Origin of the sequence: Streptomyces sp. H27-C3 (assembly GCF_030063415.1) — a bacterium.
Lineage (GTDB): Bacteria > Actinomycetota > Actinomycetes > Streptomycetales > Streptomycetaceae > Streptomyces.
In genome coordinates, this window is the sequence record NZ_JASITA010000046.1 from 1 (window position 1) to 52,403 (window position 52,403).

General features: G+C 71.3%; 72 protein-coding genes (1 of these 72 running past the window's edge). 20 read left to right on the forward strand and 52 right to left on the reverse strand.

Translation table 11 applies throughout. The features are described from left to right. Nucleotides 1–85: 85 nt before the first annotated feature. The 6 genes from QMK30_RS32320 to QMK30_RS32345 all read right to left on the reverse strand — a co-directional run bounded on the left by QMK30_RS32320 (nt 86) and on the right by QMK30_RS32345 (nt 7,847). Nucleotides 86–550, reverse strand: a complete 465-nt coding sequence (locus QMK30_RS32320) for a hypothetical protein (RefSeq protein ID WP_283521881.1) — start codon at nt 548–550, stop codon at nt 86–88. Nucleotides 551–637: 87 nt separating this feature from the next. Further along, nucleotides 638–2,134 carry a competence protein CoiA family protein gene (locus QMK30_RS32325; RefSeq protein WP_283521882.1) on the reverse strand — a complete coding sequence of 499 codons (1,497 nt, stop codon included), beginning with the start codon at nt 2,132–2,134 and terminating at the stop codon, nt 638–640. Between the two features lie 34 nt (nt 2,135–2,168). Next, nucleotides 2,169–5,210 (reverse strand): Tn3 family transposase, encoded by a 3,042-nt coding sequence (locus QMK30_RS32330; protein ID WP_283521883.1) that lies wholly within the window; start codon nt 5,208–5,210, stop codon nt 2,169–2,171. Nucleotides 5,211–5,400: 190 nt separating this feature from the next. Continuing rightward, nucleotides 5,401–6,600: an ATP-grasp peptide maturase system methyltransferase gene (gene tgmC / locus QMK30_RS32335; protein ID WP_283521884.1), complete on the reverse strand. Its 1,200-nt coding sequence runs from the start codon at nt 6,598–6,600 to the stop codon at nt 5,401–5,403. Next, nucleotides 6,597–7,577 (reverse strand): ATP-grasp ribosomal peptide maturase, encoded by a 981-nt coding sequence (gene tgmB / locus QMK30_RS32340; RefSeq protein WP_283521885.1) that lies wholly within the window; start codon nt 7,575–7,577, stop codon nt 6,597–6,599. The genes tgmC and tgmB overlap by 4 nt, the downstream gene beginning before the upstream one ends. Nucleotides 7,578–7,580: 3 nt before the next feature. Further along, the gene (locus tag QMK30_RS32345; protein WP_283521886.1) at nt 7,581–7,847 is read right to left on the reverse strand and encodes a putative ATP-grasp-modified RiPP; all 267 of its coding nucleotides are present in this window, start codon (nt 7,845–7,847) and stop codon (nt 7,581–7,583) included. A gap of 154 nt (nt 7,848–8,001) precedes the next feature. On the opposite strand from QMK30_RS32345, the gene QMK30_RS32350 reads away from it, so the two are divergent. Next, a complete protein-coding gene (locus tag QMK30_RS32350) occupies nt 8,002–9,372 on the forward strand; it encodes an NsdA family TPR-like regulatory protein (protein ID WP_283521887.1) in 1,371 nt (456 codons plus the stop codon). A gap of 12 nt (nt 9,373–9,384) precedes the next feature. Further along, a complete protein-coding gene (locus QMK30_RS32355) occupies nt 9,385–9,675 on the forward strand; it encodes a DUF6087 family protein (protein WP_283521888.1) in 291 nt (96 codons plus the stop codon). Between the two features lie 99 nt (nt 9,676–9,774). Here QMK30_RS32355 and QMK30_RS32360 read toward each other — a convergent pair whose 3' ends face one another. Beyond that, nucleotides 9,775–10,197: a hypothetical protein gene (locus QMK30_RS32360; RefSeq protein ID WP_283521889.1), complete on the reverse strand. Its 423-nt coding sequence runs from the start codon at nt 10,195–10,197 to the stop codon at nt 9,775–9,777. Between the two features lie 232 nt (nt 10,198–10,429). Between QMK30_RS32360 and QMK30_RS32365 the strand changes: the two genes are divergently transcribed. Further along, nucleotides 10,430–11,437: a recombinase family protein gene (locus tag QMK30_RS32365; protein ID WP_283521890.1), complete on the forward strand. Its 1,008-nt coding sequence runs from the start codon at nt 10,430–10,432 to the stop codon at nt 11,435–11,437. Between the two features lie 14 nt (nt 11,438–11,451). Here the strand turns inward: QMK30_RS32365 and QMK30_RS32370 are convergent, their stop codons facing one another. The 36 genes from QMK30_RS32370 to QMK30_RS32545 form a co-directional block, all read right to left on the reverse strand. Beyond that, nucleotides 11,452–11,742, reverse strand: a complete 291-nt coding sequence (locus QMK30_RS32370; protein ID WP_283521891.1) for a DUF6225 family protein — start codon at nt 11,740–11,742, stop codon at nt 11,452–11,454. Nucleotides 11,743–11,985: 243 nt separating this feature from the next. Next, nucleotides 11,986–12,453 (reverse strand): hypothetical protein, encoded by a 468-nt coding sequence (locus QMK30_RS32375; protein ID WP_283521892.1) that lies wholly within the window; start codon nt 12,451–12,453, stop codon nt 11,986–11,988. A 1-nt stretch (nt 12,454) separates the two neighbouring features. Next, the gene (locus QMK30_RS32380; protein WP_283521893.1) at nt 12,455–13,111 is read right to left on the reverse strand and encodes a hypothetical protein; all 657 of its coding nucleotides are present in this window, start codon (nt 13,109–13,111) and stop codon (nt 12,455–12,457) included. Between the two features lie 67 nt (nt 13,112–13,178). After that, a complete protein-coding gene (locus QMK30_RS32385; protein WP_283521894.1) occupies nt 13,179–13,643 on the reverse strand; it encodes a hypothetical protein in 465 nt (154 codons plus the stop codon). Between the two features lie 66 nt (nt 13,644–13,709). Further along, nucleotides 13,710–14,129 carry a hypothetical protein gene (locus QMK30_RS32390; protein WP_283521895.1) on the reverse strand — a complete coding sequence of 140 codons (420 nt, stop codon included), beginning with the start codon at nt 14,127–14,129 and terminating at the stop codon, nt 13,710–13,712. A gap of 103 nt (nt 14,130–14,232) precedes the next feature. Then, nucleotides 14,233–14,529 (reverse strand): hypothetical protein, encoded by a 297-nt coding sequence (locus QMK30_RS32395; RefSeq protein ID WP_283521896.1) that lies wholly within the window; start codon nt 14,527–14,529, stop codon nt 14,233–14,235. Between the two features lie 80 nt (nt 14,530–14,609). Then, entirely contained in the window at nt 14,610–15,566 is a 957-nt protein-coding gene (locus QMK30_RS32400) for a hypothetical protein (RefSeq protein WP_283521897.1), read from the reverse strand. Continuing rightward, nucleotides 15,563–15,895, reverse strand: coding sequence for a hypothetical protein (locus QMK30_RS32405; protein ID WP_283521898.1), 333 nt, complete (start codon nt 15,893–15,895; stop codon nt 15,563–15,565). Before QMK30_RS32405 ends, QMK30_RS32400 begins: the two co-directional genes overlap by 4 nt. A gap of 156 nt (nt 15,896–16,051) precedes the next feature. Continuing rightward, nucleotides 16,052–16,975, reverse strand: a complete 924-nt coding sequence (locus QMK30_RS32410) for a hypothetical protein (protein ID WP_283521899.1) — start codon at nt 16,973–16,975, stop codon at nt 16,052–16,054. Beyond that, on the reverse strand, nt 16,972–17,517 hold the full coding sequence (locus tag QMK30_RS32415; RefSeq protein WP_283521900.1) for a RusA family crossover junction endodeoxyribonuclease: 546 nt from the start codon (nt 17,515–17,517) through the stop codon (nt 16,972–16,974). Before QMK30_RS32415 ends, QMK30_RS32410 begins: the two co-directional genes overlap by 4 nt. Then, a complete protein-coding gene (locus tag QMK30_RS32420; protein ID WP_283521901.1) occupies nt 17,514–17,651 on the reverse strand; it encodes a hypothetical protein in 138 nt (45 codons plus the stop codon). Before QMK30_RS32420 ends, QMK30_RS32415 begins: the two co-directional genes overlap by 4 nt. After that, a complete protein-coding gene (locus QMK30_RS32425; protein WP_283521902.1) occupies nt 17,651–18,754 on the reverse strand; it encodes a DUF5131 family protein in 1,104 nt (367 codons plus the stop codon). The genes QMK30_RS32420 and QMK30_RS32425 overlap by 1 nt, the downstream gene beginning before the upstream one ends. Nucleotides 18,755–18,870: 116 nt before the next feature. Beyond that, nucleotides 18,871–19,623, reverse strand: a complete 753-nt coding sequence (locus tag QMK30_RS32430) for a hypothetical protein (RefSeq protein ID WP_283521903.1) — start codon at nt 19,621–19,623, stop codon at nt 18,871–18,873. Continuing rightward, entirely contained in the window at nt 19,620–20,042 is a 423-nt protein-coding gene (locus QMK30_RS32435) for an ASCH domain-containing protein (RefSeq protein ID WP_283521904.1), read from the reverse strand. Before QMK30_RS32435 ends, QMK30_RS32430 begins: the two co-directional genes overlap by 4 nt. Next, complete coding sequence (locus tag QMK30_RS32440; RefSeq protein ID WP_283521905.1) at nt 20,035–20,559, reverse strand: hypothetical protein; 525 nt, start codon at nt 20,557–20,559, stop codon at nt 20,035–20,037. The genes QMK30_RS32435 and QMK30_RS32440 overlap by 8 nt, the downstream gene beginning before the upstream one ends. Next, complete coding sequence (locus QMK30_RS32445) at nt 20,559–21,161, reverse strand: hypothetical protein (protein WP_283521906.1); 603 nt, start codon at nt 21,159–21,161, stop codon at nt 20,559–20,561. The genes QMK30_RS32440 and QMK30_RS32445 overlap by 1 nt, the downstream gene beginning before the upstream one ends. Next, nucleotides 21,158–21,775 (reverse strand): hypothetical protein, encoded by a 618-nt coding sequence (locus QMK30_RS32450; RefSeq protein ID WP_283521907.1) that lies wholly within the window; start codon nt 21,773–21,775, stop codon nt 21,158–21,160. Before QMK30_RS32450 ends, QMK30_RS32445 begins: the two co-directional genes overlap by 4 nt. Continuing rightward, entirely contained in the window at nt 21,768–22,352 is a 585-nt protein-coding gene (locus QMK30_RS32455) for a hypothetical protein (RefSeq protein WP_283521908.1), read from the reverse strand. The genes QMK30_RS32450 and QMK30_RS32455 overlap by 8 nt, the downstream gene beginning before the upstream one ends. Then, nucleotides 22,349–22,654: a hypothetical protein gene (locus QMK30_RS32460; protein WP_283521909.1), complete on the reverse strand. Its 306-nt coding sequence runs from the start codon at nt 22,652–22,654 to the stop codon at nt 22,349–22,351. Before QMK30_RS32460 ends, QMK30_RS32455 begins: the two co-directional genes overlap by 4 nt. Nucleotides 22,655–22,674: 20 nt before the next feature. Beyond that, entirely contained in the window at nt 22,675–22,905 is a 231-nt protein-coding gene (locus QMK30_RS32465; protein ID WP_283521910.1) for a hypothetical protein, read from the reverse strand. Between the two features lie 82 nt (nt 22,906–22,987). Beyond that, the gene (locus tag QMK30_RS32470; RefSeq protein WP_283521911.1) at nt 22,988–23,473 is read right to left on the reverse strand and encodes a hypothetical protein; all 486 of its coding nucleotides are present in this window, start codon (nt 23,471–23,473) and stop codon (nt 22,988–22,990) included. A gap of 159 nt (nt 23,474–23,632) precedes the next feature. Next, complete coding sequence (locus QMK30_RS32475; protein WP_283521912.1) at nt 23,633–24,019, reverse strand: hypothetical protein; 387 nt, start codon at nt 24,017–24,019, stop codon at nt 23,633–23,635. Nucleotides 24,020–24,170: 151 nt separating this feature from the next. Next, entirely contained in the window at nt 24,171–24,398 is a 228-nt protein-coding gene (locus QMK30_RS32480; protein WP_283521913.1) for a hypothetical protein, read from the reverse strand. Between the two features lie 62 nt (nt 24,399–24,460). After that, the gene (locus QMK30_RS32485; protein WP_283521914.1) at nt 24,461–25,036 is read right to left on the reverse strand and encodes a hypothetical protein; all 576 of its coding nucleotides are present in this window, start codon (nt 25,034–25,036) and stop codon (nt 24,461–24,463) included. Nucleotides 25,037–25,224: 188 nt separating this feature from the next. Continuing rightward, nucleotides 25,225–25,533, reverse strand: coding sequence for a hypothetical protein (locus QMK30_RS32490; protein WP_283521915.1), 309 nt, complete (start codon nt 25,531–25,533; stop codon nt 25,225–25,227). 624 nt (nt 25,534–26,157) lie between these two features. After that, nucleotides 26,158–27,336, reverse strand: coding sequence for a helix-turn-helix domain-containing protein (locus tag QMK30_RS32495; RefSeq protein ID WP_283521916.1), 1,179 nt, complete (start codon nt 27,334–27,336; stop codon nt 26,158–26,160). 185 nt (nt 27,337–27,521) lie between these two features. Then, complete coding sequence (locus tag QMK30_RS32500) at nt 27,522–28,403, reverse strand: ParA family protein (protein WP_283521917.1); 882 nt, start codon at nt 28,401–28,403, stop codon at nt 27,522–27,524. Between the two features lie 353 nt (nt 28,404–28,756). After that, nucleotides 28,757–29,977, reverse strand: a complete 1,221-nt coding sequence (locus tag QMK30_RS32505; protein WP_283521918.1) for a ParB/RepB/Spo0J family partition protein — start codon at nt 29,975–29,977, stop codon at nt 28,757–28,759. 291 nt (nt 29,978–30,268) lie between these two features. Beyond that, the gene (locus QMK30_RS32510; protein WP_283521919.1) at nt 30,269–31,222 is read right to left on the reverse strand and encodes a DciA family protein; all 954 of its coding nucleotides are present in this window, start codon (nt 31,220–31,222) and stop codon (nt 30,269–30,271) included. Next, the gene (locus QMK30_RS32515; RefSeq protein WP_283521920.1) at nt 31,209–31,505 is read right to left on the reverse strand and encodes a hypothetical protein; all 297 of its coding nucleotides are present in this window, start codon (nt 31,503–31,505) and stop codon (nt 31,209–31,211) included. Before QMK30_RS32515 ends, QMK30_RS32510 begins: the two co-directional genes overlap by 14 nt. A 105-nt stretch (nt 31,506–31,610) precedes the next feature. Beyond that, nucleotides 31,611–32,954: a hypothetical protein gene (locus QMK30_RS32520; RefSeq protein ID WP_283521921.1), complete on the reverse strand. Its 1,344-nt coding sequence runs from the start codon at nt 32,952–32,954 to the stop codon at nt 31,611–31,613. A 752-nt stretch (nt 32,955–33,706) separates the two neighbouring features. Beyond that, nucleotides 33,707–34,171, reverse strand: coding sequence for a hypothetical protein (locus tag QMK30_RS32525; protein WP_283521922.1), 465 nt, complete (start codon nt 34,169–34,171; stop codon nt 33,707–33,709). Beyond that, the gene (locus tag QMK30_RS32530) at nt 34,168–34,761 is read right to left on the reverse strand and encodes a WhiB family transcriptional regulator (RefSeq protein WP_283521923.1); all 594 of its coding nucleotides are present in this window, start codon (nt 34,759–34,761) and stop codon (nt 34,168–34,170) included. The genes QMK30_RS32525 and QMK30_RS32530 overlap by 4 nt, the downstream gene beginning before the upstream one ends. Then, complete coding sequence (locus QMK30_RS32535) at nt 34,761–35,015, reverse strand: hypothetical protein (protein WP_283521924.1); 255 nt, start codon at nt 35,013–35,015, stop codon at nt 34,761–34,763. Before QMK30_RS32535 ends, QMK30_RS32530 begins: the two co-directional genes overlap by 1 nt. A 105-nt stretch (nt 35,016–35,120) precedes the next feature. Next, the gene (locus QMK30_RS32540; protein ID WP_283521925.1) at nt 35,121–36,080 is read right to left on the reverse strand and encodes an AAA family ATPase; all 960 of its coding nucleotides are present in this window, start codon (nt 36,078–36,080) and stop codon (nt 35,121–35,123) included. Nucleotides 36,081–36,167: 87 nt separating this feature from the next. Continuing rightward, entirely contained in the window at nt 36,168–36,938 is a 771-nt protein-coding gene (locus tag QMK30_RS32545) for a hypothetical protein (RefSeq protein ID WP_283521926.1), read from the reverse strand. Between the two features lie 212 nt (nt 36,939–37,150). On the opposite strand from QMK30_RS32545, the gene QMK30_RS32550 reads away from it, so the two are divergent. From QMK30_RS32550 to QMK30_RS32595, 10 genes are all read left to right on the forward strand, one after another. Then, the gene (locus QMK30_RS32550) at nt 37,151–37,699 is read left to right on the forward strand and encodes a hypothetical protein (RefSeq protein WP_283521927.1); all 549 of its coding nucleotides are present in this window, start codon (nt 37,151–37,153) and stop codon (nt 37,697–37,699) included. A gap of 128 nt (nt 37,700–37,827) precedes the next feature. Then, entirely contained in the window at nt 37,828–38,724 is an 897-nt protein-coding gene (locus QMK30_RS32555) for a hypothetical protein (RefSeq protein WP_283521928.1), read from the forward strand. Nucleotides 38,725–38,816: 92 nt separating this feature from the next. Continuing rightward, a complete protein-coding gene (locus QMK30_RS32560) occupies nt 38,817–39,068 on the forward strand; it encodes a hypothetical protein (protein WP_283521929.1) in 252 nt (83 codons plus the stop codon). After that, nucleotides 39,065–39,493: a hypothetical protein gene (locus QMK30_RS32565; protein ID WP_283521930.1), complete on the forward strand. Its 429-nt coding sequence runs from the start codon at nt 39,065–39,067 to the stop codon at nt 39,491–39,493. The genes QMK30_RS32560 and QMK30_RS32565 overlap by 4 nt, the downstream gene beginning before the upstream one ends. A gap of 168 nt (nt 39,494–39,661) precedes the next feature. Next, the gene (locus QMK30_RS32570; protein ID WP_283521931.1) at nt 39,662–40,108 is read left to right on the forward strand and encodes a hypothetical protein; all 447 of its coding nucleotides are present in this window, start codon (nt 39,662–39,664) and stop codon (nt 40,106–40,108) included. Then, entirely contained in the window at nt 40,105–40,662 is a 558-nt protein-coding gene (locus tag QMK30_RS32575) for a phiSA1p31-related protein (RefSeq protein ID WP_283521932.1), read from the forward strand. The genes QMK30_RS32570 and QMK30_RS32575 overlap by 4 nt, the downstream gene beginning before the upstream one ends. Continuing rightward, complete coding sequence (locus QMK30_RS32580; protein WP_283521933.1) at nt 40,650–40,988, forward strand: hypothetical protein; 339 nt, start codon at nt 40,650–40,652, stop codon at nt 40,986–40,988. Before QMK30_RS32575 ends, QMK30_RS32580 begins: the two co-directional genes overlap by 13 nt. 31 nt (nt 40,989–41,019) lie before the next feature. After that, complete coding sequence (locus tag QMK30_RS32585) at nt 41,020–41,799, forward strand: hypothetical protein (protein WP_283521934.1); 780 nt, start codon at nt 41,020–41,022, stop codon at nt 41,797–41,799. Then, nucleotides 41,796–42,194 carry a hypothetical protein gene (locus tag QMK30_RS32590; protein WP_283521935.1) on the forward strand — a complete coding sequence of 133 codons (399 nt, stop codon included), beginning with the start codon at nt 41,796–41,798 and terminating at the stop codon, nt 42,192–42,194. The genes QMK30_RS32585 and QMK30_RS32590 overlap by 4 nt, the downstream gene beginning before the upstream one ends. A gap of 9 nt (nt 42,195–42,203) precedes the next feature. After that, nucleotides 42,204–42,638, forward strand: coding sequence for a DUF4326 domain-containing protein (locus QMK30_RS32595; RefSeq protein ID WP_283521936.1), 435 nt, complete (start codon nt 42,204–42,206; stop codon nt 42,636–42,638). On the opposite strand, the gene QMK30_RS38960 is transcribed toward QMK30_RS32595, so the two are convergent. After that, nucleotides 42,590–42,838 (reverse strand): endonuclease domain-containing protein, encoded by a 249-nt coding sequence (locus QMK30_RS38960; RefSeq protein ID WP_502963268.1) that lies wholly within the window; start codon nt 42,836–42,838, stop codon nt 42,590–42,592. The two genes, QMK30_RS32595 and QMK30_RS38960, sit on opposite strands and share 49 nt — an antisense overlap. A 72-nt stretch (nt 42,839–42,910) precedes the next feature. Between QMK30_RS38960 and QMK30_RS32600 the strand changes: the two genes are divergently transcribed. The 4 genes from QMK30_RS32600 (at nt 42,911) to QMK30_RS32615 (ending at nt 46,010) form a co-directional block, all read left to right on the forward strand. Beyond that, nucleotides 42,911–43,414, forward strand: coding sequence for a DUF6409 family protein (locus tag QMK30_RS32600; RefSeq protein WP_283521937.1), 504 nt, complete (start codon nt 42,911–42,913; stop codon nt 43,412–43,414). A 73-nt stretch (nt 43,415–43,487) separates the two neighbouring features. After that, nucleotides 43,488–43,703, forward strand: a complete 216-nt coding sequence (locus QMK30_RS32605) for a DUF6011 domain-containing protein (protein ID WP_283521938.1) — start codon at nt 43,488–43,490, stop codon at nt 43,701–43,703. A 207-nt stretch (nt 43,704–43,910) separates the two neighbouring features. Continuing rightward, nucleotides 43,911–45,197 (forward strand): hypothetical protein, encoded by a 1,287-nt coding sequence (locus QMK30_RS32610; RefSeq protein WP_283521939.1) that lies wholly within the window; start codon nt 43,911–43,913, stop codon nt 45,195–45,197. A gap of 60 nt (nt 45,198–45,257) precedes the next feature. Further along, nucleotides 45,258–46,010, forward strand: a complete 753-nt coding sequence (locus QMK30_RS32615; protein ID WP_283521940.1) for a hypothetical protein — start codon at nt 45,258–45,260, stop codon at nt 46,008–46,010. Nucleotides 46,011–46,226: 216 nt separating this feature from the next. Here the strand turns inward: QMK30_RS32615 and QMK30_RS32620 are convergent, their stop codons facing one another. From QMK30_RS32620 to QMK30_RS32635, 4 genes are all read right to left on the reverse strand, one after another. Further along, entirely contained in the window at nt 46,227–46,787 is a 561-nt protein-coding gene (locus tag QMK30_RS32620; RefSeq protein WP_283521941.1) for a hypothetical protein, read from the reverse strand. Between the two features lie 2 nt (nt 46,788–46,789). Next, nucleotides 46,790–47,035 (reverse strand): single-stranded DNA-binding protein, encoded by a 246-nt coding sequence (locus QMK30_RS38965; RefSeq protein WP_502963269.1) that lies wholly within the window; start codon nt 47,033–47,035, stop codon nt 46,790–46,792. Beyond that, complete coding sequence (locus QMK30_RS32630) at nt 47,032–47,385, reverse strand: DUF4158 domain-containing protein (RefSeq protein ID WP_283521942.1); 354 nt, start codon at nt 47,383–47,385, stop codon at nt 47,032–47,034. The genes QMK30_RS38965 and QMK30_RS32630 overlap by 4 nt, the downstream gene beginning before the upstream one ends. A 91-nt stretch (nt 47,386–47,476) precedes the next feature. Next, on the reverse strand, nt 47,477–47,680 hold the full coding sequence (locus QMK30_RS32635; RefSeq protein ID WP_283521943.1) for a hypothetical protein: 204 nt from the start codon (nt 47,678–47,680) through the stop codon (nt 47,477–47,479). 333 nt (nt 47,681–48,013) lie between these two features. Between QMK30_RS32635 and QMK30_RS32640 the strand changes: the two genes are divergently transcribed. The 3 genes from QMK30_RS32640 to QMK30_RS32650 all read left to right on the forward strand — a co-directional run bounded on the left by QMK30_RS32640 (nt 48,014) and on the right by QMK30_RS32650 (nt 50,462). Continuing rightward, nucleotides 48,014–48,553, forward strand: a complete 540-nt coding sequence (locus tag QMK30_RS32640; protein WP_283521944.1) for a hypothetical protein — start codon at nt 48,014–48,016, stop codon at nt 48,551–48,553. Continuing rightward, on the forward strand, nt 48,550–49,092 hold the full coding sequence (locus tag QMK30_RS32645) for a hypothetical protein (RefSeq protein WP_283521945.1): 543 nt from the start codon (nt 48,550–48,552) through the stop codon (nt 49,090–49,092). Before QMK30_RS32640 ends, QMK30_RS32645 begins: the two co-directional genes overlap by 4 nt. Before the next feature lie 86 nt (nt 49,093–49,178). Next, complete coding sequence (locus QMK30_RS32650; protein ID WP_283521946.1) at nt 49,179–50,462, forward strand: hypothetical protein; 1,284 nt, start codon at nt 49,179–49,181, stop codon at nt 50,460–50,462. 15 nt (nt 50,463–50,477) lie between these two features. Here QMK30_RS32650 and QMK30_RS32655 read toward each other — a convergent pair whose 3' ends face one another. The 4 genes from QMK30_RS32655 to QMK30_RS32670 all read right to left on the reverse strand — a co-directional run. Then, nucleotides 50,478–50,681 (reverse strand): hypothetical protein, encoded by a 204-nt coding sequence (locus QMK30_RS32655; protein WP_283521947.1) that lies wholly within the window; start codon nt 50,679–50,681, stop codon nt 50,478–50,480. An 8-nt stretch (nt 50,682–50,689) separates the two neighbouring features. Beyond that, on the reverse strand, nt 50,690–50,989 hold the full coding sequence (locus QMK30_RS32660; RefSeq protein WP_283521948.1) for a hypothetical protein: 300 nt from the start codon (nt 50,987–50,989) through the stop codon (nt 50,690–50,692). Nucleotides 50,990–51,084: 95 nt separating this feature from the next. Further along, complete coding sequence (locus QMK30_RS32665; protein ID WP_283521949.1) at nt 51,085–51,546, reverse strand: hypothetical protein; 462 nt, start codon at nt 51,544–51,546, stop codon at nt 51,085–51,087. A 188-nt stretch (nt 51,547–51,734) separates the two neighbouring features. Further along, nucleotides 51,735–52,403 carry the 3' portion of a tyrosine-type recombinase/integrase gene (locus tag QMK30_RS32670; protein WP_283521951.1) on the reverse strand. Its footprint extends 480 nt past the window's final position, so only the last 669 of its 1,149 coding nucleotides appear in the window; its start codon lies off the right edge, out of view; its stop codon occupies nt 51,735–51,737.

Consider the following 52,403-nt stretch of genomic DNA (forward strand, 5'->3'; position numbering starts at 1 on the left):
ACATGGTCCGCGAGATTGTGACCGACGGCGAGCACCGCCCACACAGCTCCGAACGTCGCGAGAGTTGCGACCTGCTCAATGCTCGTCATCGGGCACCGCCAGCAGCAGCGTTAGTGCAGAGAAGGTCATATCGGTAGCCGGCCTGCGGGTCCCGGAGCATCCAGTTGCCCTTGCCCAGCTGGTGAGCGAGCCGCACCATCCCGGTGGTCTCCTGGGTCTCGGGGTTCTCGCCCCACCGTCCACCGGACCGGTCGGCGAGGTAATGGGTGCCTGCCGACAGCGCCAGGCCGGCGGCCGCGTACCGCCAGTTCAGGCGCAGCCCCAGGCCGCGGTCGGCGAACAGGAGTGCGGCCGCCTGGACGGCCGTGTACTCGGCGACATGTCGAGCACAGGCACGACGGCCCTCCGAGCCGGGCAGGCCCTTGGTCACCGCGTGCGAATCGCGCTGCACGAGGTGGTCGGCTCCCTCGTGGGCCGCGGTCAGCGCGGCGTAGCAGGAGGGGAAACGCAGGGCTGCGGTCGTGACGGACGTGCGGCGGGCGGTGTTCATGGCGTTGTTCTCCCTGGGGGTTGGGGTGCCGTTAACGAACGGCGAACCAGGTGACAAGTAACCCGCCGGTAGCTTCCTGGGTGGTTCTCACTGCTCTGGGCGCATTGTCTGGTTGAGGGGTGTGCTGCCGGTACGGCGCCATGGTTTCTCGTACTTGCCGCCGCACGCCCGGCACACAGCTCGGAAGAGTGCGGCGGCGGGGCCCATCTGGTCGCTCGGTTCGGCGGGGTACTCGGCGTTCTGGATTCGCGCGACGAGCTGCGGGGTGGTGCAGGTGCACGCGCGGGGACTGGACGCGCGCGTGCGAGAGCTGGCGGGGCCGGAAGGCGGGCTGTCGACGAAGTCGGTCCGGTAGCCGTCGATCGGCTTGTACTTGGTCCGCTTCGTGGCCTTCTCGAACCGCCGCTTGCTGGTCTGGCTGGGGAAGATCAGGAGGAGCCCGGCCAGGAGCCGAAAGGCGCCTCCTCGGACCCGTCCCGGGTCCGGGTCGAAGACGGCGGCCGTGACACCGGCCTCGTCGACGAGGGGTACGCCGCCGGCGTACCGGGGATCACCGGTGCTCCAGCCCACCGTCGCGGTGACGTCGTGCTCATCGGCGAGCTTCGCGAGGGCTTGGCCTATGCCGGGACGGAAGCGGGTCGCGACCTCCCGCAGCCGCCCGGTCTGGGCGGCGCGGGCTGCTTGCTCGGCCTCAGTCGCTGCGTCCAGGGCCTTCGCGCGGGAGATGGCGTTCTTGGCGCGGATCTCGTCCCGCTTCTTCTCCTGGGCCGCCCGTAGCGTGGCCAGATGGGCTTCGCGGATGCGCGTTCGGCGTTCATCCTCAACGAGGTAGGCGTCCTCGGCCTTGATGTACTGCGGGGCCGTGAAGACCTGCGGGAGCTGGCGGAGCGGGTACGCCAGGCGGGCGCGTGGGGTGTGCGGGATGACCTTGCCGGTGAACACCCAGTGCAGGAAGTCGGCGACGGCCACCTGCGGGGCCGGTTTCCACAGCGAGCCGGAGAACTTCACCAGACCCTCGGCGACAGCCGGCCCCTGGTCGGCGTTCTCGGTGGTGAGCCGTACGGAGGGGACGGTGCCGAGCCACGGTGGGCGGGGCCGGTCGCTGAACCAGATCGAGGTGACGCCGTCGGCCCGCATCCGATCGGTGCGGGCGGTGATGTCGGCGCCGGTGATCGGGGCGAGCTGTGCTTCGAGGGCAGTCTTCCAGGCCCCGGCGGGGTCGGTGGCCAGGACGTCGGCCCGCCAGGTGCCGCCGGGGCCGGGGACTTCGAGTTCGGCATGGGCGCCGGCGTCGCGGGCGGCTCCGGCGAGTTCGAGCTTGAGGAGGTGGTGGGCGACAGATTCCAGGCCGAGCGCGCAGGTGGGGGCGCCGGGGGCGTGGGCGAAGAACCGTAAGCCAGTGCGGGAGGTCTTCGCGTGCATCGGGTGGCGGCACTCGTCGCAGGTGATCGGCGCGGGTGGCCGGGCCTTCCACACCGTTTCCCAGCTCTGCCCGCATCCGAGGTCGGGCAGGTGCGCGAAGACGGTTCCCCACTGCTGGTGTACGGCCCTGAACGCCACGCTGGCCCCCCTGCTGGTCGGCAAGGAGGTCAGTGTGGCGTGGGGCACTGACAGTGCATCAGGCTGCGGCCGTCTCCGGCTCGGGTGCGGGGTCCTGGGGCAGGGGGTGGGCGAGCTGGAGGCGGCTGCCCATGTTCAGCCGCACCTCGCCGTAGGGCTGGATATGCATCCAGAACAGCGGGGTCAGGGCGCGTTTGTCCTCCTCGGTCAGGAGGTTCGCCCACTCAGGGTCGGCGAGCATGTCCTGGATCATCAGGGTGTTGACGAAGACGAGCGCGGTCTGGAGCAGATGGAGAGCCAGTACTGAGAGTTCTTGCTGGTCACGGCGGTTGGAGGAGAGTTCGCCGCTCTTGCCGAAGAAGATGATGTCGTTGGCTCCGTTCCAGCCCTCGACGACGTTGAGGCCCTCCTGGATCTCGCGCTGGAGGTCACGGTCGCGCAGGTAGCGGGCGACGAAGATGGTCTTCTGCGCCCGCCCGACTTCGAGCATGGCCTGGTAGACGGGGTGGGAGGCGGTGCGGGTGAAGCGCCGCAGGATGGCCTCGGTGGAGGCGGTGCCGACCCGGATCGCGGTGGCGTACTTGATGAGCTGGTCGTAGTTGTTCTCGATGACGTCCCAGCGGATCGGGCGGGTCATCGCGTCGGCGAGGTTGTCGTAGGTGTCCTCGTCCTCGCGGCCGGGCCGGTAGAGCTTGACCTTGTTGATCTGCTTGATGCGCGGCAGCAGGTCGTAGCCCAGGAGCCTGGTCAGCCCGAAGCCGATTTCCGACTGGCCGTGCGAGTCGACGTAGTTGCCCTCGGCCTGCATGGTGGTGGCGTGCCGCATCATGCCCTCGATGGCGGCGGCGACCTCGGAGGCGGTGCAGTTCAGAAGCTGGCTGTGAATGGCCATCGAGCCTTTCTCGATGTGCCAGTACACGAGCACGCCGCGGCCCCCGTAGCGGGAGTGCCATTCGGTGAAGATGTTGCGGTCCCAGGCTTTGAAGTGCGTGGAGTCGGAGGCGACGGTGGTGGTGCCCTGGCCCCACACGGTCTCGGAGCGGGCCGCGAAGGTGGCATTGGCGATCTCGACGCCGGCGGCCTTGAGGCCGACGGCGGTCAGGTAGCGGCGGGCGGTGTAGCGCAGGTCTTCCTCGCTGTGCCCGTGGGGGCCGGCGGCGACCGAGCTGATCCCGGAGTTCGTGCCGTACGCGTACGCGATCAAAAGCAGGCGTTCCAGCAGCTTCGCCTCGTCGATCGACTCCCTCGTGCCGACCGGGGCGAGGGCCTTGAGCATCCCGGTGCGCAGGGCGGCCTCTTTGAGGATGTCGATCAGGGCGACGGTGCCCCATTTCTTGCGGATCGCTTTCTTGAGCTTGCGCAGGTTGACGGGTTCTTTCTGTGGCTCGGGGTCGGTGAACTTGATCGCCCCGTTGCGGTTCTTGCCGCTGATCGTCACCCACGGCAGTTTCGGGAGTTTGGTGTCCAGGGCGCCGAGCTCGGCGCGCATCTCGCTCTGGAGCTGGGCGGTGAAGACCTTCCCGTCGCGCGGCTTGTTCAGCTTCTCGTAGTACTCCGCGCGCCTCATCTCGAAGTCGTCGGGCAGGTCGTCGTCGGGGTTGCGCCACTTGTCGGCGCCGGTCACCCAGATCTCCTTGCAGCGCAGCCTCTCGCGCAGGGCCTGGAAGACGCACGCCTCGTAGACCGTGCGCATGACGCGCTTGGGCCCCTTGTCGGGGGTGAAGATCGCGAACTCCATCCAGTCCTTGCGCACCACGCCGTCCAGCGGGATGGTCTCGCCGAGCGGCAGGTAGGTGGTGGAGGAGTCCTTGTGCCGCTCGATCAGCTTCAGGGCGTCGATGACGGGCTTGTGCCGGTGATTGGAGGAGTGGAACTCCAGCACGCCGAGGAGCTTCATCAGCCCGCTGCGGTAGTGGTTGCTGTAGGAGGACTTGAACACCTCCCGCTTGTTGCGGGCGAACTCCGCGTTGGTGGCCTTCAGCTCGGCGACCAGGTCTTTCAGGGTCTTCTCCCCGCCGGCGGCCGGGTAGATGACCTCCTTGACCGAGCCGTCGGGGGCGCCGAGGGACGCGGCGGCGATCTTCCCGAGCAGCCCGGCCTTGCCGCGGACCTTGGTGAACTCCGCGACGAACGCCTCGGTCACCTTCTTCTCCGCCCGCGCGTTGATCCGGTGCACGGTGGAGTTCAGCAGCTCCACCAGCGTGTCGGTGATCTCCCGCTGCCGCTGGAACAGCAGCGCCGCGAGCAGGACGTGGCGAACGGGGGCGTCGAAGCGGCGCAGATGGCTCGGGGAGGACGCCGAGGCCCGCGCCCGCCAGGCGTTGACGACCCGCACGCCGATCCCGGTGAAGGCGTCGGCCGGGACGTCGACGGCACCGACCTGCTTGAGTTTGGTGATCTCCTCCAGCAGCGAGTTGAGGCTGACATTGCCGGGATGGGCCTTGATCTGCGAGAGGACCGCCTCACCGTCGGCCTCCTCGCCGTCCGCGGTGTCGCCGGCGTCCTCGCCCTCGGCCTCGGTTGTGGTGTCGCCGGGCAGGTCGGTAAAGACCAGCGCGTCGAGCCGCTGCGGACACCCCTCGACCCGTGCCAGGCGGTGGGCGACCTCTGCGACGGCCCGCTCGTCGGCCTGGTGCAGCGCGGACTTGAGGATCGCCGTGATCTGATCCGCGGTCGGAGGCTCGATCAGTTCGGCCCGCATGAACCGGTACAGCTCGATGCGGACCTGTTCATCGCGCCGCTCGTCGTGCCAGATCGCATCCACCAGGTGCGAGACGGTCTTGGTGGTGTCGGTCTGGCTGCATTCGTGCCAGCCGGTCGCATCCCGGATCTCACTGCGGTGCCGCTTCGCGGCCCGGGAGGTGAAGTCGTAGAACGCCAGCTCCGAGGCCGGCACCCCGGTCTGCTTCGCGAGGTGCTCGACCGCGTCGGCGGGGAGTTCATGCCGTGCCCGGGGAAACCGCCCGCGCCAGGTCAGGAACTTGAGCTGAACGCTGAAGCCCAGCCTCGTGGCCCCCGCCTTGTTCCGTAACCAGCCCGCCTCGTCGCTGCCCAGGGTGAAGTGGTCCACCACCCCGTCCAGACCCAGATCCCGCCCCACCGCATGGCCCCTTTCGCCCGCCCCCACGTGATCAGCCCTCGGGGCTGGACGGTAGAGCCGCCGACGCAGGGCGGCCGCGGATATCGGTGAAGCAGCCCGGCCGGGCGGGCGGACCTGGTAGAGACACCGCCGAACTGCCAGCGCCCCCGGCGGGGCCGTCACTCTCCCCGCGGGGGGCGTACGGGCCTCGTCAGGGCCGGGGCAGCGGCAGGCCGGGCAGCTGCGGGTGGCGTAGGTGCTGGCCACCGTCGTAGACGTGCAGGGTGAAGGTCTCCGGGCCCGGGGCGCCGGCCGCGTCGTAGGCGTCCAGGACGCGCTCGATGCGTCCCCACAGTTTCACCGGGCCGCCCTCGCGTACCTGCCAACCGCCGTCCGTGGGGGTGAGGGTGGCGGCGGAGCCGGTGACGACGTCGACCAGGTGCACGGTCTCGCCGACGGTCACCATCTGTGCGTCGGGCACCGCGCTCTGGGCCAGGAAGCGCAGGTGGAACGCTTCGTCGGTCGCGGCGGTGATCCGCTCCGGGTTCTGCCGGGAGGCTCGCGGTTTGTCCGGGAGGCCCGCGGCCCAGTGGGCGGGATTCCCGAACACCGGCGCCGCGTGGGTGCGGGCCGACATGAAGGAGACCGTGCCGCCCAGCAGCCGGCCCTCGGCGGTGCCGTTGGCGTCGACGGTGAGCAGGACGCGGGCGTAGCCGTAGAGCCAGCCCGACAGGGTGAGCAGGATCTTCCCGCCCGGCCGGGCCTGCGCGAGCAGCGCGGGCGGCACGGCGCGGAAGGAGCAGGCGGCCACGATCCGGTCGAAGTGGGCCTCGGGCCAGTACCCGTACAGGCCGTCCGCCACCGCCAGGGTCGGCGTGTACCCGCAACCGTGGAGCGCGCTCGCGGCCTGCTCCAGCCGGCGGCCGTCGACCTCGATGGAGGTGATGTCGGCGGAGCCGAGCCGTTCACAGGCCAGCGCGGTCGAGTAGCCGGTCCCGGTGCCGATCTCCAGCACCGTGTGCCCTTCGTGGAGGTCGGCATCAGCCCACATCCGCAGCACGAGCGAGGGCAGTGTGGAGGAGGAAGTCGGGGCCCCGCCGTGCCGCACGACCGGGTTCTTCCAGTCGATCTCGTCGCCGTCGAACTGCGTGATCAGGGTGGTGTCGGAGTATGCCGCGGCCAGCCACCGGCCGTAGTCGAGCTCGGCGGTGACCGGCTCCCACACCGTCAGCCCCATCTCGTCGCGCTCCTCGGCGGGGAGGTAGAAGCCGGGCACGAACCGGTGCCGGGGCACCGCCTCGATGGCCGCCCGCCAGGCCGGATCGCCAAGGACGGCGTCCTTGGCGAGGGTCTTCGCCATCGTTGCGCGCAGCGCTGCGGCGTCGGTCTCACAGTCGGCGGGCATGGTCATGGCCTGCCGCCTCCATTTCTGCTCAAGATGTCGGCGAACGCCTCGGTGATCTGCTCGGCGTCCGGGAGCCAGCCCCACTGTCCGTTCGGGTTGCACTCGATCGCGGTCCAGTGCCCGGGATCGTCGCCGTCGCCGGTCAGGGCGAAGTCGAAGCAGCCGAAGACCAGGCTGAACGAGGCCAGGTAGCTGTGCAGTGCGGCCTCGACGGGGGCCGGGACGGTGATGGGGGCGTGGATCAGCTCGTCCCAGTCCCCGCGGCGCCAGTCCAGCGCACCGTCCGGGGCGGCGATCTGCTGGGCGAACACCTTCTGCCCGACCACGGTGACCCGTACGTCGCCGGTCTTGGGGATCTCGGCCTGGAAGAGGTGCGCGGTCACCGCGAGGGAGTCGTCGAAGCTGTCGGGGTTCACACGCTGGGCCCAGATCGCCCCCGCGTGCCCGTCCTCGCCCGCCGGCAGGCCGCGGAAGGGCTTGTAGATGATGTGCCCGTGCTCGGCGGCGAACTTGTGCACGGCCTCAATGTCGTTGGTGACCAGGGTCGGCGGGATCGTCAGGCCGAGCTCGGCGAAGCGCTGGAGCTCGGCGGGCTTGAAGTCCGCGGCGGTCACGGCGGCGGGATGGTTCACGTACGCCGCGCCGTGCAGGTGGTTCAGGACACCGCCGAGCCCGTGCCGGGCTTCGGCGACGCAGAAGTCCCGCTGCTGGGGCGGCAGATGCCCGAACCGGGCGGTATAGGGGGTGGGGCGGCGGTAGTACACCGCCGCCACCTCCCCCAGCTCCACCTCCCGGCTGCCGGTACGCAGCCGCCCGCCCCACGCCGGACTGTCCTCGCCGATACGGAACCCGAAGGCCAGGCCAGGCCCGATGTCGGCGGGGTCGAGGCGTACGACGGGCACGTCGCGCTCGTTCAGCGCGGCGATCACCTTGTCCGCCGTGAAGTCCTCCAGCGCGGTGACGACCAGGACAGTGGAGGTCATCGGTCAGTCCGACTCGTAGTCGGTGGTGTTGTCGTCCTGGGTCTGCGGCTGCGGGTTCTGCCCGTCGCCGCCCCCGGACATCGACGCGGTGCCGGTCGTCTTCGACGTACCGTGCTTGCCCATCGCGACGACCTGGCCGGCGGTGTCGGTGTAGCGGGCCATCTGCGTGGACGCATCCAGCGTCACCGCCGCGCACGGCGGCGGGCCGATGGGCAGCCGGTCGGTGACCAGCCGCATCGCCCACGGAACCTGGGGTGCAAGCATCGTCATGCGAAATCCCTTCCCCTGTACCGAACGTCAGCCGAGCGACTGCCGCCTGAGAAGAATCGGTGCCCCGCACCCACCCTGACCAGTACCGTAGAGGTCGCGAAGCGTGGCGGAAATGCCACGCTCTGTATTCGCAGGCGGGGAAGGCGAGGCAGCGATGGCCAGCAGATCCGGCAATGCACACCTGGAGCTGTGGATCGCGGCGACGGGCCTGTCCCACGGAGAGATCGCCCGGCGCATCGCCGCTGCGGCCAAAGCCCGAGGTCACCGCCAGATCGCACCCGACGCAACCCGCGTTCGCCGCTGGATCGACGGCGAGAAGCCCCGCCCGCCGGTGCCCGCCCTGCTCGCGGAAGTTCTCTCCGACATGGTCGGGCAGCCGCTCACTCCCGGTGATCTCGGACTGACGGCCGCCGGTCCGGAGCTGGATAGCATCCAGCTCCCGCTGCTGACCGAGGCAGCCGCCCAGGCCCTGGCCGGATGGACGCAGATGGACCTGTTCATGAACCGCCGCGACACCCTCAAGCTCGCCCTCGGCGCCCCGCTGATCCTCGCCGCCGAGCGGATGCTCGGCTCCACCGCCCGAGCCCTGAACACCCGGGCGAAGGGCTTCGACGCGGACACCGTGACCGCACTGGAAGAGGTGACCGCCTTCTTCACCCAGGCCGACGCCTCCAAGGGCGGCGGCCTGTACCGCTCGGCGATCGTCGCCCAGCTCGCCGAGGTCGCCCGCCGCATCCAGGACGGCATCCCGCCGTCCCTGAAGACCCGGGTCTTCGCGGCGACCGCCGACCTGGCGGCCCTGGCCGGGTGGGTCAGCCACGACGCAGGCCGATACCCCGTGGCACAACGGTTCTGGAGTTACGGGATTTATGCCGCGAGTGAGGCCGGGCAGCGGGATCGCGGGGTGGAGATCGTCACCCGCATGTCGCACCAGATGATCTACCTAGGCCATCCGGCCGACGCCCTCGGTCTCCTCGGCGTCGCCGCGAAGAAGGCGAAGATGCCCGCGACCCGGGCGCTGGTCGCCTCGCAGACCGGCCGGGTGCACGCGGCCCTCGGCAACGGACACCGCGCACAGACGCACCTCGGCGTGGCCGACGAGCTCCTGGCGGAGGGGCTCTGCGACGACGTCCCCGACTGGGTGGCGTACTTCGACGCGGCCGAGCACTCAGGCGCCCGCGCGGTCTCAGCCCGTGACCTTGCCGGACTCGGCCGCGACCGCCGGCCCGCGAGCATCCACTTCCAGGACGCGCTCGCCCTGCGCAAGCCCGGGTTCGACCGGGTGAAGGTCATGGACCGCGTCGGCCTGGCCGCCGCCCTGTTCGACGAGGGCGAAGCCGAGCGCGGCGCCGCCGCGGCCCACCAGGCGCTCGACGACGCCGCCCGCCTCGACTCCACCCTCGTGGCCTCCCGGCTCAACTCACTGCTGGACGCCGCCCGCCCGTACGAGACCACCGCGGTCGACGACGTACGCACGCGGGCGCGGGATCTCGCCGCCGCCCGGCCGACCACGATCGCCGCCTGAGACCATCGAGGCATGGGCAAGCACTCCCGACCCGGACCACCCAACCAGCCGTCCCGCGCGGTGCCGCCGGTCGCTGCCGACGACCCGCTCGCCGCGTACAACAAGCGGCGACGCCCGCCGATGGACATCTGGCGCAAGCACCGGCCGCTGCACGGCGGCGGCAGCCACGTGCAGCCCGACGAGGCACGGGCCCTGATCACCTGGAACGGCTTCTCATACGAGATGACGGGCACCGCGCCGACCCTGGCTGCCGCACAGCAGTGGGTGACCGAATCCCCAGGTACCGAGACCGCAGACGAGTAGACGCCACTGCACAGGCCCCACGACGGCAGCTGTAGCGTCAGCCGTCGAACTGATCTCCGGGGCGGGAAGGCAAAGGCTGTGACGGTCCCCGCCCCGGCTCTACTCCGCAGCGGCCTGGAGAGCCTGCCGGAGCTGGTCCAGGGTGGGAACGCCCGCGAGGCCGCCCGGAGTCCGGTACGCCCGGCAGGTGAGCCCGGGTACGCGGCCGGGCTCGGCGAACGGATCGCGCCCGTCGAAGAGGATGGTCGGTGAGCCGGTGAAGCCGAGCCGCTCGGCCTCGGCCTGGTCGGCGACGACGCGGATGGCGAGACCGGTGTTACCCCGCCCGGTGCAGTCCAGCACCAGCCGCAACCGCTCAGCCGCGGGCCGCCCGTTCGGGCAGTCGGGCACGACCAGGATCTCGATCTCCATGCCTCCAGCGTCGCTCATCGCTCCGTACGGTCCGAAAGGGCCGACCTCGCCGGCCGCCCGGACGCCGAGCAGTGCGGCGCCGCCCTTCGTTCGGTGATAGCTGGAGAACATCGCACCACCGTACGACGGCGGCGCGGACTTCCGGCCGAGTCTCATGCGAAGTTGCCCGCGACGCGCATCGTGTCTGTCCGTAGCCGCTGTAACGCAGTGTCATTCTCACAAATGACCATCTGTGAGAGTTCTGAGAACGGCCCCCGAGTGATCACGTTTCCGCAGGTCGCCACTCGCAAAAGTCCCCTCAAAACCCGCACGTTGTGCGAGGCACTTCTGAGAGACTTCCCGCATGGATCTCACACCCGATCAGGCAGCAATCGCGGTAGAACGTCACGACTGCGCGAAATGTGACGCGCCCGCCGGCAGCGCCTGCCGCACCCGCGGCGGGAAGACCGCCGCGAAGTACCACACCCCCCGCTTCGTCCTCGTCCCCGCGCTCCGCGAGGAACTGGAGATCCTCGTCCCCGCCGACCGGCACCCGGGCCGCGCATGGAAGCAGGGCCCAGCGCTCGCGATCGTGCCCGCGCCCCGCACCGAGCAACCGATCAGAATTGGGTACGCAAGGACGTCCACCGCCCGCCAGGAGCTGGCGAGCCAGCTCGAAGCCCTCCACCGGGCCGAGTGCCACAAGATCTTCAAGGAACAGATCAGCACCCGCGTCAAGGTGCGGCCCGAGCTGGAGAAGGCGCTCGCGCTGGCCCACCAGTTCAAGGAAGCCGCGCCCCAGACGTCCGTCATCCTCACCGTCCACGAGATGAAACGTCTGGCCAGGAACGCGGCCGAACTGATGACCCTGTCCGCCGGGCTCCAGGCCGGCGGCATCCAGCTCGAACTCCTCACCGGCCCGCTCACCGGGATCTACGACCCCAACGGCATGGGTGCCATGTTCTTCGCCGTCCTCGCCGTCGGCGCCCAACTCGACCGCAACTACATCCGGGAAAAGACCCTCGAAGGCCAGGTCATCGCCGCGTCCAAGGGCAACCACGGCGGACGCCCCAAGGTCATCGATGACGACATGCTGACCTTCGCCGTCGCGCTCAAGGACAAAGGCATCCCCGTCCCCGACATCGCGAAAAAGCTCACCATCAAGGTCGGGAAGAACGCGGGTACGAACCCCTCGGTCGCCTCGCTCTACCGGGCGCTCGCCGAAGCCGAGGCCGCCTCGGTGGACGACGGCCTGCCGCTGCGGCCCAAGGCCGCCCGTATCCGCCGGCCCGGAGAGCCGCTCACCGCCGAGGAGATCGACCTGCGCGAACGGCTCCAGGCCCAGCCGCACCCCAACGCCGAGCGGCGGTAGGGCCCGCCCGCGTGCTACCGGCTGAGATCGGGCACGTGGCGTCCGTCGTCCAGACGTACGTAGCGTCCGGCGGGGTAGTCCGCGTTCAGGGTGAGGTGCGGCCGGCCGGTCCCCATGTCGACGGTCCAGTCCCCGGAGCCACCGGTCAGGATCAGCGGCGGCCCGTCACCGATCCCGCACTCGGTACTCGGCCCTGTGGGCACCACGACCTCGATCGGTGTCGAGTCGTCCAGCCCCGCGAGGAGAAGGAGGAGACGGCCGACAGTCAGCGGCTCCGGCGGCGTGTGCTCATAGCGGTAGACCATGGTCAACAGACTCGCAGAGAGGCAGCCACCGAAGGCTTAGCGCATGATCCGACACGGATGTTCCGAGACCGCAAGACCATGATCAAGTGCCTAGCGCTAATGGCTGTTCCGTTGGTCCTACCGACGCCAATTGCACCCGCCGCGAAGAGGCGCCTTCGTTGCGAAAGCTACTGGCGGGTTACTTGTCACCTGGTTCGCCGTTCGTTAACGGCACCCCGGGTTGAGTCTCGGGTAGACGGAGTTTCAGGCCGCGTTGCGCTGGCGGGCCTTGTAGTCGCGGTGGTACTCGCGCTTGGCGGTCTTGCACGGCTCGCAGGGGTCCTCGAACCGGCGAAGGTGGCGGTGGTAGGCGGCGAGGGTGCCGCAGGGCTGCAGCTCCCGGCCGCCCTGGCGCTGGCGCCGCTCGGCGGAGTGCAGCCGGCACGCCTCGCGGCACGCGGGGCAGGCCCGTTCGTCGGACCGCAGGTGCCGCTTGTAGCCCGCGATGGTGCCGTGCGGCCAGTCGCTTCGGTCGCTGGCCGGGGTCTGCGTTTCGACCGGCGGGTGCAGCTTCTGCTCGGCGACCTTCAGGAGCGTGGCGGCCTGCCGGGTGGAGAGCGGCAGGTGCATGCGCTGGGCGGCGAACAGCATCGCTTCCACGGCCTGCGCCCGGGCGGGCGGCTCGGGCCGCTCCTCGTCGGTCGGCCTGCGCGGCAGTTGCGCGACCTTCATGTCAGATCACCTCGCCGGGGCTGTGGCCGGACTCCGTGCGGAGCTGCTGGAGCTGCTGTTCGGTGCGCTGCTTGCGGGCGGCCAGCGCGTTGTACGCGTCGACCGTCTCGGCGAGCAGGCGGCGCAGGAGGGTCGTCTCGTCGAGGAGGTACTCCAGGTCCTGGGGGGCGTGGCCCATGAGGCGGGCGTTCGCGCGCTCGAGGTCCTCGTCCGGGTCCGAGCCCTCGTCCCAGGTCTCCAGGTCGACCTCGTGCAGGAGATCGCCGTCCGTCCAGGAGAAGGGCGTGGACCAGCCGGTGATGGTGCCCGACTCGTCGCGTACGACGTGCTCGAGGGCTCCTTCGCGCCACACCTGCAGCCGTCCCTCGCAGTCCGAGACGAACCACGGCCCCTCGCTCGCCGCGTCGAGGCGCTCGCGGATCGCCTGCTCCCGCAGGGCGGGCGCGGCCGCCGGGGCGGCGGCCTCGAGCGCGGTGAACGGCGTCAGCGCGGCGGCCACTTCGTCGGGGGTGAGGAGGAAGTCCTCGTCCGCCGCGTTCTGGGCGAGGCCGGCCACGTCGGCCAGGACGCGCTGCGCCACGGCGTACCGGCGGCCGGTGTCCGTCAGCAGGTCGGTCGTCGGTTCGGCGGGCTGCGTCGAGGGCGAGGTGTGCGTCATGGGCGAGTGCCTTCCGGGAGGAGCGGCCGGGCCCGGGTAGGGGCCCGGCCGGGTGGGTGGGGCGCGGTCAGAACGGCGGGTCTTCGGCGCAGCCGCCGCTGAAGTCGACGAGCCCGTACTGCTCGATGCGCTCGTTGATGCGGCGGCGGAAGCGGGTCACGGCCCGCTCGGAGATGCGCTCGAAGCGCGGGCAGTCGGGGTGGCGGCAGTCGCCGCACCACATCTCGAGGTCGTCGCCGGTTCCGATGATCATCGGGCGCGTGTGGTAGCCGAAGGTCTCGGCGGCCAGGGCCTGCTGGCGGCGGGCGGCGCGGCGGGCGGACATCCGCTCGAGGCGCTGCCGGTCGGTCGGCGGGGTCCAGGGGTGCGTCCCGGCCAGCGGGTGCCACCGGTCCTCGCGGTGCTCGCGGGCGGCGACGTCGCACCAGCCGCACCCGTCGGGGTCCGGCATGGCCGGCCGTCCGGGGTCGATGTACCGGTGCAGCCCGCTCTCCCGGTCTCGGATCATGAAGCCGGGGATTTCGGTGCTCATGGGGTCGGGTGCTCCGTTCGGGGCGTGGTCCGGGGGCCGGGCGCGTGGCGTCCGGCCCCCGGGTTGTCACAGCTGGCGATCGATGGGCAGCAGGAGGACCGTCAGGCCCAGCGGGTTGACGGCGGTGGTCGGCCGGTCCGCGCCGAGGACCTCGGCCAGCGCCTCCTGGAGGCTCTGGTCGGCGACCTGCATCGTGTTCTGGCCGCTGAGGTCGAGCCGTCCGAGGGTCAGGTAGAAGCGCAGCAGGAGCTTGATCGCGTTGCGGGTGTCGACCGTGGTGGGCGGGTTGACCCCGGCGCGGGCGGCGGCGGCCGCCATGTCGGCCTGGGTGAGCCGATTGATGAGGCTGAGGTTGAGGTCGGTGCCGAACTCGCCGAAGAGCTCGAAGGCGACGGCGGTGGCCTTGCGGATTTGGTTGTGGCGCTTGCAGGTCGGGCCGGGGGTGCCCTTGCCGTAGACAGATCGGGCGTCGGAAAGAGTCGCCATGGCGGGGTTCTCCTTGCTGGTGGGGCGGTTGGGGTGCCGAAAGGAAGCCGGTGCGTGGGGAGCGGGTCCCGGGGGCCGGGCCCGTAGGCCCGGCCTCGGGGGGTCAGCCCACCGGGGTGGCGGTGACCTTGTAGTCCGTGGCCCGGATCCGGGCCGCCGCCGTCCGCGCGTTCTGGGCGCTGACTCCGGTGAACCTCTTGGCGTTGGTCAGGAGGACCGTGCGCTGCTGCTCGGCGTCCTCGGTGGCCAGGCCCCGCAGTTCCTTCTCGGTGGCCGTGCGCTGGTCGTCGGGGACCAGGTAGCGGACCGCCGTGGGGACCGTGTAGCCGTTGGTGTCGGTGAGTCGGATCTCGTAGGGCATGGCCTGCTCCTCGTTGTTCGCGTGGCTCTCTGTCGGCACTGAAGACATTACGCGAAACCCAATACACAGGCAATAGAAACGAGGGGGGCGGCCATCTTTCCGGGGCCAATAACCCCTGATCAGGCGGGCGTTGCAGGGGGCTCGGGGAGGGCGTAGCCGGTATCTCCGGTCTCGCAGAAGAACGCGTCGTCGTGGCGCACCCCGCGCGGCCACAGCCCCTCGCAGGGCCGGTTGTCCATGACCACGCAGCCGCCCTCCTCGAGCATCAGGCGGAACCACGCCGTGCCCCGCTCGCCGTACGGCACGTCCCGGTGGGCGGCATCGGGCAGGACGGCACCAGTGTGCGAGGCGATGCTGCCGGGGACGGGGCGGCCGGCGTCGTCGAAGACGGTGCCCAGCGTGCCGATGACGACCGGGCCGATGCAGGCCATGCACGGGCAGTGCGCCCGGCACTCCCGGCCCCGCGCGTGCGCCTCGCCGGGGTTCCAGCGCGGCCAGTGCCCGGTGCGCACGACCCAGCCCTCCTTGGCCCAGCGCTTCTTGACGCCGGCGCAGGTGCGGCAGGACTTGGGGGCCGCTCCCCCGTGGGCGGCGATCATCCGCTCGTACGCGGCCCGGGTGTCGGGCATGGTCCAGTACGTGTTCACGCACCCGTAGCCCCAGTCCGGCTTGCCGCCCCGCTCCAGCGGCAGCATCCGCGGGCCGCTGGACGCCTCGAGCGCCAGGCCGAGCAGGTCGCCGGCCACGTCCGCGTCGGCCGGCCACGCCCCGCCGGGCACGGCGGCCGCGACGGCGGCCGCCACCTTCTCGGCCCGCTCGCGGGTGAGGTACTTGAAGCGGGTGGCGCGGCGCCCGTCCGGCGTGGAGACGCCCCAGCACTGGGAGTCCTCCCAGGCCGGGTACTGGCGCAGGAGCTGCTCCTCGGGCGGCAGCGGGAGGGACCATCCGGTGTGGACGACCAGACCGCCCCGCTGCAGGAAGCCGGTGCCGGGCTTCTTCGGCTGCCCGGCCGGGAGGGCGGGCGTGAAGGCCACCTCCACCGCCGCAGCGGAGGAGGTGGCCGGCGCGGAGCTCACGACTCGTCTTCCAGGACGACGGGAACCATCAGGACGCTGCGCTTGCCCGGCGCGCCTTCGACGGCGAAGGGCATCAGGCTGTCGGCGGCGCCGAAGACGGCGTTGGCGACGTCCTGGTTGCAGTCCTCCCAGCGCACCGGCTCGGTGACGGCTCCCACCACGGCGTCGAAGACGTCCTCGTTGGCGGGCGGCTCCAGGCCCAGGGCCTGCGCGACGGCGGCGACCTGGTCGGCGGACAGCTTCGGGACGTGACCGCCGCGGCGGAACGCCTCGCGGATGAGCAGGGCGGCGTAGTCGGCGGGTCGGCTGGCTTCACTGGGCTGGGACATGGGCTGCTCCTCAAGGGGAGGGGGCTCTTTGTCGGCAATCCCCATTCTACGCGAAACCCAATACACACGGAACATGCGTGACGTGATCGACATAGCGGTCGGGCCCGGCTCCACCGAAGGAACCGGGCCCGACCGCACGAAAGTTGAGGGGCGCGCTCACACCCCGGCGAGCACCAGGCGCCGGGCCGGCACCCGCTCCCCGGTCACCCGGGCCCGTGCCTTGATGCGCTCCCACTGCCGCGACACCGCCTCCGGAGTCATCTCCAGCTGCCCGGCAATCTCCGCCGGCGACCTCGGCGACCACTCCATGAGGTAGGCGATCACCTCGCGCCGGGCCGCTGCATGGAGCACGACGCTCTCGCCCATGAGCCACCGGGTCGCCACGTCACCGCCCTCGGCAGCGGGCACCACCGCGTCCCAGACCGGCACCGCCGAAGGGTCGTCGAGGGACGCGTCGTCCCACGCCAGGGGCGACGGCCACTGCTGTTCCGCAGCCACCCTCCGGGCCCGCTCCGCCACCCACGCCGCGACACCGTGGTCCGCCGGCTTCTGGTCCCACCACCGGTCGTACAGGTCCGCCACCTTGCGGGCGAACCGCGCACTCACGCGTTCGCTGGCCAGCGCGGTGTAGAAGCGGTTCTTGTGATGGCCGAGGGCGTCCGCCATCGCCTGGCGGGGCCAGCCCAGCGCACCCAGAGCCTCGACCCGCCGGCGGGTGCCCGTCGGGTCGATCCGTGCGCAGTCGGGAAAGTCGCCGAGCGTCGGCCAGTAGGCCATCACGGCTTCCGCCGGTTCCCGGCGTACCTGCTCACCGGGTTCGTGGTCGCTGTCGCCGTACAACAGGTAGTCGAAGACGCTCTCGGCCAGGCCGAGCCGCTCGGTCAGCGCGCCCAGCGACATCCCCGCGCCCAGGATCGCCTGCACGTGGGCCCTGACCGGCGGAGCGTCCACGAAGGGCTGCCACTGCCCGTACCCGATCAGCCGCCGGCGACGAGCCGCCCACCGTTTGCGCGCCTCCACGATCGGGTCGGCCTGAGCACACTGTGCCTCCGCACTGGGCGGAGCGAGCGTGGTGGTCATACTGCGGGAACCCCGATCTTGTAGACCCGGATGACGGCGCCCGGCCTCGGCAGAGTGTCCGCGACCGGCGTGATGGAAAAGACCTTCTGGGTTTCGAGCACGACGACCTGCCCGTCGTCGGGGTAGACCGAGCCGTTGCACAGCGCGTCCAGAACGGCGCGGGCGTGGTGGTCGCTGTCGCCTGTGGTGCGGTTGGCCGGCCAGAGGTCGCCGCGCTTCGCCGCGGCCTCGCTCCGCTCCATGGTGACCACCATCTGCACGGCAACCGGACCAGAGATCACGCCGTGCGTGCGGTTCGGCTTGCCGCAACGACGGCAGTTGGGCTGCTTCTTCACCCGCACCCGCTGGTGGGTGCCCAGGGCCCGGGTGGCCGCCTGGGTGATCGCGGTTCGCCACGGAATGAGGGCGTCATGGTTGCTGTGCACCATGCGGCCGCCGCCCTTGTTCGAGAGGGCGCCCTGGCCGGCGGGCGTCCCGATCACCGTGATCTCGAGGACCAGGGTCGCCGGCGGCGTCGTAGGGGCGGTGATGGTCTCGATCATCGGCTGGTCCGCTCCAGGAACTCGGCGGACGCCCCGGCGATCGCCGCGGTGAGCGCGTCTAGGAGCGCACCGTCGCCGACGTGGCCCGCGGCGCGCAGCAGGCCGGCCGTCAGCGGCTCGTGGGCGTTCGTCATCAGCGGGACTCCCCGTTCGTGGTCGTGAGGGCGGGCACCTGCAGCCAGGTGCGGCCGTCGAGTTCGTTGCCGGCCTTCTTCTTGCCGAGGCGGTGCACGCCCTGCCAGCTGCCGGTGTCGGGCACCTCGGCCTCCACCAGCGCCTCGCCGGTCTCGGCGTTGACGTACAGGACCGGTTCGGGGCAGGGGCGGCCGTCGGTCTCGGGCGCCCAGTACGGCCGGTACTCGCCCCACTGTTTGAACAGGAAGGGGACACCCCGCCGGCTCTTGCCGCACTGGTCGCGCAGGGACCGGGCCCACGCCGGGTGCATCGGGCGGGACTTGGGGCCGCTCTCCCCTCCGGCGATCACCCAGTCGATCACCCCGAGGTCGGCCATTCCGAAGCAGAACAACTCCCGCGGCTCCCGCAGCCCGTACCGGCCGGCGAGGGCGTCCACGACGTACTCGGTGTCGCCCCGGAAGGGAATGCGGGTCAGGTCGACCGGACCGAGCAGCGGCTCGGCGGAGATGAAGCGCCGCGCGGCCGGCGTGCGCAGCAGGGCGGGGACGCGGGTGTTCGCGGTGCGCTGGTCCTCGACGGACACGCCCATCCAGACGTTGGGCAGCGGCCACTGCTGCTTGCTGCCCAGCGCGGCGTCGCGGTTCAGCACGTAGGTCTCGGTGTGGACCGCGGCCACGAACTCCTGCGAGTTGAGCAGGGCGCGCATCCGTCCGTGCCGTTTGGTCAGCACCTGGTACGTGTGCTGGGGCGTGCAGGCCATCACCGCGAAGATGCGGGCGATGAACTCCTCGGGGACCGCCTCGTGGAAGAGGTCGGACTGGGAGTTGACGAACACCCGGCAGGGCTTGCGCCACAGGCCCTTGCCGCTCAGCGGCTGCAGGAGCCGGTCCTCGAGCAGGTTGACCTTGCCCGTCCAGTCGATGCGGTCGGTGTTGGAGGTGGTGCCGGCGTACGCCGCGGCGATCTTCTCGTTGGGGTTGAAGGAGCGGATGCGCGCCGAGGTGATCGCGTAACAGCCGTCGCAGCCCCGGGAGACGCGGGTGCAGCCGATGATCGGCGACCAGGTCACGTCGGTCCATTCGATGCTGGTGCGTGTGGCCACGAGTGGCCTCCTTGTCGTGGAAGTGGCCGGGCGGGCGGACAGGGAGAGCGGAGAGCAGGCGGTGGTGCGGTCGTCGCGCGGAGCGGGCAGGGCGGCCCGGCGCCGCGCGGCCCCGGTCACGGGGCGAGGGGGATCGGCGGTGCCGCGTGGTGCCGGCGGCGCAGTTCGGCGAGCGGCAGCGGGTAGCCGGTGCCCTTGCGTCGTTGGCGCAGGATGGAGACGTCGCCCAGCAGCGCGCGCAGGCTCTCCTCCTCGGCCTCGGCGCGGGCGAACCGGTCGGGCAGGACGTCCAGCGTGTGCTTCCACTGCTTTTGGCCCGCGCGTACGCAGGTGCCGCCGCAGTTGTTGTGCTCGAAGCCCAGCTCGTACAGCCGCGGCGGCTCGATGCCCAGGGCGCGCGCCTCTTCGAGGAGCTGGGCCTTGGTGCGGGCGGGCTCCCGCTTGGCGCACAGCGGGAACTGGGTGCGCCACGGCTTCCAGTTGCGGGCGATGGCGGGGATGCGGGCCCGGTCGCGCTTGCTGTTCTCGATGCCGATGTACGCCACTGTGTCGGCCGGGTCGGTGTTCTCGCTCATCCACCGGCGGCACGGCACCTGCTTGAGGGTCCGGGTGCACGGGGCGAGCCGGTCGTTGCCGAGGAACCGCTTGGCGTGGAAGACCTCCCACGGAGTGCGGCCGTCGCTGACCTTGGTCAGCGGGACGCCCAGCAGCTTGCTGGTGTCGTCCGCGAACCTCCACAGGTCCTCGTCCTCGATCCCGGTGTCCGCGATCAGGAGCACCATCTGGTCGGTGCCGTGCTTCTCGGCGACGCGGACGGCGGCGCAGAAGGAGCCGATCCCGCCGCTGAACTGGACGACGTGCGCGGTCATCGGACGGCCTGCACTTTCTGCAGCAGGGCGGGCGAGGGGGTCCACAGCGACAACGCCCCGGTGTACTGCAAGGGCTCGGGCAGGGGGCGTACGTCCTCGAGCTGCCAATGGAAGGCGTCCGCGTCGCCCCAGGGGGCGCAGCAGCCGTCTTCTTCACGGTGGCAGCCGGCCAGCCGGGCGACCGCCAGGACCGCGCCGGCGGCGAGCACTTCGGGCATCGCCGGCAGGGCGAGGATCCGTTCGTCCTGGAAGGCGCCGGGCGCCGGTTGCAGGCCCGCGTGCACCAGGAGCGTCGCTCCGATGTACTTCTCGGGCACCTTCCAGCTGCGGTTCTCGACGTTCTTCCCGGTCGTGATCGCCCACGCCCAGGGCTGCTTGACGGTCAGGCCCCGCACCGGCGGGAGCTGGGTCTCAGGCACGAGCGTGCTCCTGTCGGTGGGCGAGCAGCAGGCGGACGGTGTCCTCGGTGACCAGGAGTTGATCGGCGATGGCGGCGTGGCCGGTGCCGCCGTCGGCGAGTTCGGCCGCCCACGCCGCCCAGTGGTCGACGCGGTCCGCGACGGGAACGTAGGAGGCGCCGGTACGGATGCCCTGTCCCAGCGCCCGGTCGCGGTGCCGGGCGAGGTGGGCCTCGTGGGCCTGCTCGCAGCGGGTGCAGCGGCAGCCGTACGTCGTGACGCCGGCCGCGGTCCCGTGCCACCGCTCCTTCCCGGTGTAGAGGGTGCGTCCCTCGGCGGCGGCCGGCAGCCATCCTGCGGAGAGCAGTTCGACGGTGCGCGGCGCGCTGGCCGCGGTGACCTGCTGGTCGCACGGCTGGGGGCAGGCGCCGCACAGGGCCACCGCCCGGCGGTGAGCGGGCTCCCGCTGCTCGGGGGCCGCGTCGTCGAACAGCGCGTCGTAGAGGTCCTGGTGGCCCAGGCAGGGCAGCGCTTCCATCACGCTCCCCCCGCCGGGGCCGCAAGGGTCTCCCCCGCCGCGATGCGGATACTGCGGATGGCGTCGCGGGCTCCGTCGGCGTCCTCGTCGTGCTGCCCGTGGTTCTGGGCCTCGATGGCGTCGCACTCGGCGAGGACCGCGGCGAGGCGTGCCTCGGCGGCCTGGCGCAGGTCGTGGGCGGTGGGCCGGTCGCGGCGCTGGATGGTCACGGTGTACGTCTGGTCCGGGAAGTCGCCGTCGCGCAGGTCGAGGGACAGCGTGGGGAGGACGGTGGCCTCGGTCTCGAGGTAGTTCTCCGCACCGTGGCCGTCGAGCATGCCGTGCATCGTGGCGACGAAGATGCGGACGATGTCCTTGGACGCCTCGAGGTCGAGGGTGAGGACGCCGTTCTCGGTGGTGAGCGAGCGGAGCATGGTCCCGTCGGCGAGGATCTCCGCGGCGACGTCGCCGAGGCTGTCGACGGCGATCAGGGCGGCCCGGCTGAAGTTGGGCCGCCGGCCGGGGCGCCGCCAGTGCTTCCAGGTGACACTGAGGGCGTCCTCGATGGCCCGTTGCGCCTGGGTGATGCGGCGGTCCCGTTCGGCCTGGGTGAGTTCGGTCATGGCGCGGGGTGCTCCCTTGCGGTGTCGGTCCCGGGCGTCTCGTCCTCGTCGTCGTCCCAGCCGGCCTCCGGCGGGTCGGTGAGCATGCCGCCAAGGGCCTCGGCGTGTTCCTCGTCCAGGTGCAACTGGGCCGGGCGGCCGTCGCTCGTCGTGCAGTCGACGATGGCGGAGGCGTCGGTGTGCACGGTGGTGACCAGGCCGGTCCACGCGAGCGCGAGCGGCTCGGGCTTCAGGGGTGGTGGGGCGTTTTCGCCGGTCGGCGGGTCCGTGCGCGGCATGTCGCGCAGCAGGTCGGCCCCGGCGGTCATCGCTTCGAGGGAGCCGGGCCAGCCGGAGCGCTCCTCGGCGATCGCGGCCATGACGCGGATCCTGGCCTCCCCTTCCAGCAGGGCCTCGCGGCGGAGGGCCAGCGCGAGGAGGCGGGCGAGGTCCCCGGGCTCCGGGTGGGGGCCGAAGCGCTGCTCCAGCCAGTCGGGGTCGACCTGCAGCAGGACTTCCGCCAGGGTCGCCTGGAGCGCGTCGCGGCCGTCGGGCCGGTACTGCTGGCGCATGCGCTGGTCGATCTCGTTCTGGGTTGCGGCCTCGGTGGTGCCGGGCGTGTGCAGGTCAGTCACGGGGCTCACCGCCCGGGTGGCCGGCGCACTGCCCGGCCTCGCTCTGCGCGGCCGCCAGGTCGCGGGGGTGCTCCACGGTGTGCTCGTGGATCTGGTCGTGGGCGCAGCGGCTGCGGGCCGTGAGGACCTCGCCGTCGAGGGTGAAGCGCAGTTCGGTGAAGTCGTCGACCAGGGCGACGGCGCCGTCTTCGTCGGCCGTCCAGTCGCCCGGCTCGACGGGCACCGATGCCTCGCCGGCGCTCGCCCACACCCACACCGTGGCGTAGTTCGCCTCCCGGGCGACGGCCAGGGCAGCGGGCTCTATGTCGCCGGCCTCGTGCGGGAGTTCCCCACTGAGCGGCTCCAGCTCCTGGTGCAGGGGGCCCGGCTCGTCGACGCGCAGGGCCTGGGCGAAGACCGCGCCGCGCGCCGCGTTCGTCAGGGCGGCGGCGAGCTCGTTGAGGGCGACCGGGTCGCCGGTGATGGTGCCGAAGCGTCCGGAGACCACGCCGTGGCGGAAGCCGTGGCCGTCGCGGCTGTCGATCTCGTACGTCTCGCCGCGTGCGGGGTCGAGGGCGGCCAGTGCGATCGTCGTCATGTCTGCTCACCTCCGGTGAGGTCGAGCGTGCTGAGGCCGTCGGCGTCCAGGGCGTTCGCCCAGTCGATGCACAGCGCGGCGTGCTCCAGCTCGGTGGCCGCGCGCCGTAGCTGGGTGGCGTCGCCGAGAACGACCAGTTCGCCCGTGCTGACGGTGGCGGCGTAGGAGCCGTCGAAGTCCTGGATCCGGTCAATGCGGAACGTGGTGTCGCTGGTGAGCTCGATCTGCGGGACGTAGGTGAGCGGCGGCACCTTCCGTGCCAGGGCGCCGCGCACCGCGTCGAGCAGGTGGGTCATCTTCATCGGGGCAGTTCTCCTTGTCGTCAGTGCTGTTCGCCGCAGCGGCAGGTCTCGAAGGCGTGGCCGATGAGCAGGCCGTCGCGGTAGCCCTCGGCCCACATCGGGTTGGCGGCCGTGTTGACCCAGCGGGCGCGGCCGGCGGTGACCGCGAGCGGCTGGGTGGCGGCGTCGAGCAGGGCCTCGGCCATGCCCTGCTCGTACAGGTCGGGGAGGTCGGCCGGGGCTGCGGGCGGGGCGATGACGGTGGTGCTCATGGCTTGCTCCTGTGTCGGCTTCAGGGGCGAAGGTCGGTCCCGTGCGGTACGGCGGGCCCGCGTGGGCGGGCCCGCCGTACCGTCACGCGGCAAGCGCGGTGTGCTGCTGCTCCAGGGCGTCGGCCGTGCGGATCAGGCGGCCCATCACCTCGATCAGCGTGGGCGGCTTCGCCCAGCTGACCGGGGCCGTCGCCGCCCAGTAGCTGACCCGGTCGATCCACTCGTCCGGGCCGTCCGCCGTGGGGAGTTCGTCGCTGACGTCCGCCTCGGTGATCTTGGAGTCGAGTCCGTCCCACAGGGCGTGGATCGCGGCCATCGCCTGCGGCTGCGCCTTGATCAGCTCGATCGCGGCCTGCTCGTCGGCGGTGTCGGCGCTGTGGAACAAGGGCGGCAGCGGGCTGGCGGTGGCGGCCAGGTAGACGGCCGCGCAGACGTCGAGGGGGCCGTGGTCGAGGTGAGCGCGGGTGTTCGGGCCGACGAAGGCGTGCTCACGGTGCAGGCCGTACTGGCTGAGGTGGAAGGCGGCGTCGCGCAGGAGGGTGGCGGTCGTGGTGGGCGTCGCGTGCATGGCGGGTCTCTCCAGCCGTGGTGCGTGCGAAAGGGGCTTGGTCGGCCGGGTGCGAGGGATGGAGCTCTCCTCGCACCCGGCCCGTTGGGTCCGGCCCGGCCCCGGGAGTCCCCGGGGGGTGGGGCTACGACCGGTCGGCCGGGCCGGAGTTCGGGGGCGCTAGTCCCAGCGGGACTCGAAGGTGGTGTCGTCGCGCCCGTAGTTGTCGTCGTGTCCGAGCGCCCAGGCGTGGTGGTGCTCGTCGCAGCGCACCAGGCCCTCGGTCTCGTGTGCGTGGGCCCCGTCGAAGAGGAGGCCGCAGTCGTTGCACTCGGCGAGCTCGCTGCCCGCAGGGAGGGCGATCCCGGCGTTCGCGGCCGCCTCCTGGGCTATGGCCAGCCGTTCGGCGTCGTCGGTGAGGCCGCCGTCGTCGGTGGCCGCGCCGCCCTCGCAGCCGAGGAGTTCCATCAGGGCCCAGTGCAGGTCCTGCTGGTCCTGGCTCAGGTCGCGCAGGCGGCGCTCGCGGGGAAGGCCGGTTATGAGGCGTTCGGGGGCTATGGCAGCCATTCGCTGGCTCCTCGTGTGTTCGGGCGGGTTCTTCGTCGGCAACACCGACATTAGGCGAAACCCAATACACATGCAAGGGGTTCGGGGGTGGGAGGGCATAGAAAAAGCCCCTCCCGGCGGGAGGGGCTGTGCGGTGGGGCCGGCCTTGCGGCTACTCGGCGATCCATTCGCCGTGGGCCACCAGGAGGTCGGACAGGGAGACCAGTTGCCGGCGGCCGCGACGCCAGATCGTCAGCTTCTGCGCCCGCGCCAGCCGGCGCAGGGTGGAGCTGGAGATCGGGTGGCCGGTCTTGGCCAGGAACCGGGCGCCGGTATCGAAGTCGACGAGATCGGCAGGAGGGCGGGCAGGGGCAGGGGCGGTCACAGATGGGGCAGGCATTCACGGTTCCCGGGCAGGGCCGCGCCGTTCGCGGCAGGTCAGGAGTCGGGGGCTGGCCCCGTTCAGTTCGCCATGCGGCGGGGCAGCCGAGCTGAGCGCTCGACGGCCAGTTGCGCGATGGTCCAGGCGCGGGGAAGTCCGTCCTCCGCGCAGTGCAGGTTCACGCAGGAGGCGTGACGGGTCTCGGACACCCACACGAGACCGAACGTCCTGCAGGCCGGACAGCGCTCCGTCCGGATCACGTCGCCGTCCCCCATCAGCAGAGCCGACGTGACGCTGTGCCGCCACTCCATGGCCTCCAGGTACTGCTGGGAGTCTCCGCCCAACTGCTCCGCTTGGTAGCGGGCCCTGTCGTACGCCCCGGCCCGGCCGGGCAGCGATCCGTCGCCCTCGGGCGCCGGCCCCTCCCCTTTGCGGGCCCGCTCGATGAACTGCGCGACTTCGCCGTCACATTCGGCGAGATGGGCCAGCACCGTCTGATTGACGGGCGGCGCTCCGTGCACGCGCGTAGCCGAACGGCCGTCGTGGCGGGGGCTCGTTGAGCCCGCCCGCTTGAAGTCGTCGGTGTCCAGTTGGTCGAGCAGATTGGCCGGCCTCTGCCGTGCCGGCTCTGGTTGATTCCTCGTCTCGTACTTCACGCCCACCCCCGGTCCACGCCCAACCTGGGCACGCGCAAGCACATGGCAGGGTCGGGCAGTTACGCATGGTTGACATGCGCTTACCGCTAACAATCATGTCACGCGGACACACGTTCTGGTCGGAGTGATTGCGTCCAATTAGCCTCTGGCCTGCACTTGTTGCAGAACAGGGACATAGGAGCGGGAACCTACAGGAAGTCCGGCGCCCGGACCGCTTCAATTGTGAGCGCACCGAGGTACCGGGCCTGCTCGTCGTTGATAACGCCGTCGGCGCGGGCGCCCTCGATGAGCAGGCCCATGGTCGCCGAGGTGATGCGGTGCGCGTCGGCCGTCGCCTCGTCGGCGAGCGTCCGGCCCTGCTGGGCGTAGATCCGCTCCCAGAAGCCGGCGGCATCGCGATCGCTCTGGCCGGCCGAGGGGTCGAGGGACGGTGCGGCCGCGGGGTGGGCGGCCTTCAGGCCGCTTCGAAGCTGGATCACGGTGGCGTGCGCTGCCACGGGGGAAGGGGCGGGTCCACTGGGACGAGAGTTTTCGGCAAGGCCGGGCATGGGGGGTCTCCACCTTCTTCCGGCAGCGTTTGGGAGGGCACACGGCGACCGCCGGTGGTTCCGTGCTTCGCCAGGGTCGCAAAGATCAGTAGCGAAATACCAGAGAACCATGTGACTTCGGCGTCAAACCGATGTCCCCATGGCCTTATCTTCACGCCCGCTTCACAGATGATCGACCCGTGTTGCGGATATGGGAGCGCCTCCTCACCGAGAGCAGCCGAGTCCGATGTTGCCGACAAAGAACCCCGGAACACTGGGTGAGGAGGCGCTGAGACCCACCAGGGAAACGCGCGAACGCGCAGCCCCGGCGACACCGGGAGTGTAGCGCGCGCTCATGTCAGGCGACACCTGGAAGTCTTTGGAAGACCTTGGGTGATTGCCGCGCAATCACTCGGGACCCGCCCCCGCGCGCCCCGCCGGACATGCCAACGGCCCGGCTCCGGGGCTTCCCACCAGGTGGGTGCCCTCGGGCCGGGCCGTGGTGCCGGCAACATCGAACGCGTCTCATCATGGTGCCGGGCGCGGCCGTCGACTAGCACCAGCGGTGCCAGTCCCCCACCCGCTCGGCTGATGTCAGCGCCCGAACCACCGCGCGAGACCGGCCAGGGTGTCCTCGGAGGTACGGGCGGCGTCGACCAGGTCGTCGAGGACGGCCCGGGCCTGGGGGAAGTGCCGGGTTTGCTGCGGTGCGATCCGCTTGGCCTCCAGGAGCCGGCCGAACGCCTCGTCGCGGTGGCCGGTCCACGTCAGGGCCTTGGCGACCTCGCAGTGGTGATGGGCGACCCGCGACGGCGCCCAGTCGACGGGGAACTCGATCCGGCTGGCCACCTCCACGGCCTCCGCGTCCCGGCACATCTCCACCAGCGCGGACACCCGGTGGACCTCGACGTTGGTCGGCCCGAAGCTCAGCCAGTGCACCCGCCCCGCTTCCCCGGTGATCTCGGCGAACCGGGCCGCTTCGGTCAAGTGCTCCTCGGCGGTGGCCGCGTCGGCGGACCGGGCGGCGAGCACGGCCTGGCCGAGATGGAGCTGCCCGGTCATCACGTCGCGCACACGGCCGGCCTCGGCCTGCTCGAGGAGGGTGTGCCCGGACAGGATGAGCTGCTGCCCCGGGGTGTAGGTGCCCGAGCGCATGTGGACCAGCGCCCGCATGTACTGGCGCATCGCCACCACCGTGGCGTCCGAGGCCCGCTCGGCGGCCCACGCCATCCGCTCCAGCGCCAGCGAGCTGAGGTCGTGGTACCCCAGCTTGGCTGCCACGTCGTACGCGGTGCGGAACAGCGAGGCCAGGGTGGCCCAGTCGCCGTCCGTCCGCCCGGTGTGCGCCGCGGTGATCGCTTCCTGCAGCAGTGCCGGCAGCGCCGCCGCCACGCCCCGCAGTTCGGTACGCCGCACCCGGGCGCACAGCTGGTCGGCCGCGGCCGCCAGGTCGCCGCGGTCCCGGGTGGGCATGTCCGGCGGTATGTCGTACAGGTCCAGGGCCGCACGCAGCGGCTGGACGAGTTCGTGGAGCTTGTCGTCCTCCAGCTCCTCCACGTACGGCTGCCCGGTAAGAACAGAGGGGTGCACCTTCATCGCGTCGGCAAGCGCGTTGACGGTGGCCGGGGAGGGCTGCTTGCGGTTCTGCTCGATCTTGGAGAGATGACTGGCCGAGATGCCGGCCATCGGTGCGAGCTGCTCCTGCGTGTAGCCGCGGAGCTTGCGGTAGTGCTGGATGAGTTCGTTGACGTTCCTGCGACGCTCGGGGGGCACGGTGCCTCCTGCTTGGTGGGGTCTCTGCGCCCAACGGTAAGGCCCGCGTATGCCGTTGCGGACCGGAGGCCGGGGAATGCCCGCCGGCGCGCACCACGCACGAAAGGGCCCGGATGATTGCCGCGCAATCACCCGGGCCCTCTGCTGCGGTGCCGGCTACTCCCCCGACCGTGATTGCCGCGCAATCACCGCTTGCGCCGCGCGAACCCCAGCGCCTTCGTCACGTCGTAGTAGTCCTGGGTGGCCTCGCCCGCACGGTCGAAGATGCGCAGCGCCTTCTGCGCCGCGTACGCCTCGGGGATGCGGGGCGAGCGCCGGACCATGGGCAGCATCTGGTCCTTGTACGCGGAGGCCACCGACTTCTTGCTGTCGTCGTAGACCGCGCCCTGACTCCGGTGCGTCGGTGCGTCCACCACAAGGACCTTGCTCAGGTACGACTTGACGCCGACCAGGGCGCCCTGGATCTGCTCGATCTTCAGCTCGATGCGCGTCAGGGCGCGCAGCTCCTTCCACCCGGGCTTCACGCAGCCGATGACCTCGTCGCAGGCCACGATCGCGTTGACGACGTAGAGTCCCAGGTTTCCCGGGCAGTCGATGATGATCAGGTCGAACTGGCCGCGGACGGACTCGATCAGCCCGCGGAGCCAGTACTCGCGGCCGACCCGGGTGGCGAGCATCTGCTCGGCGTCCTCGAGCTCGGCCGACGCGAGGGAGATGTACAGGTTCTCGATCGCCACGGTGCCCTTCGCGCCGTACTTGCCGGCCAGCGCGGGAACGATGGTGTTCTCGAAGCTCGCAACGCCGAGCAGAACGTCGTGCAGGTTGGGCTGTCCGTCCATGAGGTCCGGCTCGTAGCCGCAGGCCACGGAGGCGTCGCACTGGGCGTCACCGTCGACGATCAGGGTGCGCCAGCCGTACTCGGCGGCCGAGGCGGCGATGTTCACGGCCGAGGTGGTCTTGCCGGCGCCACCGCTCTGGTTGACCATCGCGAAGATGCGGGCCGGTCCGGCTGGCACCCCGGAGGCGAGGACTTGGCTGAAGGGGATGAAGCCAGGGGGCAGGGTCATGGTGGGGTCTCTCCGCTGGGTGTGATTGCCGGGCAATCACGCGCCGGGCTACACGGCGGGGGAGCGCTGCCGAGAAGTTGCCCGTACGCGGACGTGCACGGTGAAGGTGAGGTCCCTGCCGTGGACCGCTGCGAAGTCCGCCGACGGTTCGCGTCGACGGAAGCGGTGGAGGAAAGGCGCGGAGTGATTGCGGGGCAATCACTGACGTGCGCGGGGCCGGCACCGGGGGAGTGGAGCGGCGGGCACGGCGGGCACAGGGAATGCTGCGCCGCACCGTATCGCGTTGCGGAGGTAGAAAACCAGCCGCCCCGCCGTGTTTTCACTCGACGGGGCGAAGGCGGCCACTCTGCTGACTACGCGAGCTGCTCGCGGACGTAGTCGCGCTCCTCGTCGGTGAGGTGCTCGATCAGCGACAGGACCAGCTGGTCCAGGTCCTTCTGCTCGCGGATCTCGATGACCCGGGGCGTGGCGACGAGGACCTCGGCGGTCTTCTTCTCCCCTTCGCCGTTGGGCGTGTCGGCGGCCGGCGGCACCGGGTTCCCCGGGTTTCCGTCCGGGTCCGGGCCGTCCGTGTCGGGGGCAGGCTCCGGGTTCGTCTCACCCCGCGGGGTGGGCACCGGGGTCTTCTCCCCCTCCGGAGCCGGGGCCGGCGGATCCGCCTTGACGACCGCCTTGGCCGGATGCGGCGCCGGGCGCTCCAGCGGGTCCGGCAACTTCTGCTGGCTCGGCGGAAGCTCGGCGATCCCGGCCGCGTCCTCGATCGACAGCTTGCCCTCAAGGAAAGCGCCCTGCAGCTCGTCACGGAGGTTGGCGACGATCGCGGCGTGTTCGGCGGGGAGGCTGCCGTCGAAGAATGCCTTCTGCAGCTCCTGGCGCAGCCGGGCGTACACCGTGGCCGCCGGCCGGACCGGAAGGAGCGGGCCGTCGGTCTTGGGGTCGACGCCCTGCTTCTTGAGCCAGTGGTTGACCACGGCCTCGCGCAGTTCGGGGATCAGGCGGAGCAGAGCCACCCGGTGGGTGATGTACGTCTGCGAGGCGCCGACGCGCTCGGCCAGAGCGCGCTGGCTGTAGACCTTGCCGGTCTCCTCGTCGACCTCCTGGAGCGTCTCCCTGAACTCCTCGCCCTCCTCGATCGGATTCAGCGACATGCGCTGGAGGTTCTCCTGGATGGCGGCGATACGAAGGCTCGTGACCTTGGTCCGCACCAGGACCGGGACGTCCTGGAGGCCGGCCAGCTTGGCGGCGGCCAGCCGGCGGTGTCCGTGGTGGACGATGTAGAGGACGCCTCGGGCGACCGCTTCCTGCACGGCTGCGGTGTGCTGCGGATACCGCGCGAGGTAGATGTCGGGCGGCAGCACCGTCATCGCGGTGTTCATGCCGTCGGACTTCAGCGTCCGGGCGAGCTCCTCTACCTTGTGGAGCTTCTTCCGTCCGTTCTCCGGGCTGGGAAGCAGCTGGTCGATGCGGGCTGTCGGCAGGCCCTGGGGAATGAGTTTCTGACCGCCGAGCTTGGCGCGTACGGCCGCTCGTTCGGCCCCGAGGTCTCGGTCACCGAGACCTGGAGAGTTGGACATGGGCGTCTCCGGGTGGAGTGGTGCTGATGGTGGGTCTCGGCCGCGAGCTTATCCGCCGTGCGGCTGAGGAATGAGGGGTGGCACCGATTGGGCGGTGCTCAGAACCCGGCAGCTGCACCCCGGGAAACCCCAGGGGAGCGCGGCCGAGGCAGGGAGGAGACGAGAGCAGCAGCGTGATTGCGAGGCAATCACGGTTGGCCGGGGCCGAGTTCGTCGGCCTCCTCGTCGGCAGTCAGTATGCCCGTTTCGGAGAGTTCCGTGTCGTAGGACAGGCCATCTCGGTACACCGGCTCACGGAACGGTGCCCTCGACACCGGCGGCCGCGAATAACGGACTGCCGGCGTTGATTGCGGCGCAATCACCTCGAGCGGGCCGAGACGGCGGGTCTTGTGGGACGGCGGGTTCAGCACGAAGGGTTCCGTTCGGTAGGACAGGCCGCGCTGGATTCGCGGCCGGAGCAGGGGGAGCGGTGCGCGCCTTGCGCTCGCGGCGGGCCCGGGCGATCGCTTGCGCCCGCGGGTCCGCCTTGCGCCGGGCGGCTGCGGCGAGCTGTTCTTCGAGGGCGACCGCGTCGGCGAACGCGTCTTCGGGCTCCTTTAGGACGAAGCGCGGGTCCCGGGTCACCCGGACGGGGCTCTCCGTCAGGGCTGCGATGCGCTCCTCGCGCAGCCCCTCGCGGGCGGCCCGGTAGGCGTCGCCCGGCTGCGCACCGGTCGGGCGGAACTTGTCGGACGTCGCAGCGGCCGGGCTGGCCTGCGGCACCGCCTCCGGTGCCTGTGCCCGCTGGTCGCGGCCAGCGGAACCGGTGGCCTTGCGGACGACGATCCGCTGCAGCGTGGGTTTGCCGAGTGCCTCGTTCACCTCGGTGACGATGTTCCGGGCGGTGAGCTCGAGCATCTTGGCCCAGGAGTCCGAGACGCACAGCACGGTGAGGGTGCCGGTCTCCTCGTCGTATTTGTGCACCGGCCAGTGCTTCGCGCGCGAGCCCATGATGGCCGGCCAGCGGGCGACGAGGCCGCCGCCGTCCGTCCCGCGCTCCCATCCCCGGTCCACCACGAGCTGCTGCACCACCCCCTGCAGCGACAGCGGGTCGCGTCCGTCGCCGCGGGTGTGCCGGTAGCTGCTGCGTTGGATCTTCTTCTTCTGCGGTGCGTTGCCCCGGGCGCGGGCGGCCTCCTTCGCCTGGCGCAGTGCGACCCGGGCGAGGTCGACCCCCGAGTCGGGGGTCTGCTCAGCCGTGGCCATCGGCGTCTCGCAGTGATTGCGGGGCAATCATCTCCGTGATGCTCGCCTCGGCCCCGGCAGCTATCGCCGTGGTGCAGGGCCAGGCCACCCGGGCAGTGCGCTCGTAGACGCGGGGGCGTTCGGTGGCCACCTGGGGTGAGCAGGCGTCGCACACGAACAGGCCGGTGGCTTCGTCACGGACCGGGTGGTGCAGGGCGACGGCCGCGCGCAGCCGTGCCAGCTCCTGGTGCAGGCCGTCGAGGATGTCGTCGTTGATGGTGCTCGCGGTCAGCGGTTGGGTCACTGCTGCTCCAGGTTCTCGCGAGGGGTCGGGGGTTTCGCGGCGCGGTTCGGCCGGCCGGTGTGATTGCCGCGCAATGACCACGCGGTCCGTTCTGCGGCCGGGGCATCAGGCGAGGACCCGGATGCCGTCGGCGAAGGTCAGGCCGAGGCACCGGCGCACCAGGTCGGCGCCGTACATCCGCTCCGCCTGGAACGGGCCGAGGTTCTCGTACGCGTACATCACCAGCTCGGTGTCGCCGGCCTTGTACGCCCACCACGCGTCCAGCCGAAGGCTCTTCAGGGACTCGGCGTCCAGGTCCTCGAGGCCGTCGAGGGCCGGGAGTTCGACGCCGGGGTCCTGTCCGCGGATGGACTGTGCGGCCTGGAGGAACGCGTCGTTCGGCGCGGTGCGGCGAGCCTCGCCGGCCTGGAGCTCCTCGTCGTACGCCTGGGCCTCGGCCTCCTTGGCCAGCTGGCGGGCGATGTACGCGTGGGGCCGGTCCGGGCGCCAGCCGATCTGCACCGCGATACCTGGGGCAATGAGCCGCAGCCAGGAGTTGATGCGCTCCTCGCTCCAGCCCGCGGCGACCGGGTCCAGAAGCACCCAGGACAGCTCCTGGATGCTGGCGCGCTGGGTCCAGTTGTGCAGCGGGCGCAGCCACTTGGCGAGTTTGTCGGCGGCCGCGAACATGCCCGCGGTCACCTTCCGGCCCTGGATCGTCTTCCGGGGAGAGCTGCTGTTGGCTGGCGCTCTGCGCGTAGCTTTTACATCAGCACTCACAACATCAGCAGGTACGTCGTGGGTAACCACAACCGATTGGGGCGCACGCCCCGTGTCGTCCACAGGGTTATCCACAGCGGCAGCCTGGATGATGCGCTGTCGGCCGGCCTCGGTGATGCCGACGAGCCGGGCCCCGTAGCCGGTGCCCTTGATGCGGTGTCCCAGGGCGTGGTCCCACGCGCTGGGGATGACCGCGCCGTACACCGCGGCGGTGCCCGAGTAGCCGGGCAGCCCGCGCAGCCGGCGGGAGTTCAGGCGCGAGCCCTCCGAGACCAGGACCAGCAGGCCCAGTTCGCGGAGGTAGCCCATGTGCCGCTTGACGGTGCTCTTGTCGATGCCGAGGCGCTCGACGATCAGGTCGCGGCAGTACATGGCCAGACCCGTCGCGTCGTCGAGGCGGCGCGAGAGGTCGTTGGCGATGGCGAGGGTGGTGCCGTTCGCCTTCGGGTGGTAGCCGGCGGCGACCATGAACCGGGCGGCCCGGCGGAACTCGTCGCGGTTCTGCGCGCGCCGGCAGACGGTCGACTTCGTGGTCTGCTGCGCTCTGTCGCGGACGAGGGAAAACGTGTTCGGGACTGCGTCGCGGGCAGTCGGGTTTGCGGTGGAAGCGTCACCCGGTGGGGTGGCGGAGGGCTCGACATGCCGAATCGCGGCAGGGTCGAGCTGACAAATGGCAGCAGCGTGCTGCATGATGTGCGCGTGGTCCTCTCAGCACGAGGGCACAGCAAAGCCCCCTTGGGGGCTTGCACCCCTATCGGGTGGCCTGGCCGGCCGACCGGTGGAACAACAGGAAAGTGGGACCCGCCCCGTCGCTGGGGCGGTGAAGGATCCGTCAAACCGTGTAGCGAACGGAGCGACGGTCAGCAGGTTGTCTGCGAGCGGCGAAACTCGTGGCGCTGCCTGCTGTGGCATGGACGGCCACCAGACCGGGTGAGGCGAAACACCGGGAGTCTGGAAGGCCCGCGGTCGAGTGCTCGTGATTGCGCCGCAATCACCAGCGAGACACCGACCGCCAGTTACCTACCTCAAGGCCAGCCCCCTCTCAGCGGGGAAGTCTGGCTATTGCTCAACCCGATCACTGGCACCGGCGGTGACAGTTTCCCGAGGAGTTCAGTGGGAGACGGCCGAGGCGGCATGGCGAGACCCACCGGCGGGCGCGTGCTCACGCAGCCCGGGTGGGTCCTCTTGTTCCGTGCACTGGGTGCACGGGTACCATGGCTCATGCCTCGAGACCGTCCCATTACGGTTTCGGCGCTGTAGGGCCCCTGTTCCTCCCACCGGTGTCTCACCACCACGGGACTCGAGGACTGGGGCCTTTGGCGCGTCTGGACCTGTCGGCCGTCGCCGGGAACCTCAAGATCCCCAACTATGGCCAGGGCTGAGCCTACCTCTGCGGCGTTCCACATTGCGACCACCTTCACTCCCTCGTGTCGTGTCACTTTTCAGACCTTTTTTGACGTGCCGTCAGCGCCCTGCGCCTGTCGGCGTTTTCGCCGCGCCCGGCTCGCTGCCTCCCGGCACGCCCCGCAGCTGCAGCGCCGGCGTTTGTAGCTGCTCTCGGTGCCGTGCTGGTCCATCTGCGTTTCGCCGGACCGGGATTGCCGGCGTGCCGCGCGGCCCTTCTTCTGCGCCTCGGCCAATGCGACTGCGAACAGTGGATCCTGGCGGCGCAGCGTGTAGACCGGGGTGCGGGAGCGGGACAGCCCCATCGAGCCGAGCGCCTCCAGAACGGTCCACCCGGCAGCCACGTACGCGAGGAACTCCTCGATGCGCTCCGGCCCGTCGAGCAGCAGAGGCCGGCCCCGGCCGCGCCGGGGCGCCGGGGCTTCGGCCCGCTCGGCCACGGCGCCGCCGGGTATCGCCCGTTGGGCGTCGCGGGCTGTGGGGGCCAGGAGCGCGGGGGTCATGCCGCGTCCGCCAGTCGGCCGCCCGGGCGCTTGCGGCCGGGGCCGGGGATCTTGGCGGTTGCCGCGGCGACGAACTGTCCGATGGTCAGCTCGTCGGGGAAGAAGCCGAGATCGCGGCACATCCGCGCGTGCATCCAGCGGACGCTCGCGTACGTGCTGCCCAGCGCCTCCGAGGCGGAATGCAGATCGGCGTTCTTCCGCGCCAGGACCCGCAGCAGGTCCCGCTGCTTCTTCGTGGGCTCCCAGTCCAGTACGGCCACCGGCCGGGGCTTGCTGGCTTGCCGGGAGTGGCGCTTGGTCGCGCGCCGCACCGCCTCGCGCTGCTTGGCGGTCATCCCGCCCCACACGCCGTCGGGCTCCCACCATCCGTCCCCACCCAGCGCGTAGTCGCGGCACGCCGCCACCACCGGGCACGACGCCTTGCACACCCGGGTGGCCGCGAGCTGGTCCTGGGCGCCGGCGGAGTAGAACAGCTCGGGGCTGACGAGCGGCTCGCCCAGGTCGTCGGTGCGCGCGCACGCCCGGTGCGGCCACTGGGCCTGTCGGTGGAGGTTGATCAGTGCGGTGAGCTGCTCCGGGTTGTGTGACATCAGTACTCCTCTCGGGCCTGGGCCCGGTTGATCACGTCGATGGCGTCGGCCAGGACCAGCGCCGCGTGCAGCCGGGCGGCGGTCTCCTCAAGGGCCGTGGAGAGATAGGCGGTGGTCTGCCCGTGGACAGCCCGGTCGTCGATGCGGGCCAACTCGGCCTCGGTCAGGGCCTGCCGCAGACTGCGGCGCTGCCACCACCAAGCGGCGGCGGCCGCGACGCAGACGATCGCGGCGAGACGGGCAGGGCTGCGCACGGTTCACCTCCCTCGGATTCGAAATGGCGGACGCCGGGACGGCCCGGCTCAGGGCGGAGGCGGTCATCAGCAGACAGCTCCCGCCGTGGCTCGGGCAGTCCGTCATTACGCCCCCTGGGCCTGGGTCTTGGCCTGCTCCTGCTGGCGCTTGCGCGCGAGGGGAAGGCGGAAGGAGATCAGTTCGGCGAGCGTGGTCGCCTCGCCCTTGTGGTCGACGGCCGCCATCCCGGCGGCCCGGCAGTGCTCCACCTCCTCGACCAGCGCGGACAGCGACTCGTACGTTGCCGCCGGGTCGTAGGCGCGGTGCAGGAAGTCGGTGCGCGGCCCGCGCGGGACGCCCTCCTCGGCCCAGACGCGCAGGGCCTTGCCGACCGCGGCCGCGTCGTCGAGGACCTCGTTGGCGAAGGCCGGCACGCTCGACTTGGTCACCACCAGCTCGTGCGTCGGGAGCATGGAGGCGGCGAAGTCGACCTCGTACTCGATGCTGGCCTGCTGCTCGGGGCGCAGGCCGACGCGGGTGGGGACCTGGCGGCCCTGGGCGTCGGTGCGCAGCACCACTTCGACCTTGTTGCGCAGCGTGGTGACGATGTGGCCGGGGAAGCACATGACGGCCTCGAGCATCTGGCGCTCCAGCGGGCGCATCTCGCGCCATCCGAAGGAGCTGTTGTTGGAGCCGCCGCGCTGGGACGCGAGGTCGACCTGCTCGAGGTGGCCCGCAGGCCCGCTCCAGAAGGCCGACCAGCAGTCGAGGACCACGACGTCGTGCTCCGAGGCGGCGTACAGCGCCAGCGACAGGTTGGTGGGGTGGAAGGAGTTCAGCTCGGTGACGCGGAAGGGGATCTGGTCGGCGTACTGGCGCGACCGGCCGCGCTCCGTGTCGATCACGGCGATGTCCTCGCCGAGTGCGGCCGCCATCCGCAGGGCGGCCAGGGTGCGCCCGGATCCGGGCGGTCCGTCGAGGACTGCGCGGACCGGGCGGGCCTCCTTGGCTGCTGCTTCGAAGCGGAAAGGGGTGTGCTGAACCAGGCCCCCCGCGGGTGCGGGGGCCTCGATGGCTGTCGCCATGGGTGGGTCTCTCCTATGAGGTTGTGGCTGGTGCGGCTGCCTGGGGCCAGTTGTCGGCTTCTGGCCGGTCAGGCGACCGCGGCGGTGCTACTCCTCGGCCGGCGCGTCCAGCTCCTCCGCGTCCAGGTACACCTCGGCGAGGAACTGCGCGGCGATCCGGGAGGGGTTGACCCCGAAGCCGAGGCGTTCGGAGTCCACCGCGCAGCGCTGCGTGATCTGCGTCCACTCCACGGTGGGCACGCGGATCGTGGTGGACAGCGGACCGCTGTCCGGGTCGGCGGTCCCGGCCGCCGCGCGCAGGGTGTGCGTCGGCTCGAGGTGGCCGTACCGGTAGAGCGTGAACGCCTCCCGGATCACCGCGGCGAGCGTGCGGCCCTCGTCCTTCACCTTCCGCCCGGCCCGGCTCTTGACCGCGTCCGGGATGTACACCGAGCGGTTCGGCGCGGCGTCCTCGGCCGGCACCGCCCCGGTCGGCGGCGCGGCCAGGTAGACGTCGCGCAGGAACTGGGTGGCGATCCGGCTGGGGTTGACGAGGAAGCCGAGCCGCTGCTTGTCGACCGTGCAGCGCTCCAGGATCAGCGCCCACTCGACCGGGGGGATCCGGACGCTGGTGGGCGGCAGAGCCTTGGAGCCGCCGACCGAACCGGCGGGCGCGCGCTGGGGCTTCACCGGCTCGAGGTGGCCGTGCCGGTAGAGCGTGAAGCCCTCGCGGATCACCGTCGTGAGGCTCCTGCTCTCCGCCCCCGCCCTGGTGTCGGCCTGCTGCTTCACCTCGGCGGGCACGTACAGCGGGCGTGCCGGGTCTCCCTCCCCCCACTGCTGTCCGGAGGGGAGCGGGGACTTGCTGTCTTCGGCCACGGTGGTGGGTCCTCTCGGCGGTGCTCTCAGGGCGAGCGTCGGCGTCGCTGTGTGCAAACACATGCAAGTGTCCTATGTTTGCCGCATCGCCGGTAGCTGCTGCCCCGGCTTGGCGGGCCGGGTCGCCCCGGCAGCCCCAACCGTAACTGAAACCCTATACACAGGCAATAGGTTGGGCTATGGTGTTGGCACCCGACCCCCTGGAGGGACCGATGCCCAGCACCACCGCCACCGCACTGCCCGCCTGGCTCGCCGAAGCCGTGAAGGACCGCGCCGAGCGCGAACTCTCCGAGAGGGCCAGCAACCTGCGCCTGGTCATGGATCAGGCCGACAAGGTCAACAAGAGGCTCGCCGAGCTCGGCATCGAGCCGCTGAGCCCTGCCGGCTACGACCAGCACGGGAACCAGAAGGCGGCCGTGCTGATCCTCGCCGACTACGAGGACTACACCTACGAGGTCCGCGCCCTGTGGAGCACCGACGACAACGCCGTCGAGCTGCACACCGCCGACTTCGAGGAGGACTCCACCGCCTTCGGTCGCGTACGGCTGCCGCGCTCCATCGGCGACGCCGTTGCCGCCCGCCACGAGACCCCCAAGTTCCCGGCCCGCCCGCGCGACTTCGCCTCCGAAGCCCGCTGGGCGATCGACGGCCTCAACGTCGACCGCCTCAACAACGGCGAGGTCGAAGCGGTGGTCACCGCCATCAACGGCGTGACCGCCGCCCTGCTGAACCTGGCCCAGGTCAACTCCCGCCGCCCCTGAACCGCTGCGCGCGCAACGCGAAAGGCCGTCACCAGCAGGTGACGGCCCCTCGTGAAGATCATGCACCGCGTACGGCGCGGCCAGCGTACCCAAATCTCGTGTCAAAGATCTAGACAGAAAGGCCACTCGTGTCCCACCAGTACCGGCCGGACTTCAGTCGCTACGCCCTCCAGCACCCGGACGGCCGCTGGCTCTACCACCTCGCCCAGCCCAGCGAGCTCAGCGCGACACCGCGCACGGGCCTGTTCGCGGACGGCCAGCCGATGACGCCGCTCGGCGACAAGCGCAGCGCGTGGTGGGTGGCCGGCCACCAGGCCGAGAAGATCGTGGCCGTCTACCAGCCCCGCCCCAAGCCCGTCCGGTACCGGCTGAGCGACACCTCGGTGCGTTCGGACCGCTACCCGGACGAGCTGAGCCTGGAGGACTGGGAGGACAGGTCCGACGAGGACCAGACGTACTACCGCTTCTACGACGCGGTCACCGAGGCGCAGCCCGAGGTGCGGTACGAGTACCCCGGCCCCTTCATCGTCCTGGAGGGCAGCGAGCCGCCCGCCGAGGACGCTCCGCTCTGGGTCGCCGACCTGCCCACCGCCCTCGCCCAGAGGCCCGAGTACCAGCACTGCTTTCCCGGCTACGTGCCCGGCCTCAGCAGCCACCTGACGGACGTCATCAAGAAGATGCGCCACGTCCAGTACTGCTTCAACGGCCGCGACAACAAGCCCGCCGGCCTGTACGTCACCATCCGCGTTCCCTTCCAGGAGCCGGAGTCCCGCTGGCGGCCGAAGTACGGCGCGCGCGGCCAGGAGCTGAAGGCCCGGGAGGAGGTGCCGGTCCTGGTGACCCGGGAGATGCACCTGCCCGTCCCGGACCGGGTGTACGGCCCCAACTACCAGGCGGCCCTGGCGGACTGGGAGGCGCAGGTCGAGTTCTGGACCCGGGTCGCCCGCGACGCCGCCGTCAAGGCGTGCAACGCCTGCGAGGGCACCGGTCACGTCCTGGACGCCCCCGACGCCACCACCACCTGACCACCGCCACGCATGGCGGCTGCCCGAGTCCCCGGCCCGAACCGGCCGGGGGCGAAGGGGAACCGCCAGAGCCGGCCGTAGGGAGGAAGAGCGTGCCGCAGGACCCGAACGACCCGAAGACCTTCATCGACCCGCGTGTCTGGGAGGGGCACCGCAACGACAAGGACGGCACCGGTGGCTGCGCGGTGCGCGTCGAGGTGCTCGAGGTCAGCAGCGACGGCGCCACCGTGAGCGTCCGGGCCAAAGAGCCCGGCATCGTCACCACGACCGGCGACAGCTTCACCGTCCCGGCCGGCACGGTCCGCCCCTGGTGGAAGAGCCCGTTCCCGGACGCCCGGGCATGAACCGCACCGGGCTCCCGCCCATGCCCGCGGACGCCGCCGCATGGATCCGCGACCACGTCCTCGCCCCCAAGGAGATCCCGCCGCAGCCCGCCCGGTGCCCGTGCCAGATCGTCTCCAACGCCTGCGAGTACAGCAGGCACGGCGAGTGCGGACACGAGCAGTGGATCGCCTGGGGCCCCTACCACCCGGAGACCGTCATCGGCCGGGGCCACGGCCCCTTCCCCTGCCGCGGCGCCTCCGGCCTGAACCGCAGCGACGCCACGCTCTACCTCGCCGACCGGCGCTGCCGCACCCGGTGCAACTGCCACTGCCACCAGCCCGCTCCCCAGCCCAGCCCCGCCCCCACCGAGACCGAGCAACTCGGCCTGTTCTCACCGACCCCAAGGGCGCCCGCCGCACGTACGCGGCGTGGAACGAGCGCGTGACCGACACCCACGCCCTGGACTGCGATCGCACCCGTGCGTCGGCCGCCGCTCACCCCCGGGCAGCGGCGGCCGCACGCGGGTGCAGCGCGTCAACGCCGGTACAGCCCGCCCGCCGAGCTGCGTGAGGATCGACCTCAACGCCGCACCCATCCCCACGAAGGAGAGCGCGTGCCCAACCAACTCGCCGTCACCCGTGTCCTCACCGAGGACGTCGTCGGCACCCACATCTGGGACGGCCGGTTCGGCGAATGCCAGACCATGCCCACCGACCGGTACGACGCCGTCGAGGAGGCCATGGCCGCCGTCCTCGAGCACGTCGCCGGCGCGATCGACTGGCCGCGCCTGCTCGCCGAAGCGTCCTGGCGACACTCCACGCTCCACGAGAAGACCCTCGCCGACGAGAAGCGGCCCGCCGGCCAGGGCACCTCCTGGGAGTGCCACGCCACCGGCGTGTGCGGCGACTGCCTGCGCCACGCCCTGCTCAGCCCCGAGAAGGGAGCCCACAACTGGGAGAAGACCCCCGACGTCCCCCTGACCCGCACCGACGCCGACTGGGCCGGCGTCGTCGCCGAGAACCTGCAGTACCGCCGCGACCTCAGCCAGGTGACCCGATGACGACCGCCCTCGCGAACACCGCTGCGACGACCGCCGAGGCGACGATGAACCGGGCGTACGACCTGCTCGAGCAGGCCGACGCCGCACCGGACCTCGGCCCCCTCCGCCAGCCCCTCGCCGACCTCCTCGCCTTCCACGCCGCCGTCCCGGCCGTTGAGCACGCCGGCCACCGTTACCTGGTCGGCTACCCCTACGCGGACCGCGACGGCGAGCAGTGGGAGATCCTGAACACCGGCACCCACGACGGCAGACCGCTGGCGATCCTTCTGCCCGCCGGGGCCGGCGAGCCCGCGACGCTCGACGAGATCGTCGACGAGTACGGTCCGCTGCGCCGTATCGCCCACCCGGGCACCAGCCTGCCGACGCCCGAGGAGGCCCTGCCCTACTGGGGGTCCACGCGCTGGGAGGGGCCCGTCGCCCGCTGCTCCAGCATGAAACACCTGGCCCCCGTCGGCGACGACGGCCTGCTGGACACCCACTCCATCTCCGCTGGCTTCACCGGCCGGTGCCCCGGCTCAAACACACCGCCGCGGACCGCCCCATGGCCGAAGTGACCGCCGGACAGACGGCGTTCGGCGATGCGACGGCCCCGGTCGCCACGATCCCCGACACCGTGCCGGCGGGCTGCTACTGGTGGACCGACCCGGACGGGGACCTGTGCCTCATGCCCGGCTGTATGGCCCGGGTGCAGGATCCCGAAGCCGAGTGCAACTGCGACAAACTCGCCCGCCGCCAGCAGAAGGCCGAGGAGGTCCTGCGCGCCGACCGCGGCCGTCAGGCGTACGCGGACATCTGGTGGCAGGCGCTGAGCACTGCGGTGAAGGACCACCCTGACGCCAACGCGATCCTCGCGGACGCCCGCCGCCACGCCGGCCGCTGACCCGCCTCACCGTTTGGAGTTGATGACGACCATGGGCGCAGCCCTTCACCTCGCGCACGTCGACCAGCCCACCCCCGGCGAGCGAAACCGGACCAAGGGCAAGGGCGACGGCGGCGGCGAGACGTTCGCCGACTTCGCCCGGCAGGTCTACGCCGACGAGCGCGCCACCCCGGTTGCCCGCGAGATGCTCCTCGCGTTCGGCTTCGCCACGATGGTCGCCCATACCGAGCAGGACGTGAGCGCCGTCTGGTCCACCGTCCGCAGGGCCATGGGCGCCACCCGGACGGGCCGGCACTGGCGCCTGCACGAAGCGATCGTCGCCGACGCCCCCCGCTACGCCCACGGCAAGTACGAATCCCACCGGGTGTGCGTCGCCCCCCGGCTGCGCCCGCACCCCGACGGCCCCGACGACTTCCGCAACAAGCTCGGGATCTGCGGCACCCTCGCCGACTGGGAGCACTACGCGCTCGAGAAGCAGGCCGGCACCGGCTGGTACAAGTTCCACTGGTTCTGCAAGCGACACCTCGACCATCTCGCCCGCGTCCGTGAGCAGCTGCGCGAGCCCAACGCGAGCGCCCCGGAGCCCGTGCCCAACCGCGGCGGCCTGCTCCCGGTGTACTTCGACTCGGACTGGCTGGACACTTACCGGCGCCGCCTCGACAGCCCCACGTGGGAGCCGCCGGTCTACGGCATCTCGGCCGACGACTGGCCGACCCCGGGCGTCGAGCGGGTGCCGCCCCGGGCGAAGCTGCGCCTGGCCGCCCTGGACGGCACGCTCCTGGTCGAGGCCGGGCCCGGAGACCGCCGGTGAGCGACGACCTCGACGAGCGCCGGCGGCGCGGCCGCGATGAGAGCCGCCGGCGGCCTACCCGTACGACCTCCCGGCCGGACCCGCAGGCCGAGTCGCCCGGCTGGGTGCGCACCTTCGTCATCCCGCGGGGCGCGTGCGAGCCGTGCGCTCGGCACCTCCACCACCGGTGCCACGGCGTCGACGTCCTGCGCGCGCCGGTCCCCGACTGCCCCTGCGACTGCGGGGACCCCCGCGACCCGTTCCTCCTCAACCCCCGGGCGTGGGCCGACCTCGCCCTGCACGCCCCCGACCAGGTGTGGATCGCCGCGATGTTCGACCGGCAGCGCGCCGGCGGCCTGCACGCCTGCACCTGGCGCAACGACGAGAGCGGCCTGCGCGCCGCCCGACCCGAATAGGAGAGCCCCATGGCCGCCGCCATCGCTCCCGCCCGTATCCAACGCAAGCGCACCACAGGCTGGAGGAAGCCCGAAGGCACTGTGTACGTCGGCCGCGGAACCCGCTGGGGCAACCCGTGCACTCAGATCCGGACGCCCGCCCTCGACGGCTCCGAGTGGGAGCACGAAGGTCGCTCCGGCAAGACCTCCGGCCAGCAGCACGCCTTCGTCCACCCCGACAAGACCGTCACCTGGCACCTCGTCAAGGACGCCACCCGCGAACAGGCCGTGACCATGTACCGCCGCTGGCACCAGCAGCGGCCCAGCCTGGCCGAGGCGGCACGCTCCGAACTCCGAGGAAGCGACCTCATGTGCTGGTGCCCGCTGGTGGACGTGGACGGCAAGCCCGTCCCGTGTCACGCAGACGTGTTGTTGGAGTTGGCGAACCAGGGGGAGCTGAGGTGACCGGCGGCGTAGTCGCGCATGCGGTCGAGGATGTCGGGGCTCGCCTCGACCCGGCCGAGGAACGTGTTACAGGAAGGGCACAACGCTCCGCGCACCTTGCCGGAATTGTGGCAGTGATCGACGAACAGGTCTCCGGCGACGGGCAGATAGCAGGGCCTCATAGCTTCTGATCTGCGGTTTTGTTTCCCACGGACTTCCATCTCTACAACGTGACGTTGTATAGTTGGGGTGTTGGCGGGGACCGCCCCCACCACCTCACCCAGGAGGACACCGTGGCCACCACGACGGACCCGACCTACACCGCCGGAGACATCGTCCAGGGACGCCCGCGCGAGCACGGGGTGCCCCAGCCGCTCCGCAACGGCATCGTCCTCCGCCTCTTCGGCACCGACCCGTCCACCGGCTACCTCGTCTGGTGGTACGGCAAGGGGCCCGCCTCCATGAAGACGGTCTCCCTGATGTTCGGCCGCGAGCTCACGCGCAGCGGTGTTCTGGAAGACCTCTCCCTGCGGGTGATCACCGGCATCGCACGGGGAGTCGGCCACTTCGACGACGCCCGCCAGGTCGGCTACAAGGCCGCGAACCTCCGCCTGCGCAAGATGGTCATCCGTATCCAGGAAGTCCCAACCGACTGGCACATCGACCACCGCTGCTGCCTCGAGTGCGGCAACGACGAACCCACGGTCCAGCTGAAGGCCGTGACCCACACCAGGACCGGCCAGCAGGCCCTCGCCTGCGACCGGCACATCGAGCAGGTCGCCGCCGCCCTCGGCTGACCTACCGCCCCCTGACGCCTCGCCCCGGCACACCGCCGGAGGCGGGGCGGCAGCCGTTCTTCAGGAGACGCCCGTGCCCACTGCCGACGACGACCAGACGTCCCTGCCCATCCCCGTCACCCGCTACCGCCCCGTGGTCAAGTGCGCAGACTGCAAGGCGCTGCTGACCGACTCGGTCTCCCGGCGCTGGGGCCGCGGCCCCGACTGCCGCGCGGCCCTGCACTCCGCTCCCGACCCCGGCCGGTTCGCCGCGGAACAGGACGCCTTCCCCGACGCCGACGAACCGTAGGTGATGCGGCGAGTACTAAGGGGCGGCACGTTCACCCCCCGCGTACACTCGGAGCCGGCGGTGCACGACCGCCTGGTATCCGTGAGGGGACCGCAGGCCCACGCCAGGTCCCCAGTTCCGGCAAGTCGTCTCTGACGCATCGTGCGAAGTCCAGCGTCCGCTCTGAGCGGTACGCGCGTGGGGCGTACCAGCATGGAGTGAAAGCTGATGTCGAAGAACCGTGCCCGCGACCGGGCCGCCCGCGCCGCGATGAACGAATCCGGCGCCTTCCGTACCCGGGCCGTCCGCCAGGTCGACACCACCGGGCAGAGCCGGGAGTACCCCGTCCGCCTGGTCGACGCCGACGGGCAGAGCTGGTACCTCAACTCCGGGCAGACCAACGCCTACGGCACCCGGGCCCTCCACTACAGCGAGACCCGCACGTACGAGCAGATCGTCGAGGAGACCGGCCCCGTCCGGCACATCGACATCCCCGCCGACGGCGACACCGAGGCCATCCGCCAGGCGCTGCAGCAGGCCGGCCCGAAGGCGCTCGCCACGCTCACGGCCGCGCTGTACGCCGCGGCGACGGCCTGCGAGCACGCCACCGGCCGGCCCGAGGACCTGGTGGCCGGCCGCCCCGGCTCCACGGAGTCCACCATCGTCCTCGGCATGACCCTGGATGTCGGCCCCGAGGTGCCGCTCACGTCGGTGGACGCCGCCGCGCTCGAGGTGGTGGCCGGGATCCTGACCCGCTGGGTGACCGGCGAGACGGTGGTGGAACTCGCCGAGACGCTCGCCTGGACGCTGGGCCCGGTCGTCGACGAGCTCGGCTGGATGGGCATCACCGACCCGTGGGCCCGCCGGCACCTGGCCCCGTACGCGAGCTGGGTCACCGGGCACAGCGACAACCCGGTGGGCGCCCTGCGCGCCCGCGCCGCCGGCGACCTGCTCGACGAGGACGATGACCCCGTCGACCTGGCCGCCCAGACGATCGCCTCGACCGCCTTCCTCTTCGACGCCTCCATCCCCGTCGAGCCGGACCCCAGCCTGGTCGGCGACGCCACCATGGAGCAGCTCCTCGCCGCCCTGGTCGCGCGCAACCTGCACACCCTGGAGCGCGACGGCACGGAGTACGACGCCCGCGCGGACGTCTTCGTCCTGCCGCCCGCGTCGCTGGGCCGCCCCGGCGACGCCCCGCCCGGCTGGCGCAACGTCAACGCCCTGGTGCTGGTCACCGCCCGCCGACCCTGGGAACTGGACGACGAGGACCAGCGCGTCATCACCGACGCCTACCGGGCCGCGGCCACCGCGCTCAACCGGCACTGGCCGGGCCTTCCCCAAGAGGCACAGCACGCGGCCCTGAGCCTGGACATGCTGGCATCACTCCGCGGCAAGTTCACCGCCGACGCCGTACGGGAGCTGTTCCACGACCTGGTCCAGGACGCCGTCCACCACACCTACACCCTGGGCGCCGACCCGGAGTTGGAGCCGGGGGCCGGCGAGCGCCTGTAGCCGGGCAGGCGGGGCGGCCTTCTGGGCTGTCCCGCCGCCGGCGGCCGATACCCTCGCTCCATGGCGCCCAAGAACCGCTCCGCCCGCATCCGCAAGCTGGCCTCCGCCCTCTCCGAGCAGTTCGGGCTCGAGTACAGCAAGCACGAGTGGATCGAGGCCGAGTACGACGACCGTCGCGCCGAGTGGACCCTGTCGTGGACCGACGGCCCCTCCCTCGCGCAGGTCACCCGGGCGGCCCGGGCAGCCGACAAGGAAGCCGTCGAAGGAGTGCGCTACGAGCGGCGCTACTCCCAGCAGGCGTACGCCCTCGGCGCGATCGGCTGGGCCCTGGCGGGGGCGGACCTGCAGGGCGGCAACGGGTGGTGGGCCGTCAGCCGGGTGGAAGAGCACCTCGCGAAGGTCAAGAACCCAGGCCGGCCCAAGGCCAGCCGGGAGACCGACATGGTGGAGCGCCTGATCACGGCCGCCGACAAGGGCCGCGGCCGCAACTACGCGGAGGGCTCGGAGATCTGCGGCCTCGTCGACAAGCGGGGGCTGGCCTGGCTCCTCATCCCGGCCGGCAAGCCCGACGAGCGGCTGCCGCTGGCCCCGCTGGAGGTCCTCACCGCCCGCTACGCCCGGGGCGAGAAGCAGCGGGCGTGGTGGGAGCACCTGACCCCGCTCACCGAACTGGAAGCCTTCGCCGCCGTGCAGGCCGACCCGGAGGCCCCGGCCGAGGCCGTCGCCGCGGTCCTCGAGCTCGTCCCCGACGTGCACGCAGCGATCGACGCCGCGGTGGCCGACCTGCGTACCCGGGTCTCCATCAACAGCTGACCGCGGGCCGGCGTCAGCTCTGCCGGGCACCGGGGTAGCCGGGTACGTCCTGGTGCTGGGAGGACCTGCTGACCATCCAGGCCAGCTGCTTGGCCGCGGCCGCCGGGTCGCCGTCCTCGAGCTTGGCCATCGCGTAGGCCCAGTTCTCGTATAGCTACGGCCACCAGACAAGTAACAATGAGTAACCATTGTCGCTGTCCGTGTCGGTCGGGGCCGTCAGCCCCAGAGGCTTTCTGAGTCCCATTCGTGGCTCGCACGGTTGACGAGGCGGGCCATGGATTCCGGGGCGGGCTGCCAGTCGCGGGTTACGCGCCGCGCCTCGGTGGCGAGCCGGGTCAGCGCGCGTTCCCAGGAGAGCACGTCGTCGTCGTTGAGGAGTTGCTCGGCCCGGCGGCTCACAATGCGACGGTGCAGATGGTGGGCGAGGTCGGGGCGCACTTCGGGGTAATCGCCGCTGTCGTCGCCGGGCCAGGGCAGCCAGGTCCGCCGATAGACCCATCCTTCGCAGAACACACAGTGGGCGAGCTGAATGGCGTGCAGCGGGGCGCGGACCGCGACGGGCATGGGCAGCGGCCGGTACACGGCGAGGGTGCCGCGGTGTCGGCAGTCGGGGTTGCGCCAGGTGCTTGGGCCCGCGCCCATCCGGCAGAACAGCTCGTCCAGCGGCATTTTCGGCGGCTCCGTCACGGCCAACGGGCTCTCGCACCAGGGCAGGACGTCGCGCCACCACCAGATGATCCGGCTGTTCCACAGCCGATGACGGATTCGTTTCATCATGGTCAGAACGGGTGGGTCTCGGCGGGGACCGCTGGCTGGGCCTGACCGGTGTCCGCGGTGGCGGAGCGGGGTGTGGGGGCGGCGCCACCGGGGCGGTAGGTCTTGGTGACGGCCGCCTTCGCGTACGTCAGGGAGACGGCGATCTCCTCGGCGTCGATCTCGACGACGGTCCGGCGGATGCCTTCCTTGTCGTCGAAGGTGCGCTGCTTGAGGCGGCCGGTGACGATGACCCGGGCACCCTTGGTCAGGGACTGGGCGGCGTTCTCTGCGGCCTGGGATTCTCCTGGTCTTCCTCGGTGTTCGCCCGGAAGCCGAAGGCGTCACGGATCTCCGTCCGGTGGCGGGTGGCCGCCCGGCCCTGCCAGTCGTACCCTGCCCACTCGTGGGCCGGCACCTTCACCTGCTGGGCCACATACGCCACCGCGGCGGCCGGGACTTCCCCGTCGGTCTCTGGGAAACGGGCCTCCATATCGAAGAACTTCAGCAGCATAACGAAGCCCAGCCTGTTCGCTCCGGATTTGTTCCGCAGCCGCTTCATGTCGTCTTCGAGGAGTGTCCAGACCTCGATGAGCTCTTCTGGTTCCCAGTCCTGACGCACCCTTGCTCCTTCAGTCAGCCAAATGGATCACCACATCGTGGCGACCCGTCAGCAGAAGCGGAGTCGGCGAATCCAAACCGAGGCCAGATGGTTACTCAGCGTTACTTGTCTGATGGCCGTAGCTATACGAGAACTGGGCCGCGTAGCCGTAGGCGTACCCGGCCATGCGGCTCAGGACAGGGTCGACCGTTTCGGTGCTGAAGTCCCGCAGGAAGGCGAAGTACCTCTCCAGGTCCGCACGCAGCTCGGGCACTGCGGGGCTCTCGCCTGCCGGTATGTCGTCGTTCTTGGTCATCCGCCGAGGGTAGGGCCTGGGCCCAGAGCGTCAGGCACCGGCTGGCGCGCGCCCCGGGAGCGCTGGCCCGGGTACCTGTGCGCCCGGCTGGAAGCCTCCGGCGTACGAGCGCGATGTCAGTGGCACCCGCTACGGTGGAGCCCGCACCACAACGGCATGCCGCGAACCGCCGTTTCCGCTGCTTCCCCGCGCCCACGCCGCACGGGGCAGCGCCGCCGGACAAGGATCGACATCGGATCCCGCGCAGCACCACCTGAAGTACCTTGCCTGTCCGGCTGCGAGCACCTCACGCGACGTCCGGCGGGAAGCGTGGGCCCCGCTGTGGAGACGACCGTGACCAAAACCGGCAGTGACCACCTCAAACGCCAGGCCCGGCAGATCGTCCGCGCCTCCGGCCGCCGCTACCCCGACGTCCTCGCCGAACTGCGCGGCGCCCCCCGCCGGCCCTCGTCGTCGAAGGAACTTGTCCTGCTCTGCCGCGGCTTCGCGCACCCCATCGACGGCGGGCGCTGCGCCCAGCCCGACGGGCACCCGGGCCACTGGACGTGGTGCGGCCCCGAGCCGCACTTCCCGGTCTACGTCTGGCAGGGGTACGTCGAAGCCCGGGACGCGGCGGAGTACGCGAAGTACGAGGTGTGGTTCGCCGGCCTCACCCCCGAGGAGCGCGCAGCGTACGAGGCCGAACAGGAGGCCGCGGACCAGGCGGACATGGCCAGGGAGGCCGAGTCGTACGACCCGGACGAGGAGCGGAGCCTGGAGTACGCGCTCGACGCGGCCGACGAAGCACGCTGGGCCGCCGAGGCCGACGCGCAGGAAGAAGCTGGCGGATACGACGACGAGCCGTATGACGAGTGGGACGGGGACTACCGGTGAACCCATACTGGACGATCGTGCAGGAGCGGGCCGCCGTCTTCTCCCTGGCTCACTCCCGGCCCGGCGGCTCCCTGCTGGACGGGCTGCCCGTCCTCGCCGCGCACGCCGAGGAGTTCTCCCCCTTCCACACGCTCCACATGCAGTTCTGCCTGTCCGTCATCGTCTTCGAGGACTGCCCGGAGCACCTGCGCACCCCCCAGCGCATCCCGGACCTCGACCGCCTGGTCCCCGAGGACGCCGACGCCCTCACCGTCCTGACGACCGCCGAGAAGCAGCGCACCCTGTTCGGCACCGGGCTGGACGAGGAGCTGCGCAACGTCGAGGACCAGGTGGCCGGGACCGGGCGCGCCCGGGCGACCATCCAGCGGGTACTGGACCAGGTGCCCAACGGCCTGGCCGGCCGGGAGCGGATGCTCGACATCGTCTCCGAACTGCGCGACGACCCGCGGGCCATCGCCGGGGTCGTCGCGCTCACCACCGCGGCGCTCCGCGAAGTGGCCGCCAACCAGGCGCCGACCGACGTGTCGGCTCGGCGGTAACCGTGGCGGCCGAACGCCGGGCACCGTCCCGGCCACCCACCCCCGCAGCGGCCGGCCCTGTCGGCCCCCGACGCTACGGTGCTCGTATGCCACGTCCTCAGCCCGCCGACCTGTGGGCCGAACTGAACCCCCGCCAGAAGATCTACCTCACGGTCATCTACCACGCCGACCAGAACGCCGAGGCGAACCACAAGGGGGGCGCGTTCGACTGGGGCCAGGGCCCGCCGGCCAGCGAATGCCGCTGGCAGACGTTCAGCATCAAGGCCCCGAAGGAGGTGGTGGGCCGTACGGCCATCCAGTACGTGCTCGCCCGGCAGGACGAGCACGACCAGGGTGCCGGGTCCTCCCTCGCCGCGTTGCGCCGCCGCGAGCTGATCGAGGTGATGGAGGACTACGTCCAGACGATGCTCGGCATGGTCCCCCGCGTTCGGGTGAAGCTGACCACCCGCGGGCGCGCCACGGCCCGGGCCGGCCTGGGGCACACCGCGCCGAAGTCCCCGCCGCGCGGGCTGCTCTCGGAGTGGCTGTGGTCCAACCTCGTCCGCCTCTACCGGGCTGGCCCCGACGGGATGCCCGCCGAGTCGCCGCGCGGTACCCCGCCGGAGGAACGCGCCCCCTCGGAGAAGGCGCGGTTCTTCCTCGAGCGCGACCGGCGCCGCCCCGGGGGCCCGCTCGTCGAGTCCCGGTGCGTCCGGGACGAGCCGTACGAGAACCCCGCGTACCCGGGGCACACCACGTACCGCACGCACTACCAGGTGCACCTCACCGAGGCCGGCCAGGCGCACTACGAGCAGCACGTCCGGTGCTACGCCGAGCTGTGGCCTGACATCGACGCGCCGGTCCCCGAGGACCTGCCCGAGGACGCCCACAGCAGCCTCGACGACCACAAGGTGCGCAAGCCCCGCGGCCTCCTCGCGCGCGCCCCGTTCCTGCTCCTGGTTGCCCTCGTCCGCAACGACATCAACGACCAGCTGTGGATCCGCAAGGAGTGGACCACGTACTGGGGGAACTTCGGCAGCGAGCCACCGGGAGGTCTGCTGGCACTGCCCGCCGGGATCACCACCAACCAGATCGCCAGGTACACCCGCAGCACCACGGCGGCCGCCAAGCTGCTTGAGTTCCGCGGCGGCCCGCTCGCGGCCGAGACGGAGATCCACCACTGGCTGTATCCGCCGCGGCGACGCTGGGCTGACGGGTCGAACATCTGGCCCGACGACCTGAAGGTCCTGCACGTCACCGACGCCGGCCGCGCGCACTACGCCGCCAACCTGGAGGCGTACCGAGCCGCGTACGACGACGTGGAGGCTCCGGACGTCCCGGAGGCGTGGACGGCCGCCCCGGCCGCCGAGGCCGCGCCCTCCGGGGGCTGAGCGCCGGCGGGGCTGCTACGCGGAACCGGGCGGTGCGACGGAGCCGGTCTCCGGAGCCCGCCCGGCAGCGCCGGCGCGCTCGGCCTTCCACGCCGCGTACATCGTCGGATCGCCCGTCCAGAAGTGGCAGCGCCCGCAGTACCCCTGGGCAACGTCCTCCGGGTGCCACGACTCCGCCTGGCACTCCGGACACACGAACGACGGGCGGGGGTCGGTCACGTCGAGCCTCATCTCTCAGGGGCGGCCGCACAGACGGCCTGGTCCGGGCGCGGCACCGGCACGGCGCCCCGGGCTGCGACAGTCACCTTCTGCCCGTCCCACCGTACGGTTTCCGCCGGCAGTATCAGCAGCCCGGGCTCGCCCTCCTGCCAGGCCGCCCCGATCCGGCGTACCTGGACGGCCGGACCGCGGGCACCGGCCATGAACACGGTGGGGTCCACCTCCCAGCCGTGCTCGTCCAGCCACGCCTCCAGCGCGGCCATGTCCCGCTCGCTGGCCCCCCGCGGCCAGTGGTAGGTGTCCGTCATCCCCGCCCCCTGTGTGTCTCGTCGGAGTCACCGTGCCAGGTGATGGTGCCAGTGCGCACTGACATATCCGCCGGCCGAGACCACAGGGCGCGCGGTCACTGGGAGGGGTGTGAGGTGATCCAGGAGTTCAGCTCGACGCCCTCGGCCCGGATCATGTCGCGCATCTGCAGCAGCCGGGCGTCGCTCATGTCGCCGGCCAGGGTGTCGATCCGGTCCATGATGACGTACGCCTCGCTGTAGAACCCGGCGCCCGCCGGATCGGCGTTCATCGCCTTGCGGACCTTCCGTACGTCGGTGACCAGGTCCCACGTCACGTTCTGGCACCCGGCCTCCTCGGCCGCCGCCTCCGTCTTCTCCTGGCACGGGTTGGCCACCTGGTACCCCCAAGCTTCCTCCCACTGCTGCGCCACCGACTTCGCCGCCTTCTTCGGCGCGGCCGACGCGGACGGCTTGTCCTGCGCCGCCCCCGGACCGTCGTCCCCGCAGCCGGCCGAACCCGCCACCACGACGGCCGCCAGCAGCAGCCCCGCCCCTGTCCTGCCCCACCCCTTGGTCATAGCGAAAGATCATGTCACGGTCACCCGGCACACCGAGGGGCAACGGCCACAAGCACGGCCCCGATCGGGCCCCGGCTGCGCCCGGGCCACGCGAAGGGGGCGGCACCGTGTGGGTGCCGCCCCCTTCTCTCCTTGCGATCGCAGGACGGTGCGCGGGGCTGCGTCTGCGAAACGAAGGCCGCGCCCGGCTACTCGGGCGGATCCTCCGCCGGCGGCGCCGCCGGGTCCTCCCGCAGCTTCTGCAGCTCCGTGATGGCCTTGGACCGCCGGTCGTCGGCCTTCTTGCCCGCGCGCCGCCGCCCGATCTTCCGGTACTTCTCGACCTGCTCGGTCGAAGACCAGTCGTTGGTGATCTCCTTGATCTCCCCGGCGGAGTAGCCGAGGCGGCCCAGGTCGGTAGGCACGCCGGCGCGCAGCCCGTGCGACGTCACGTCCCCGGCCACGTCGAGGTTCACGCGCCGCGCCATGCGCTTGACCGCCTCGTTGACGGCGTGCGGCGTCATGCCCCACCCCTTCTTGCTCACCGGCCGGATGGTGCCCCACTGGTCCACCCAGCGCAGCAGCCGCAGGTGCGGTGCGCCCTCGCCCTTCTCCTGCAGAGCAACGATCCACCGCCGCAGCGCGGCCACCGCCATCGGGTCGTCGATCTCGTACTCGCGGCCGACGTCCTGCTTGTCGTTCTTCGACGTCCACTTCCGTACGACCGCCAGCTCCTCGCTGACGAACTCCACGCTGGCGATGCGGAACTTCGCCAGCTCCGAGCGGCGCCCGCGGCAGTAGTAGCCCAGGTAGCAGATGACCACGTCGCGCAGCCCGCCCAGGTTGTCCGGGCACCCGGCGATCATCTGGGTGAGGCG

What these genes read in the sequence shown, in the direction of transcription:
- QMK30_RS32565 (WP_283521930.1), top strand. Translation starts at nt 39,065, where the DNA reads ATGAACCGCACCGGGCTCCCGCCCATGCCCGCGGACGCCGCCGCATGG.
- QMK30_RS32550 (WP_283521927.1), top strand. Translation starts at nt 37,151, where the DNA reads ATGCCCAGCACCACCGCCACCGCACTGCCCGCCTGGCTCGCCGAAGCC.
- QMK30_RS32525 (WP_283521922.1), bottom strand. Translation starts at nt 34,171, where the DNA reads ATGACCCCCGCGCTCCTGGCCCCCACAGCCCGCGACGCCCAACGGGCG.
- QMK30_RS32660 (WP_283521948.1), bottom strand. Translation starts at nt 50,989, where the DNA reads ATGACGGACACCTACCACTGGCCGCGGGGGGCCAGCGAGCGGGACATG.
- QMK30_RS32320 (WP_283521881.1), bottom strand. Translation starts at nt 550, where the DNA reads ATGAACACCGCCCGCCGCACGTCCGTCACGACCGCAGCCCTGCGTTTC.
- QMK30_RS32440 (WP_283521905.1), bottom strand. Translation starts at nt 20,559, where the DNA reads ATGGAAGCGCTGCCCTGCCTGGGCCACCAGGACCTCTACGACGCGCTG.
- QMK30_RS32350 (WP_283521887.1), top strand. Translation starts at nt 8,002, where the DNA reads ATGGCCAGCAGATCCGGCAATGCACACCTGGAGCTGTGGATCGCGGCG.
- QMK30_RS38960 (WP_502963268.1), bottom strand. Translation starts at nt 42,838, where the DNA reads ATGGAAGTCCGTGGGAAACAAAACCGCAGATCAGAAGCTATGAGGCCC.
- QMK30_RS32615 (WP_283521940.1), top strand. Translation starts at nt 45,258, where the DNA reads ATGGCGCCCAAGAACCGCTCCGCCCGCATCCGCAAGCTGGCCTCCGCC.
- QMK30_RS32385 (WP_283521894.1), bottom strand. Translation starts at nt 13,643, where the DNA reads ATGAGCACCGAAATCCCCGGCTTCATGATCCGAGACCGGGAGAGCGGG.
- QMK30_RS32460 (WP_283521909.1), bottom strand. Translation starts at nt 22,654, where the DNA reads ATGAAGATGACCCACCTGCTCGACGCGGTGCGCGGCGCCCTGGCACGG.
- QMK30_RS32465 (WP_283521910.1), bottom strand. Translation starts at nt 22,905, where the DNA reads ATGAGCACCACCGTCATCGCCCCGCCCGCAGCCCCGGCCGACCTCCCC.
- QMK30_RS32520 (WP_283521921.1), bottom strand. Translation starts at nt 32,954, where the DNA reads ATGCAGCACGCTGCTGCCATTTGTCAGCTCGACCCTGCCGCGATTCGG.
- QMK30_RS32355 (WP_283521888.1), top strand. Translation starts at nt 9,385, where the DNA reads ATGGGCAAGCACTCCCGACCCGGACCACCCAACCAGCCGTCCCGCGCG.
- QMK30_RS32580 (WP_283521933.1), top strand. Translation starts at nt 40,650, where the DNA reads ATGGCCGAAGTGACCGCCGGACAGACGGCGTTCGGCGATGCGACGGCC.
- QMK30_RS32370 (WP_283521891.1), bottom strand. Translation starts at nt 11,742, where the DNA reads ATGGTCTACCGCTATGAGCACACGCCGCCGGAGCCGCTGACTGTCGGC.
- QMK30_RS32405 (WP_283521898.1), bottom strand. Translation starts at nt 15,895, where the DNA reads ATGTCCCAGCCCAGTGAAGCCAGCCGACCCGCCGACTACGCCGCCCTG.
- QMK30_RS32480 (WP_283521913.1), bottom strand. Translation starts at nt 24,398, where the DNA reads ATGCCTGCCCCATCTGTGACCGCCCCTGCCCCTGCCCGCCCTCCTGCC.
- QMK30_RS32665 (WP_283521949.1), bottom strand. Translation starts at nt 51,546, where the DNA reads ATGACCAAGGGGTGGGGCAGGACAGGGGCGGGGCTGCTGCTGGCGGCC.
- QMK30_RS32410 (WP_283521899.1), bottom strand. Translation starts at nt 16,975, where the DNA reads ATGACCACCACGCTCGCTCCGCCCAGTGCGGAGGCACAGTGTGCTCAG.
- QMK30_RS32360 (WP_283521889.1), bottom strand. Translation starts at nt 10,197, where the DNA reads ATGTTCTCCAGCTATCACCGAACGAAGGGCGGCGCCGCACTGCTCGGC.
- QMK30_RS32530 (WP_283521923.1), bottom strand. Translation starts at nt 34,761, where the DNA reads ATGTCACACAACCCGGAGCAGCTCACCGCACTGATCAACCTCCACCGA.
- QMK30_RS32635 (WP_283521943.1), bottom strand. Translation starts at nt 47,680, where the DNA reads ATGACCAAGAACGACGACATACCGGCAGGCGAGAGCCCCGCAGTGCCC.
- QMK30_RS32430 (WP_283521903.1), bottom strand. Translation starts at nt 19,623, where the DNA reads ATGACCGCGCACGTCGTCCAGTTCAGCGGCGGGATCGGCTCCTTCTGC.
- QMK30_RS32500 (WP_283521917.1), bottom strand. Translation starts at nt 28,403, where the DNA reads ATGACCCTGCCCCCTGGCTTCATCCCCTTCAGCCAAGTCCTCGCCTCC.
- QMK30_RS32610 (WP_283521939.1), top strand. Translation starts at nt 43,911, where the DNA reads ATGTCGAAGAACCGTGCCCGCGACCGGGCCGCCCGCGCCGCGATGAAC.
- QMK30_RS32595 (WP_283521936.1), top strand. Translation starts at nt 42,204, where the DNA reads ATGGCCGCCGCCATCGCTCCCGCCCGTATCCAACGCAAGCGCACCACA.
- QMK30_RS32445 (WP_283521906.1), bottom strand. Translation starts at nt 21,161, where the DNA reads ATGACCGAACTCACCCAGGCCGAACGGGACCGCCGCATCACCCAGGCG.
- QMK30_RS32345 (WP_283521886.1), bottom strand. Translation starts at nt 7,847, where the DNA reads ATGACGATGCTTGCACCCCAGGTTCCGTGGGCGATGCGGCTGGTCACC.
- tgmB (WP_283521885.1), bottom strand. Translation starts at nt 7,577, where the DNA reads ATGACCTCCACTGTCCTGGTCGTCACCGCGCTGGAGGACTTCACGGCG.
- QMK30_RS32415 (WP_283521900.1), bottom strand. Translation starts at nt 17,517, where the DNA reads ATGATCGAGACCATCACCGCCCCTACGACGCCGCCGGCGACCCTGGTC.
- QMK30_RS32475 (WP_283521912.1), bottom strand. Translation starts at nt 24,019, where the DNA reads ATGGCTGCCATAGCCCCCGAACGCCTCATAACCGGCCTTCCCCGCGAG.
- tgmC (WP_283521884.1), bottom strand. Translation starts at nt 6,600, where the DNA reads ATGACCATGCCCGCCGACTGTGAGACCGACGCCGCAGCGCTGCGCGCA.
- QMK30_RS32540 (WP_283521925.1), bottom strand. Translation starts at nt 36,080, where the DNA reads ATGGCGACAGCCATCGAGGCCCCCGCACCCGCGGGGGGCCTGGTTCAG.
- QMK30_RS32575 (WP_283521932.1), top strand. Translation starts at nt 40,105, where the DNA reads ATGACGACCGCCCTCGCGAACACCGCTGCGACGACCGCCGAGGCGACG.
- QMK30_RS32470 (WP_283521911.1), bottom strand. Translation starts at nt 23,473, where the DNA reads ATGCACGCGACGCCCACCACGACCGCCACCCTCCTGCGCGACGCCGCC.
- QMK30_RS32620 (WP_283521941.1), bottom strand. Translation starts at nt 46,787, where the DNA reads ATGATGAAACGAATCCGTCATCGGCTGTGGAACAGCCGGATCATCTGG.
- QMK30_RS32420 (WP_283521901.1), bottom strand. Translation starts at nt 17,651, where the DNA reads ATGACGAACGCCCACGAGCCGCTGACGGCCGGCCTGCTGCGCGCCGCG.
- QMK30_RS32585 (WP_283521934.1), top strand. Translation starts at nt 41,020, where the DNA reads ATGGGCGCAGCCCTTCACCTCGCGCACGTCGACCAGCCCACCCCCGGC.
- QMK30_RS32390 (WP_283521895.1), bottom strand. Translation starts at nt 14,129, where the DNA reads ATGGCGACTCTTTCCGACGCCCGATCTGTCTACGGCAAGGGCACCCCC.
- QMK30_RS32365 (WP_283521890.1), top strand. Translation starts at nt 10,430, where the DNA reads ATGGATCTCACACCCGATCAGGCAGCAATCGCGGTAGAACGTCACGAC.
- QMK30_RS32380 (WP_283521893.1), bottom strand. Translation starts at nt 13,111, where the DNA reads ATGACGCACACCTCGCCCTCGACGCAGCCCGCCGAACCGACGACCGAC.
- QMK30_RS32375 (WP_283521892.1), bottom strand. Translation starts at nt 12,453, where the DNA reads ATGAAGGTCGCGCAACTGCCGCGCAGGCCGACCGACGAGGAGCGGCCC.
- QMK30_RS32510 (WP_283521919.1), bottom strand. Translation starts at nt 31,222, where the DNA reads ATGGCCACGGCTGAGCAGACCCCCGACTCGGGGGTCGACCTCGCCCGG.
- QMK30_RS32455 (WP_283521908.1), bottom strand. Translation starts at nt 22,352, where the DNA reads ATGACGACGATCGCACTGGCCGCCCTCGACCCCGCACGCGGCGAGACG.
- QMK30_RS32505 (WP_283521918.1), bottom strand. Translation starts at nt 29,977, where the DNA reads ATGTCCAACTCTCCAGGTCTCGGTGACCGAGACCTCGGGGCCGAACGA.
- QMK30_RS32650 (WP_283521946.1), top strand. Translation starts at nt 49,179, where the DNA reads ATGCCACGTCCTCAGCCCGCCGACCTGTGGGCCGAACTGAACCCCCGC.